The organism is Rhodopirellula sp. UBA1907, from assembly GCF_002337565.1.
GTDB lineage: Bacteria > Planctomycetota > Planctomycetia > Pirellulales > Pirellulaceae > Rhodopirellula > Rhodopirellula europaea.
In genome coordinates, this window is sequence record NZ_DDGH01000002.1 from 81389 (window position 1) to 139059 (window position 57671).

Below are 57671 nucleotides of genomic sequence, written 5' to 3' on the forward strand. Positions count from 1 at the left end.
CAAAAACGAAGTCACCGCATCAAACCAACTGGTTCGCATCGAAGACGATCCGTCTCTGGATGACAACTCCGATTTCCGGCCGGTGAACTTCCAAGCATTTCGATTCATCGGATCACTAGCTGAACGAAGGACTGACGACTACCCAAGAGACGTTCAGCGAGTCTAACCGTTCATCGCAACCGACACCAATTTTTTGAAGAAGTCGGTCACACGACATCGGCCTCGCCAAACGTCATGGCGAGGTACGAACAATCATTTGCTCGGACGCTGCTTGTCGAGAAAGGCTTGGATTTTTTCATGCATTTTCTCGGGTGCCGAAATAACCAACGCACCTTCCTGAGGATAAGGAGCCATCGTCGCGGTTCCACCGCGACTTTCCCATTGCTTTGGCAGGATCTGATCTTGCACCGTTTGCATGATCAACACGGGTCGAAAGGTTCCGTCTTTGGACCACGCCGGCAAATCATGGAGCCGATAGACCTTCACGAAGGTCTTTCCTGGATCGACGAGCACCTCTCCATCAGCCGCTTCCGCAGAAACTTGCGTGTTGGTTGTCACAGCCATTCCCATCAACATCATCCCCAGCAACAGGGCACCGCATTGAAGACGCATTGTTCAATCCTTTCAAGTTGCGTTGTGACTCTTGCTAAATGCAAAAGCGTGATACGAGGCACCAGTCTACCGCAATCCGGGGGATCTCCAAACACCAATCCGTATCCATCCGATTTCAACCAGCAAACCGACAGCCCTTCCGCTGACGCATTCCTTCAACCAAGTCCCGCGTGCAACAAGCCGCGTCTTGATCGACTCCAACTTTCGTTCGCACTACGATGAGTGCATTGCAAGTTCGTTTCCGGTGTCGCGTTTGATTGACGTTGATTCCATTCTTCGCATTCGATGGGCCCCGCTCGCTGGATGTGTTCCACGAACCAACCCAAATGGCTCTTTGTTTTTGTTGCTGGTGCCGCCACAGCAATGCCAATCATTCCCACACCATGAACATCCGTCGAGGGCATCAACCGAGTGGCCAAAGTAACGCAGATTTTGAATCAGATCCAATCTGGTGATGTCGCCGCCGCATCCGATCTGTTGCCGCTCGTGTATGAAGAGATGCGACGTTTGGCGCGTCACAAAATGAAGAGCGAGGCCGCCGGGCAGACACTTCAACCCACCGCGCTCGTTCACGAAGCCTACATGCGCCTCGTTGGCACCGAGGACATTCCGCAATGGGACAACCGCGGCCACTTCTTCACCGCTGCTGCCGAGGCGATGCGGCGAATACTCATCGAGAACGCCCGGCGGCGTCATAGTCTCAAGCGTGGTGGAGATCGCGAAAGGTATGAAATCGCTGAACACGACGCGATCATCGATTTCAATAACGCGGAAGAACTACTCGACTTGAACGACGCCCTCACCAAATTCGCCGACATCGAGCCAGAAATGGCCAAGCTCGTCGAACTGCGGTACTTCGCCGGTTTGTCAGTGGACGAGTCTGCCAAGGCTCTTGGCATCTCACCTCGAACGGTCAAACGCAACTGGGCGTTTGCTCGAGCATGGCTCGGTCGCGAACTGAACGTGGACGAAGATCTGTGAATCGAGTGGCCCCGGAATGCCTTTGATTTCGCATTGCATTCTGTGGGATCAAACGCATGCTCCCATCGGTTGAACTGACCGGCCGAACCAGCGACGCCCCCTTTGCCACTGGAAAGATCTGCTGCGATGACTGTTGCATCTGAAAAGACGATCTTTTTCCAAGCACTTGAGATTACGTCCCTCGAGGAACGAACCAAATTCGTCCAGCAAGCATGCAAGGACGACGCTCAACTGCATGCGGCGGTCTCTGCGTTGCTTCGCGAAAACGATCGGGAAGAGAATCCGATCGACCGGCCCGTCGCTGCGGCGATTCTTCCGACGATGCTGTCAACCGAATCAGGCGAACTCACCGACCCACGGTTTTCCCCCGGTGCGATGGTCGGCCCCTACCAATTGATGGAACGAATTGGCGAAGGAGGATTCGGATGGGTGTTCGTGGCCCAACAGCAGTCGCCAGTCCAGCGCCGCGCCGCTCTCAAAATCATCAAACCGGGAATGGAATCTCGCGAAGTCATCGCCCGATTTGAAGCGGAACGACAAGCCATCGCACTGATGGACCACCCCAACATCGCGCGAGTCTTCGATGCCGGCGTGACCGAATCCGCCCAACCCTACTTTGTGATGGAATTGGTTCGCGGTGTTCCCCTGACTGATTTTTGCAACAGCAATCGACTGAGCATTCCAGATCGACTGCAACTTTTTGTGACCATCTGCCATGCCGTTCAGCATGCTCACCAGAAAGGAATCATTCATCGAGACCTCAAGCCATCCAACATTCTTGTGACACTTCAGGATGGGCATCCACTCGCAAAAGTCATCGATTTCGGTGTCGCCAAAGCAATTGGTCAAAGCCTGACCGTCAAAACGATCTACACCCGATTCACATCGATGGTCGGGACTCCGGCGTACATGAGTCCCGAGCAGGCGGCAATGAGCACCGATGATGTGGACACTCGGAGTGACATCTATTCGCTGGGGGTTTTGCTGTACGAATTGCTGACCGGATCCACACCATTCGCACCGGACCGCTTGCAAACGGCCGGCTTTGACGAATTGCGCCGCATCATACGTGAAGAGGAACCGCCTCGTCCGAGCACGCGGTTGAGCACTCTGAATGACGACGAAACAAGAACCAGCAACGTCAACCGTTTGGGACCACCAACCACACCATCCACCGCGATGAAACGCGATCTCGACTGGATCGTGATGAAGGCCCTGCACAAAGATCGCAACCGACGATATTCCACGGCGGGTGCACTCGCGGAAGACATCTTGCGTTTCTTGCAGGACCAACCGGTTGAGGCTCGCCCGCCATCGAGTTGGTACCGGTTCACGACTTTTGCACGACGAAACAAAGTCGCCATCTCGACATTCTCTCTCGTTGCAATCGCGTTGATTCTCGGAACCGCAACCAGTCTTTGGCAGGCTCGCGAAGCCATCCGGGAACGAGACGAAAAAGAGGTGGCACTGGCGGAAGCACGTGAAGCTGAAGTTGCCGCAAACGCAGCCAGGTCAGAACTAGAAAACTTCAATGACCGACTCAATTCAACCACCGTCTTGCTGGCCGCCGGACGCGCCAATGCGGATGCTCAAAGGTGGCCCGATGCCTACGAAGCCTACTCAGAAGCCACTCAGGTCCTGCCGCGATTTTTCCTGGTCTGGCTGGAACGAGGTGGACTCAACGCAAAATTAGGCCGCTGGGAAGCCTCCGCAGACGACTTTGCCAAAGCGGTCGAAACCGGCTTCCCAATCGAACAAGCCGAGCTGAACGGTGTTCCTCAGATATTGCTCTATGCCGGACGGTCCAACGCTTACGAAACACTTCAGCAGAAACTCCGGCAGTCGGACGCCGAGGTTCCATTCGCGGTCGCAGCTCGAGCGCAACTGGTCGGTTCCGTCTCGTCAGACCGTGCAACTGAACTGGCCGAGCAAATGGAACAAGTGCTGGCGAAGACGGTTGATTCGGACGCAAATTCGGAATCGCTCACTAAGCGTCAACGATACGCCAAAATCTACTACGGAGTGAACCTGTACATTGCTGGCTGGGCTCACCTGAAAGCGGGCAACCACGAACAGGCACTTCAACGATTGGAAGCATCCAATGATGCGAATTGGTTTGGGCGTGGGATCGCAAAACCACTGATTGCGATCACTCACCATCGAATGGGCAATGCCGAAGATGCCGTTCATTCCTTCGAAGAGTCACAAGCCTTCCTGGATCGGCTGCTGGATGAAAGCATCGAGCGATCCAAGGGCTCGCCCTTCATGCCCTGGATCGACTGGATCGAATTTTTGATCCATCACCGCGAAGCCAGCATCGTTGTCAAAGGGCACACCCCGGCCGCAGACCCTCGGTTTCAGAAGCTCCAAGGCTTCGCGGATGCAGCGATCGACGGGTAAATCATTTTCCTCGCCAATCATTGTTTCTCGGCCTTCCCCTCGTTTTCTGGCCTTCCCATCCACCGAATGAATTTCTCTGGCCCCGGTTCCAAACCGTTTTCGCATTGCCCAATGGAGCATTTCTCGAAACAAGACGGTCGCGTACCAACCGCCGAACGAGCGTCCGTCAGCGGCCGCTAGAATTCGGACAGACTCATTGGAGTTGAAAATGAAACCATTCAGTTTGTGCCTTTGCATCGTGCTGATCGCCACGACCACCATCCGTGGACAGGACCTTCAATCACCAGACGCAGAACAGGCGGATACGCAAGTCGATTCAAAAACCGCTGTTTCGGTCGTCGACAATGAATTGGACTCAACAGCAAAACTGGATGACTTTCTCATCAACAGCGAACACTGGGGGATGCGATCGTTCGCACAGGACGTTGCCGACGGGAACTACTTAGTGAATCTGTACTTCGCCGAGACGTTTCCTCGAATATCAGGCCCTGGCCAGCGAGTTTTCTCATTTCGAGTGAATGGAATTGAATTCAATGATTTTGACATCTGGCAAGAAGCCGGTGGGAGCAATCGCGTTCACATCGAATCGGTTCCGGTAGAAATCAATTCCGGCATCCTCTGGGTAACCTTTTCGACAGTAGTCGATTTCCCAACAATCAAGGCGATAGAAATCATTCCGCAAAAGGAAGCGACGTCGCCGGAAGAGATCATCCGAATCAATGCCGGTGGGGATGCAACCGAAATTGACTCGACCGGCCGGAGCTGGCTGGCTGATCAAGGTTTCATGGGTGGCCTAGCCATTTCAGGGAACCGATTCTTTGGCAACGGCGGTGGCCGTTGGGGGCCAACGAAATCGAATATGATATTCATGAATCACGACGAGGACGTGAACCTCCGCTTGGACGAAGCAGAGTTGCCAGCCTCGCTTCGTTTCGTTCATCCGAGGCTTGATGAAGATCAAAATGGTGTCGCTACGGTCGTTGAGGTCGCTCGATTTGACGCGTTCATTCTTGGCCAACCGCAAGGCAGTGAACTGAAGGAGGAACTCATGGAAGACACAGCCCCCTCCGAACCAACCATCGCTCGTCTTCGAAAGACTCTCGACGCCTACGAAGCGGAAGCAGACAGACTCGATGCAGAAGTTGTCGTGCAACTTTCGACTGCCAAACAGGCCGAGTGGAGTTCGTATCTGTTCACGGTGATTGCCATGATGCTTGCGGCTCTCAGCTTTGGCCATCTGTTGACGGCAAACCCACCACGCCGCCAACGTTGGACACAAATCGATGCATCGCCGATCGCAACGCGGACGGTCATCGAATCGCTCGTGCTGATAGGCTTGCTTTCCTGCGTCGATCTGCTTTGGACGACCACGATGTCAACGGAAGTTCATTTTCAAGAAATGAATCCGGTGGGAAACCATTTCTTGCTTGAAGGCGCATCGCTGACGGCGTTTAAAGTGGTCAGCTTGGCATCTGCCCTTGCGTTGCTGTTCTTCCTTCGAAAGTTCAAAGGAGCCCAACTGGCATCTTGGTGGACTTGCATGGTCTGCACGCTGGTCACGTTCCGTTGGATCGTCTTGGATTCGGCGATGCTCAGTTGAGTCTGTTTTCGACACCATTTACTAACACAAATCCTTCCGCTCACTCCGCCGAAGTTCGCCTTCCGGCCGTCACGATTCTCACCCCTCCCCGAAATGGAAACAACCAAATGAAATGGTCCCTATTAGGTTTGTTGATCTTTGCGTCCGCTGAAATGGCGTGCGCCGCGGATTGGCCCCAGTGGCAAGGCCCGGAACGAAACGCCAAATCCGGCGAAACGGGACTGCTGCAACAATGGCCTGAAGCCGGACCTCCTTTGGCTTGGCGAGTCGATGGTCTCGGGGGCGGCGACAGTGCCCCCGCTGTTGCGGCCGGCAAGCTCTTTGGGATGAGCAATCGCGACGGTCAAGAAATTGTTTGGGCGCGATCGGAAAAGAACGGCGACGAGATATGGGCCACGTCGCTGGGCGATGCAGCGGACCAACGGGTACCACAATCCAAGGAAGGCCCCGGTTGCACCCCGTCCTTTGATGACAATCAGCTCTACGTGATTGGAATGAGTGGACGCATCGCTTGCGTGGACGCCAGCGACGGCCGAATCATTTGGCAGCGAAGTTTGATCGACGATTTTGGCGGTGTCGCTCCGATGTGGAGTTTTCGAGAATCGCCGCTCGTCGATGGTGACCAAGTCATCTGCACTCCCGGTGCGGCAGATGCATTGATGGTCGCACTGGACAAACGCACGGGCGAAACCATTTGGAAAACAAATCAACCAGCAGCGGCTTCCGCCCCCGAAGGCACTCCACCTGGTCGTTCTGACGACGAACCACGCCGTGGACCGCCACCGCGAGAGTCGGACGAGGGGTCGACACCGACAATCACCGGCTCGAAGAATCCTGAATTGTTTGTCAGTGAGCATTGGGGCATGACAGCATTCTCACACGCGGTTCCCAATGGGAAATACCTGGTCAATCTGTACTTCGCCGAAACCTACAACGGCATCACCGATGAGGGACAACGCGTTTTCACCTTTGATGTGGAAGGTCACGAAACAACCGATTTCGACATTTGGAAGAAGGCGGGCGGTCCACGCAAAGCAATCGTCGAATCGGTTCCCGCCGTGGTCGATGACGGCGAGCTGAATATCACCTTTCAACAACAAGTGCAAAGCCCCGCCATCAAGGCCATCGAGATCATTCCACAGGGCGATGATGCGGACCAATCCAACACCATCCGAGTCAAAGCGGGAGAGTCGAATCCCTTCAAAGACTCCGATGGAAACACCTGGTTGGCAGACCAAGGATTCACCGGCGGAGGAACCAGCCCTGGATTCATCAACCGTTCCGGCGGACGTCCCGGCAGATCGGGCGGACGCGGGCGATTCGGTGGCTTCGGCGGTCCACGCCCAGGCGCCGCTTACTCTTCCGCGATTGCCATCGAATGGGAAGGCGTTCGCCAATACGTGCAATTCACCGCCAACGCCTTGGTCGGTGTCTCAACCACCGATGGCGAAGTCCTTTGGCAATACTCCGCCCCTGCCAACGCGATGGGAATCAACTGCTCCACACCCATTTTCCAAGACGGTTTGCTGTTCGCTGCTTCGGCGTATGGGACCGGAGGTGGCGCAGTGAAACTGACCAAGGATCCCAGCGGTCAAATCAATGCCGAGGAAGCTTATTTCACACCTCGCATGCAGAATCACCACGGCGGCATGATCGTGGTCGATGGCTGCCTCTACGGAGCCAATGGCGGAAACGGCGGCGGGATCATGACGTGCATGGATTTCCAAACGGGCGAGACCCTGTGGCGAGATCGCGAGGGGCCCAAGGGATCCTTGTTGCTTGCCGATGGTCGGCTGTACCTCCGCGGCGAAGAGGGTGAGATTCTACTCCTGGAACCATCCTCGGATCAGTTCATCGAACGAGGCCGCTTCGATCAACCCGATCGCACCGATGTTCCCGCATGGGCTCACCCGATTGTCGCGAACGGAAAACTCTACATTCGCGACCAAGACTTGCTGCTCTGCTATGACGTGAGCGCGGAATAGACCGACTGAAGCCTGCGGCGGGCTGTCTGCCGCCGCAGGCGACGATCCGTCATTAATGCGATGCAAACGAGTTGAACTGGGGAAGACTTGACAAAGCAGACTCCGAATCAGCGAGGCTTGCTGGTTCGGTTTTGCACGCGGGTGTAGGCGTCGAGAGCGGCCGGACGAGCATCTTCCCAAGTCATGTGCTCGCCACCGCCCGCATCTTCCCATTGTTTTCGGGCAATGGCTTCTCGCGTGTTCCAGTCGTCATTGGCGTCGGCATCGAAGGCTTCCCAACCCGATTGATACGCCGGCCGGTACTGATCGAATCCGCATGATTCGTTGTAGTACGGACGGCTGGCATGCTCTTCTTCCCAGTAGGCCGATTCGACCGTCGGATCGATCTTCTCGGCAACGGCATTTCCCGCATACCCACCGGCGACACCGCCTGCAATCGCTCCGGCGACGGTTCCAAGGGGACCTGCAACCGTTCCCGCGGCAGCACCTGCCGCGGCGCCTCCTAATGCAGCACCAACGCCGGTCCCAACCGGGTGAGATCCGGGCTCGCCAGTGATGGCGTCTTCGTTTCGCAGTTCTTCACGCGTTTCTTCTTCGTTTGGTTTCTTGGCTGACATGGTGATTTCCTTCGTGAGAAGTGAGTGGTAGCGATCGCCCGAAAGCGTCGCTGGCGACCTCAAATTGCAAACCACATCACTGGCATTTCCCGTGCCGACGCTGGACCGTCAACGAGAAATCAGCGGCGCGAGAATTGCGGTTTCATCAGCGGTCCAATTCAAAGAGGAAATCAATCATGTCAACGCTTCGTAAATTCGCGACGGCAGCCGCTGCTGGGTACGCAGGAATCGTCGTCACACGTGCAATCGCTCGCCGTTGTCGCACATTTGACTGGCGAAACAAACGTGTGGTCATCACGGGTGGATCGCGTGGTCTGGGATTGGTGATCGCCCGGCAGTTGGCCGACCAAGGTGCTCGGATCGCAATCACCGCACGCACGGAAGAAGACCTGTGTGCGGCTGCCGCGGAACTGCGTCGACGTGGAGCGGAAGTCATCGCACATCCCTGCGATGTCCGCGATCGCGAGCAAGTTGCTTCTTTCATCGATCGAGTGACCAACCAATTCGATGGCATTGACGTGCTGTTCAATGTTGCGGGAATCATTACCGTCGGACCGCTCGAATCCATGACGATGGACGACTTCGAATCGGCAATGCAAACGAACTGTTGGGGAGCATTGCATGTTGCGACGGAGGTTCTACCTCACATGCGAGCCGCGGGTTGGGGACGCATCGTCAACGTCGCTTCGCTTGGAGGAAAACGAGCGGTTCCACACATGCTGCCATACGCCGCCAGCAAATTCGCATTGGTCGGTTTGTCCAATGGAATGCGTGCTGAACTGAAAGGCGACAACATCTTTGTTACCACCGCTTGTCCAAGCCTGATGCGAACCGGCAGCCCTCGCAATGCAATCTTCAAAGGACAACACCGCGACGAGTATGTTTGGTTCAGCATTGGCGACTCATTGCCAGGATTGTCCATGAACGCCGAAGCCGCAGCCAAGCAAATCCTGGTGGCGTGCCAGCACGGACGTGGTGAAGTCTTCATCCGCAGTCCTCTCAACGTAACGATCGCGTTGCAGAACCTTTTCCCCGAATTGACTCAAGAGATCCTGGCGTTGGTATCAAGCGTGTTGCCTAAGATGGGCGGCATTGGTCGAACGGCCGCAATGGGTCATCAAAGCCAATCGGAATGGTCCCCATCAGTCTTAACGACGCTCACCGAGCAAGCCGCGATCAAGAACAATCAACTCTGACTTCCCTGCAGAGCAAGGTTCACTCATGTGGATGGCAACCGATTTGGTCAAGCTAACTCGGCAAAGCAGGTGACTCCTCGGCCATCGCGAACGATGACTTGGTTCAGACACAAGTCATCGTTCGTGGATCGGCACACTCTTAAACTTCGCCGTTCCATCGTCGTTTCGGTTGGGACGGCACGCACGAGCGTGCGCCAGATGGTTACGATAGGACGAGAACGCTGTGCCAGCATGATGATCCTACGACTCAAACCGCTGGCTGATTCAACACACCAGGAGCGAAGTGATGCAGATTGGCGTCCCACGCGAACGTTGGCCAGGCGAGGCGAGAGTGGCTCTCGTCCCGGCAAGCGTTAAGAAGTTGATTTCGGTTGGCTTTTCGGTTGGGATCGAATCCGGTGCGGGCTTGGCATCAGGATTTTCCGATGAGGCGTACAGCGAAGTCGGTGCCACCGTTCCAACCGACAGGACCGCCATTCTTTCAGGCTCCGACATCGTGCTGCGAGTCCGACGTCCGGAAATCGACGAAGTGTCGACGCTTCGCACCGAAGCCATTCACATCAGTTTCCTCGATCCGTTCAACGAAAAAGAACTGGTCAGTGAAATGGCAAAGTCGGGTGTGACATCTGTTTCAATGGAAATGATTCCGCGATCCACGCGCGCACAAAAGATGGACGCTTTGTCCTCGCAAGCCAACCTGGCTGGCTACGTCACGGTGATCCAAGCCGCTTATCACAGCAAGAAAATCTTCCCGATGATGATGACTCCATCGGGAACGATTCGGCCTGCTCGAGTGTTTGTGATCGGTGCCGGCGTTGCGGGACTGCAAGCGATCGCAACCGCGAAACGTTTGGGCGCTCGCGTCGATGCTTTTGACACTCGGCCCGTTGTCGCTGAACAAGTGCGATCGCTCGGCGCCAAGTTCGTCGAAATCGATTTGGGCGAAGTCGGACAAACAGAGCAAGGTTACGCAAAGGCTCTGACACCGGAACAAATTGAACTTCAAAAGGAAGGCCAGAAGAAGGTCATCGCGGCGTCCGACGTCGTTATCACCACCGCACAACTGTTCGGCCGACCGGCACCTCGCATTGTGACCCGTGACATGGTGTTGGGCATGCAACCTGGTAGCGTCGTGATTGACATGGCGGTGGAAACGGGCGGAAACGTCGAAGGGTCCGTGCTGAACGAGATCGTCGATGTGGAAGGCGTCAAAATCATCGGCCAAGGCAATTTGCCTTCGGAAGTCAGCCGCAATGCCAGCGAGATGTATTCCAACAACTTGACCGCCTTGATCGGCGAATTTTGGGACGCCGAATCCAAACGTCTCGAGCTCAATCCCGAAGACGAAATTGTTCAAGCCGCCGTCATCACTCGCGGTGGGACCATCGTCAACGACACCATCGCCCAGCTTCATTCATAGACCGCACTTCATCTTTTCAATCGAGGGTTCCCGTGGAAGCCGTCCTGCTCGCCTTCATTTTGACGCTGTCTGTCTTTTTGGGGTTCGAATTGATCGCCAAAGTTCCGGCGACTCTTCACACGCCCCTGATGTCCGGTGCCAACGCCATTTCCGGCATCACCGTCGTCGGCGCGATCATCGCCGCGGGAGCTGACCTGGGTCCTTGGTCGACTTGGCTGGGAGCGTTGGCGGTGTTCTTCGCGACCGTCAACGTGGTCGGCGGCTACATGGTGACGGATCGCATGTTGAGCATGTTTAAAAAGAAAGACAGCCCATCGGGAGGTGACTCATGAGCATTGAAGTCCTGGGCTCGGTCTACATCATCTCGGCCATCTTGTTTGTCTTTGGGCTCAAACTCATGAGCTCTCCGGCGACCGCCGTGCGAGGCAATATGCTTTCGTCGGTCGGAATGCTGATGGCCGTCTTGATCACCCTCACATCAAAGGAAATTCTCGACTATCGCTATCTGGCTGGTGCCGCCGTTCTTGGAGCGGTCGTCGGTGTGATCGCGGCGCAACGTGTGGCCATGACGGGAATGCCTGAAATGGTCGCATTGTTCAATGGTTCGGGCGGCATCGCGAGTCTGCTGGTTGGTTGGGCCGCCCTGTATGGTCAGGAGTCCTCGTCCTTCACGCTCGTCACCATTCTGCTCTCCATCTTGATCGGCGGCGTGACCTTTTCTGGGTCACTGGTCGCTTGGGCAAAGCTCTCCGAAACGATCGGCAGCGGAGCGATGACGTTTTCCGGCCAACGAGTCGTCAACATATTGTTGTTGCTGGCGTTGTTGGCTTGCTCAATTGCGATGATTGTCGATCCCGGCCTAACGTTTCCACTCGTCTTTGTTGTGATCGGGCTTTCGATCTTGCTCGGCGTGATGGCTGTCATCCCGATCGGTGGCGCCGACATGCCGGTTGTGATCTCGCTGCTTAACAGCTATTCGGGATTGGCCGCGTGTGCCGCCGGATTTGCGATCAACAACACGATTCTGATCGTCGCCGGGTCGCTGGTCGGTGCGGCGGGTTTGATCCTGACCAACATCATGTGCAAAGCGATGAATCGATCGCTCAGCAACGTGCTGTTCTCCGGTTTCGCTGCGACAACGAAGGCAACCAAAGTCGAAGGCGAAGTCAAACCGATCACCGCCGACGACGCCTACCTAATTCTCGAGGCCGCTTCATCGGTCGTCATGGTGCCGGGTTATGGCATGGCGGTCGCCCAAGCTCAACACGTGGTTCGCGAATTGGGCGAACTGCTCGAAGCCAACGGAGCCGATGTCAGCTACGCGATTCACCCCGTTGCTGGACGGATGCCAGGGCACATGAATGTCCTGCTTGCCGAAGCAAACGTGCCCTACGATCAACTGATTGAAATGGACGAAATCAATCCGCGGATGGAAAGCGTCGACGTTGCGATCGTGATCGGAGCCAACGACGTGGTGAACCCAGCGGCACGAGAAGACGAGAACAGCCCGATCTATGGAATGCCGATTATCAATGTCGACTATGCGAGAACCGTGTTCGTCCTGAAACGATCGATGGCGTCGGGTTTCTCAGGCGTCGATAACCCATTGTTCTTCGGTGAGAACACCAGAATGCTATTTGGCGACGCCAAGCAATCCCTCAGCAGCGTGATCGCCGAATTCAAATCTTGAGCAGTTGAAAGCTCGAAGCTTCCTGAAGGTCGGGCAAAGGCATCGAGGGTCGCTCAACCAATCGAAACCCGCCGCGTTAGCAAGGCTATCCATCGCTGAATGCACCCGAACGCGAATCGCTTCAGTTGCTTTCAATCAGCTCAGGAAAATCAAACTGAAAAACTTGCTTGGAGACATCGTGAACGCGATGCTCCAGGCCTTCGACGAACGACAAACGGTCATCACCGTAGGCTCGTTCAGCGTACTGGTAGCAAACCATGTTTTCATCGTCAGTCGAACAGTGATAGAGAAAGACGTTCAACTCCGCCACTTCGCCGTCCACTACGGCGAAGTCAACTCCGCAACTCTCACCGTCGTCACTGGGCCAAATCGTGAACGGTGTGTCAGCGTCTTGTTCTTGCAAATACTCCACAACACCACGCGCCGCTTCGATGGGCTTGATCGCGATGGGTTGTCGGCGAACGGCAATCATCTTGGTCCAGTTCTCCAGCGTCTCACCAACGGGGATGTATTCGTTGAACTCACCTGATTCATCGCTGCTTCCGACATGCTTCAGCACAAAAGGCTCACCTTGGTAAGTGACCGTGGGACCTTCCGCTGACGCTTGCACTAGAGGTTGATAGGAAACGGTGCTCACGTCGGCAGAATGCTCGATGCTATTGCTGGCTTGGCGATCGTCTTGAGCCGCGGAACCAATTGCGGCGATACACGCGAGCAAAACAACGATGCCAACCATTGTCACAATGGGACCAAGCACCACCACCGCCAGAACGATCGATAGCCAACTGCGTTTCGCTTTGGCCGGTGCAGGAGCAACCACTGTCGCGTAGGGAATGGAATCGACGTCGGCGTTCGGCTGATTGCTCATAGCGAAAACGTTGTGGACACGTGAGATGTGGCTGGTAACGAGGCGTGCATTTCAAGCCAGAAAGCCACACCATGAGGAACCCTAGGTCACAACGAAGACCAGTCAAACTGGATCGCGATTATCGAGAAAGTTCGAACGTCCGGCCGTCGCCTCCTACCACTTGATCGAACCGTATCCAGCCGCGTTACAGCTGGCTCGGCTCTTTCAGCCACGCGGTTTGTTCCGCCTCACGCACATTGGTCGCGAACGACTGCTTTGGCCTCATGACGATCGGTAGTGTCGTTTTGACCAACACACACTTTGGTCCATGTGTACAACGTCAGCGGCGGAAAATTCATCGGAATGGCTTCCGTCTTCGCGGGACCAAACAACGGCCGTGCAAATTCATTGACGTGGTCGCGAATTTGATAGGCCACAAACACTCCGCCGGGTCGCAAGACTTGATGGATCGACTGAGCAATGGTTTTCGCGACAGACGGCGGCATGCTGCTGAACGGAATGCCCGAGATGACAGCGTCGACCAATCCGAACTCGTGCTTCGTTGCAAGCTCCGCGAATGCACAAGCATCGTCCATCGCCACCTCCAGACGCGGGTCGTGGATGGCATGAAGCGGCTCGGAAAACACCGTCGACTTCTCAACCGCCAGAAGCTTTGCGTCAGGCCGCATGTATTCGAGTAAAGCCTGAGTCGTGCCGCCGGCTCCCGGTCCCAATTCGATCACGCAGCGTGCGTTTTTGACGCAATCACGATTCGCGAGCTTTCGTGTCAGATAGGGCGAACTTGGGCAGAGGGTGGCGACATCCATGGGAGACTGCATCCACGCCTTCAACACATAAAACGCTCGCTTGGCAAACGTTGGCCGGGCACCCGCTTCACTAGGCCCCGCAGTGATCGCATGCATTTTGCTTCTACCTCAATGGAAATCGACTGGTTTGAAATCTGAGAAACGCAAACGCTGCCGCTGGTTCTTCAGAGTGATATGCAGCCGACTCTCGACCGCGTTTGCAACTCAAAGCAATCCACATGCCATGTCGGTACGAAGATTGCATGATCTGTGGTGATCTCCGAATATTGAACCGCAATCGCAGGGACCACGGACGATGAAGAACGCTCACGATGATCAAGAACCTTCCACCACGAGCGTCCTCGCGATCAACCGCAGAATCGACCCTGGCTCCGATCCCGACGCGACTGCCCCGCGACCGAAGGGCAATCGCTCAACTCAAACGACCACGCCCCAGCCACCTCGCGATGGCTCTTCACCGCCTCAAGTGCTATCTGGTCGCCTATCACTTTCCGGCGGCAACGATCGTTGGATGCGAGGCATGGTCACGGCCATTGCCGCCATCTTGACGTTGGGCATGCTTTACATAGCCAGCGATCTGTTGGTCCCGATTGCGATCGCGGCACTCGCCTACCTGTCACTGCGACCGATTGAAGCCAAAATTTGTCGGTGGGGAGTTCCGCAGGCGGGCGCAAGTGCGTTGCTGATCGTCGGACTGTTCTCTTCGCTCGCCTTGATCATCGCATTGCTTTATTCCCCGGCTCAGCAATGGATGAGCTCGGCACCCGAGAGCCTTGCCGCGATCCGAAGCAAATTTCAATCGGTTGCGGAACCACTGACCGCGGTCGATCGAGCAGGAACCGCTGTGGACGACGCAACCGTTCCCTTGAAAGAGGACCAGCCACAAATCGAGGTTGCTTACGAGAAACCATCCATCGTCGACGAGACCGTTCTGATCAATCAAACTGGTCAAATGCTCGCCTTCGTTGCCGCAATCGCGGTGCTGACATTTTTCATGTTGTCGACGGGCGACGATCTGTTGAACCGAACGCTCGGAGTCCTTCCCAATGCAGACTCGCGGGGCGAGGTGTTGAAAAAGATCGGTGACATTCAGCAAAGCGTCGGGCGATACCTCGCACAAATCACCTGCATCAACATCGGACTTGGCGTGGCGGTCACGATCGTGATGTGGTTGGTTGGTATGCCAACGCCGGTCCTTTGGGGCGTGATGGCTGCTTTGTTCAATTTCATTCCGTACGTCGGCCCGCTGGCTGCCACATCCATCGTCTTCTTAGCTGCCGCCAGTTCATTCGACACGATGACCCGAGCTTGCTTAACAGCATTCGCATTTTGGCTGACCACCGCAGTCGAAGGCCAATTCATCACCCCGACCATTCTTGGCAAGACGTTGAAAGTCGGACCAGTCGTGGTGCTTGTCGCCGTAGCATTCTGGGGCTTCCTTTGGGGACTGTCCGGAGTCTTTCTCGCGGTGCCACTTCTGATCGTTCAGAGAAAAATATTCGCGAGCTTTGAAGCCACCTATCCGCTCGCCGTGGTGCTTGGCGAAGACGCTTGCGAGCCCGGTGAAGAGTGCGATCCAATCAAAGATCACAAACCAATCGCCGAAGCATCACCGGTCTAACTGGCTATTGATTTAGTCGCATACCGAATGACAATAATTTGCCGTTGGGCGTTAGCCCCGTTGGCGTCGAATCAACCGCCACTAACGTGGTACGGCTCATTAAATCATCAGCCCGCTAAGCCATCTCTGGCAAACGAACGTTGAACTTCCAATCGTTCGCCATCGTTGAACAAGCGAGCAGCGACCGTTCAAAGTAAGCAAACAACCTCTCGCGGATCTTGATTGTCCGGGAACTATACTGGCATCGATTCCGTCACCAACCTCACACCCGAGTGAAATATGAACCGATCACCCGAGGTGTTGAAGTTTCAACCGCTCGGAGAGTTCACGCTTCCACCGACACCCGCGGATGAGACGATCCGGCGGTTTGCAGAGAACATTTGGAGAACTCTTCGGCGTGAAAAGGAGGATCCGTTCATCTCCGATGACTCGCTCCGAATTGCGACGACGCGAAAACTCAACAAAATCGCACCGCCGCCCGCCTGCGGTCCACTTCTCGCCGAGATGAAAGAGACGTTCTCGGATTGGACGCAAGACGCAGAGCCCGCACATTGGATGCAACTTGTTGTGTTGCCGCCGTGCGATCACAGCAACGTCGTGCGATCGTGGGCAACCCAAGGTGGTCACGTCATCATCGAACCGCCGGATCGCGAATCCATTCTCAACGGCACAGCCGATGTCGACTTACCGGAAGCAACTGGCGACGGCGTGATCGTCATTCCGCGATTGGAAGAGTGGTTCATCAGACATCGCAATGGGTTGAAACTCTTGCGTCGCCTGCTGGACCATTTGGCCATGATGCAGCGTCATTGCGTGATCGGTTGTAACAGTTGGGCGTGGGGTTTCTTCGAAAAAACCGTCGGGGCGGATTTGGTGCTGCCGATCGGAGTGACCCTGCATGCTTTTGACGCAGACCGTCTTCACGCTTGGTTCAGCCACTTGGTCGAATCTGGTGAAGCCGAAGGAAAAGTCTTTCGTCTCAACAAGAATGGCGAAGACATCTTCCGACTCAGCGGCGATGAAGGTTCAGCGAAATCAGACTACCTGATGACTTTGGCCGCACGAAGCTTGGGCATCCCGTGGGTCGCATGGCATCTGTGGCGGAGCAGCTTGCGACTTGCCCCGAAAGACAACAATCGGATTGCGGATCAGTTCCCTGGCGAGCAAGCACTGTGGGTGGCGGAACTGGACGATTTCCATCTGCCGAAGAACCACGTCTCAACCGCACTGCTCGCGCTGCATGCCTTGCTGCTTCATCACTCCTTGACCGCAGAGGAATTGAGCATCGTACTACCCAGCGTGGATGAATCTAATTTGCTGGTCGCATTGCTAGAAGCTGAGTTCGTCGAACGTGATGGTGACAACTACTACTGCTGTCCCACGGCATACCCCACGATTCGTCAGTGTCTCAACGACGCTGGCTTTCCTCTTGACCGTCTGTAAGACCGATGCAAAACGACGCTCCCGAATCGGCCATCGAACAAGACGCCGCCGACACCGCAACGGACCTGGCTGCGGAAACTGCGAAGCAAGCATCCGGTGCTGGTGAGGAGGTAGCCGACAAAATTGACAAACCGGCACAAGAGGCTTCTGACCAGGCCGTTCAGCTGATCAACGATTGGCAAGACATCAGCCTGCTACAGATCGCCGGCATCGCATTCACCGTCTGGCTCGCGATTGCAATCGTACGGAGACTGCTACCGTTTTTGGCCGAGCGAGGCCCCAGCCAATTGCGGTTGTACCTGCTGGCCGCGGTGCCGATCATTCGATTGCTATTGATGACGCTGGCGGTGCTGTGGATCATCCCCATCATCTTCAACGTCACCTTCGAGAATTTCCTTGTGATTGCTGGTGGTGCCAGCGTCGCCATCGGCTTCGCATTCAAAGACTACGTCAGCAGTCTGATCGCGGGTGTCGTCGCGGTGTTCGAGCGACCTTATCGCCCGGGTGACTGGGTGGAAATCAATGACGACTATGGAGAAGTGCAATCGGTCGGGTTGCGTGCGATCCGTCTGAAGACCGCTGCGGACGACATCATCACGGTTCCGCATCTGGTCAGCTGGCAAGGCAACATCAGCAACAGCAACGACGGTGCACACACGTTGATGTGCATCGCCGATTTCTACTTGGTCCCCGACCATGATGCGTCGGAAGTAAGAGGTGCATTGCGAGACGTTGCCATGACGAGTGCCTACCTCGAGTACGACAAACCGGTGTTGGTGGTGATGAGCGAGAAACCATGGGGGACTCACTACCAAGTGAAGGCCTACCCGTTCGATCTGCGTGACCAATTCGTCTTCATCACCGATCTGTCCGTCCGCGGCAAAGAGGCGATCGCGGAATTGGGAGCCACCCAGGTGACATCGCCGTACATCTCATCCGAAAAGAAAAGCTCGCAACCTGTGGTGACGTTCTAGCCACCACTGGCGTGACCACAATTGGCGGCAGCACGGTAATTGACCACCCATAAAATGCGAACGCCGGGATACAGTGATCCCGGCGTCGATGTGCTTTCATTTGACAACTTGACCGTTAAGCGGCCATCGATGAACAACTTTGTTCACACGTGCGACAGCACTCAACGCACTTTTCCATTCCGCCGACCTTTTCACAGCTCTCCGCACACGCCTTGCAGATTTCGGCACACGCGCGGCAGTAGAGCGAATGGTTGTCGCTGTTGCGGCTCATGAAATCAACGCAAGCACTGCATGCAGCGATGCAATCAAGCATCAGTTTGACGTGTGTTTGCTCGACATGATCGCCACCTTCGACCAGGCAATGGCTGGTCAAAGTATTTGCGCAAATGGTTTGGCATTCTTGACAGTTTTGGATGCATTCCTGCATCGATGCGGTTGCGGTACTCATTCAAATTTCTCCGTCGGATTGTTAGTTGCGGCCCCGTTGCCGTGAGGAGGCAGGGCTGCAACCGGCATACCACGAAGCGGTTGCGAGTGAATGATTGAGTGAAACCCGCAATTTGCTGGCGCTATCCAAGTTTGATCTTTGGCCCTGGGTTTCTTACGCGATAGAGACCGCAAGCGTCGCGGCTGCTTTATCGGACGCAGAAAGTCGTCCGTCGCTACAAACCAGCATCGGGATCGTATTTCGCGACTCTTCGACTCACCCGGCTCTTCATCTTTGCGATCGCGGGTTCTTTCCAACTCGAGGGGTGAGGAAGCTTCTCGATCGGCAGTCCCATCCGAGCCATCGCGATCCGCCACGCAAGAGCGTCGTTCGCACTGTTGGTGATCGGGCAACGCTTCTGCTCAAAGTACGATTGAACCAACGGCAGGGCTTCGCTGGCGTCCGGCCCTAATCTCGCCAGACCGCGGCAAACAGCCAGGACCACCTGCCTTCGTTTGTGCCATTCAGGAATCGTTTGCACCGAATGCCGGAGGATCTCCAGGATGGGCTGAACTCCCGGTTTCCCTAGATCAGCCAACCGTTCGATGAAGGCAGCGGAATCGCCGCGCAGCATCGGGTCGTTGATAATCTGCCACTCTTCCGCAGTCATTTCAGCAAACGTGCCCGCCGGCATTTTGCTCAACAGCGAGGCGAAGTACGTCCTATCTTCCGCATCGGTCTGCTGAGCGATGATCCGCGTCACCAGACTGGTTCGGTAACGCGGCGGGATTGTCTTTGGATAGATACGACGCAGGGCTTTCCCCACGTTGGAAACACGAAGGTCAGCTACGATGCGGTGAACGATCTCGGCGTCTTCATCGGAGGGCGTTTGAAATCCCAACCCGACGATCCACGGGACAGCTAGTTCAAGTTCATCCGCATTGCTCGCGTGATTGTCCAGTGCATCAACAAGAAGTTGCATTACCAAACGAGGTGCATCATCGGACGGTGTCTGGCAGAGACCTTCGACGCTCTTCATTAGTTCCGCAATCGGGTCGAATCTTTCGCGTTGATTACCAGTTGAATACTTGGTCCGACCAATCGCGAATCGAGAGTTGCTCATGCTTGGATGAAACGCAATGTACGGCGGCGTGTTGACGACCTCATGCTCAACCAACGACCGGCGAAAGAGAGCGTGACCTGTTTGCCCCAACACTTCAACACGCTCAACCACAGGCTTCGATTTCTGCTTCGAGCCAGTGATGACGATGGTCATGTCTGGAGTCATGGCCGCTTTGCTGGCCACCAAAGTTTGCCGTGTCGCGAGTCGAAGATTCCACTCGGCCGCGAGCCGCTCCCGTCTCGCCTGATGAAACTTGTGGACCTGCATTCCACTGGGCCGATGAGCATTCTCTTCGTCAGGATAGTGCTTGAAGATCCGCTCCGGATCGGTCGGTGCAAGCCCCATGTTGGGAACACTGCCTCGCGGCACCAGTTTCCATGTTGTTTCGTGTTGACAATCCGGCCCACTGGCCAGCGTGACACTTTCGACGCCCGGTGTGAGCAACAATGCCGCACACAGTTCATCGCATTGTTCGGCTTGCCCTCGTTTCCATTGCAAAATGTCGCGACGTTCCAGACGAATGTTCCCGACCAATTTCAATGGTTCCACACAATCCACGTCCTCTTGGATCGAAGCTCGATACTCCCGCTCACCCATCCAGTGAAATGGACTGGCGACTAAAAATGCGAGTAGTCCAGTGGCGCAGAACGCAAACACGGTCGCCTTGATTCCGGTGTGTCCTGGCAGAAGCGAGCGAATCGCTGTCGCAGAAGCCATGTACACAAAAGCGGTCGGAGCAACCATGAGAATGATGCCCGGCACGATCAGGAACAGACCGAGCAACACCAGATCCGGCATGGCCAGGGCGATCAGGGCAACGAAGCCCAAAACGAGAGTCAGAATGAACATGCAGGTTTCCCACGGATGAATGCGACGGACCGGACGGCAGCGTGAGGCACGTTCCTTGAAAGCCACGCAGCGAGCCGTTCTGTAAGCACACTCTCGACACTGACTTCCCAACCAATCCCCGAGAAAACCTAGATCTCATTTTCTGGAGAGCAGGTCGAAATGAGTTGATAGACCGTCAAAGACGACGCTCACGCCTGGCTCCACTGCGGAACCGTTTCGGTTCTGTGGGTTGTAGGCATTGCGACAGCGATCAAGATTCGAAGAGCCAGCTCATGATCCACGTCGTTCCCGACCAGCCTGACCAAGATCTAGAACCATTTCATTCACCGTTCCCGGGAACAAACGGCCGATCGTCCGCAGCGGCTCCCTCAGTGCATTTCTTGCATCCGAGGTGAAAGCCGAGCATTGATTCGCGACCGGCGGATGTTGTCACCCATTCACGCCGAACCAGCGGCGGGTCATGGCGGACATGCTGGTTGTGTCCACAAGCCAACTGCGCAACCCAATGCCCCTCTTCATCGCGGTGATAACCGATGATCGGTTGCTGGATGACACTGCTTGGTTCCGTCATCAAGGGACACTCTCAATCGCGAGAAAAATGGATCGAACTGATTCGACCAAAACGTCGATCCCCAAAAGCCACGTCCCCAGCATCTTAGCCGTTTGTGGGCTAGCACCGGATTTTACGAAACGAACCAGACCAAACCTCCAAACAACCAACCCAACGCCGTCCAGTCAGCCATTCGCCTTCGCTCCCTTGAGAAGCAGCAACAACATTCTGGTGGGCTCGTTCGCCGAGATGCTATGCGGCAGTTTCGCTGCCATATGAACGAACGTGTTTGCCGCAGCATCAATCGTTTTGTCACCCAGCGTCACGGTTGCATCCCCGTCCAAAAATTGCAGCATCGCCGGAACAGCCGCGGTGTGTTCGGACAGCTCTTGCCCGGCATCGAACCCGAACAAGACGATCTTCAGCGAGTCATCTTGGTAAAGAGTCTTGCTGATCGTTCCGTCCTTCTGAATATCGATCTCAGCGGCCAGATCGGCATAGGTTGTAAACAAGTCGCTCATGAAATCACCTACAAAATGGAGAGGAACAATTGGTTGCCATGGCAGCAAACGATTTGCGTGAACGAGTCCACGACGCGGGTGCTGAAATCGAAAGCTCGCGATAGCATCACACCGCGACCAACTCCTCTTTTGGCCCAAAGAACTCGTACCGAACGCGGTGTTCGTCGACACCAAGCTCTCTCAAACAAGCATGGACGTTTTTCATGAACGGCTTGGGACCGCAAAAGTAAAAATCCGCCTCGGCAAATGGCGTCCACTCTCGCATCAACTCGGTCGTGACGAATCCGGTTTCGTCGCACTTGCCATTTTCCATGTCGCCGGGAAGTGGCGAGTCGTAGATGACCTTGGTGTGGACGTTGGGTCCGGCTTGTGCCAGACCGCGAAGCTCGTCTGCGAATGCGTGCACCTTGCTGTTCCGAGCCGCTTGAATGAAGTGAACCTCCGCGTTGGGATTGGCGTGAATGATTGACTTGGCCATCGACAACAGTGGCGTCACGCCGATGCCACCCGCGATCAGCGCGACTGGTTTTGCGACTGCGGCTGGATCGACCGTGAACTCGCCACACGGCGGGCCGAGTTCGATGTGGTGGCCTTCTTCGATATCGTCATGCAAATGATTGGATATCAAACCATCGGGTGCATCCGCGACAAGTCGTTCTTCACGTTTGACACTGATTCGGTAGTGCGGTTGGCTGGCACAATCCGACAGGCTGTAGTTGCGTGGGGAAGTGGGCGTGCGCGGGTGATCAATGTGGACGGTGATGTATTGACCGGGCTTGAACGGTGGCAGCGGGCCTTCGTCTTCGGGTTTGAGATAGAACGATGTCACGATGTCGCTCTCGGGAACCTTCTTCGCCACAACAAACGTTCGCGTTCCATTCCAACCGCCCGGAACGGAAGCTTGCTCTTCGTAGATCGCACCTTCACGACCGATGAAGATGTCCGCCAAGAACCCGTACGCTTCCGAAACGGCCTCAACAATTTCCGGTGTCGCCGCATCCCCCATCACATCGCCAATCGCTGCCAGCAAGTTGCTGCCAACGATCGGGTAGTGCTCGGGTTTGATGCCCAATGAGACATGCTTTTGCGCGATCAATTCAACGGCCGGCATCAATACGGCGGGATTGTCGATGTGGCTGAAGTAGGCACAGATCGCACCGGCGAGTGCCTTTTGTTGTCCGCCGGAATGCTGGTGAGCTTGATTGAAAAATGCCTTCACCTCCGGATTGGCTTCGAACATCCGTTCGTAAAACCTGCGCGTGATCGTTTCCGCATTCGCAGCGACCACGGGTGTAATTTCCTTGACAATTCGGATCGTTTTCTCGCTCAGCATGGGCGGGGCCTTCATAGAGGAACGCTAGCGGTGGGGAATTTTCGGACGACAGAGAAAACGTCGTCGCGATACATTTACCCAAAGGTACACAATTGATTGTTCACGTCAAGGTGCATGTTTCATCACCGGCGGATTGATTCAGCCTGGCCTGCGAGTTGCGTTCGCGATTGTCACTCGGGAAAGATCAACTCAGTCCCCGATAACTCACGGACATCTTTCAACGCCGGGACTTGGTCATGGAGACAATCTGCTGCAAAGTATGAGTCTCGCCGCAAGCGATCCGTCCTTCTTTGCCGACGCGACACACATCCCACCTGCAATAGATTCGTCATGAAGACAATTGGCACGAAAGCCTACACGACGTTGTCGCAGTCACTTCGTTGGCTACGCGGACGTGAGCCGATCCTGTTGGTCGTCGTGTTGCTGGTCGTGGGCGGCATTTGGATGTTCACCCAAATCGCGGGCGAGGTGATCGAAGGCGAAACAAAAGCGTTCGACGAATGGGCAGTGCGAGCGATGCGACAACCGGACAACCCGGCCCAGCCAATCGGGCCTCCGTTCTTGCAAGAGATGGGGCGTGACGCGACCGCGTTGGGTGGCATCGGCGCCTTGTCGCTCTTCACCATCGTGATTGCCGGTTACCTTTGGCTTGATCGCAAGCGACACATGACGGTCTTTCTGATCGCCTCCACCCTTGGCGGTCTGATCATCAGCCTCTCACTGAAGCATCTGTTTGATCGTCCGCGTCCGGACATGGTTCCTCATCTGTCGATTGTCCACACGAGCAGTTTTCCTAGTGGCCACTCCATGCTATCGGCGGTCGTTTATCTCACGCTCGGCTCTCTGCTCGCGAGCGTTCTGCCTCGTCAAACTTTGCGAATCTACACTCTCGCGGTTGCGTGCATGCTGACGTTGATCGTCGGAGTCAGCCGCGTCTACCTGGGTGTCCACTATCCGACCGACGTTCTGGCTGGCTGGATCGCTGGTTTGACGTGGGCGCTTTCGTGTTGGTTGCTCGCGAGGCGATTCCAGCGAAGCGGACAGATTGAAACGGAACGAGACGAGCTCGACCGATGAGCAATTGAACCGCCTTAACCCTCGGTTACGAGGCGGCGTTCGAGCTGCCTTCTTGACTGCGCCGTCGTCTGGTTCAGGCCAAGCCAGACGCAGCGTCACCGCCACCAAACCGGTGTGAAGCCGAAATTGCGGCGTCGATGTTCTAAGTGCCCACCTACAAACACTGAAATACTTCAACAGGGCGTGAAAAGGTTTTCACTGAAGTCAAACTTGGCTGGACGCTTGGGTAGTCAGTTCGGCTTCGTTTCATGTCAAGAATCAGTTCGTGACCGCGACCGTCAAAATGGTTGACGCTCCCATTTGGTTGGCTTGCTTTGAGCGGCGACCAAGCACATGGACAAATTGCCGGACACCAGAGCAGAATGGTCGGCAGTCTGGCATTCGAATCAAACCGATCGATATCGCTTGCGGGCTCGAGCGATGACTAACCTCCGATGACTAACCTCGCTGCGACTTGGCGCGAAAGCGGCGACAGCGATTCTCGTCTTGTTGACTTGAAAACGCCGCCTCGTGTTTCGTTAACCGCCCTGCAGTCCGCCTTCTCCACATACGAAATGAGCTGGGCTTCATCTCTTTACGCATCAGCTCAATGACGTCGCCATGCGAAAGAGAAAACTGTGTTCGGATGGCATCAAAGCTCGTTCGATCTTCCCAAGCCATCATGATGACCCGATCGATTTCGGCTCGTGACAATTTTTGCGGCTCATGTTTCACTTTTGATCCCTTATTCAACAGTTTGCTAAGGACCTTTTGGGTCGGGTCACCAATGCGGCCACATGAAAAGACCAAGGAGGATACAAGCACGGCAAGTCCGTCTGTCACCGCTAATAGCGTGACCCTGTGTGAAGGTCGTTCAACGTTTGCAACAACTTCTAACGATCAGCTTGCCGCTGTTCTAAAGTTCGTCGGATTAGAAATCACCACACTCAAAAGACGACGAGGAATGCGATGACTGACAAACAAGGAACACACACTTGGCCAGAGCTGGCTGCCGGACTCTATGATGCGTTGACCGGCCGGAATGCAGAGATCTCCTACGACTTTGAAAACATGGAAGTCTTTGTGCCTGCCAAGACGGGTGATGCAGGCGTGGAACATGCACACTGGAAGCTCAACGGCCTCCTGAAGGTTCGCACTCGCGACCTATCAGGTAGCAAATGACTCACCATTCCATGCAAACCGTCTCGATCGAAGCCAACTTGAAGATGGAACGCTTCGATCATTCACGCGTCATTCAAGTCGTGGAGATGTCCACGACTGACAACGACACAATTTTGATCGAATCCAGTGGGTCTCTCCCTCGCTTCTCGCTGAAGCACGCCCGAGCATCCAGATCCAGACTCGTAGCAATCGCGCAAGCGACTCAGCAAAACCTTGTGGTCAAACACAACGGCGACGTCATCACACAAGTTTCGACAACCAGCAATGTATCGGGCAAACTCTCGATCCATTGGTGGAACTTGTTGAAGCAATACGTTCTAAAACGATCCTAGCTTGTTCGCCAGACGCGCGTCGTTTCGCTCCGGACCGGTCGGAGCGCCCCTCAATCGGATATAGTATTGAGCAACCTTCCACGCCAAATCACGGCGTTCGGCGAAGCCAATGCGTCCGGTTGCTACATCGAACTTCGCTTGCGACCTAAGCTGGACAGCAAAGGACTGAAGGATTGCTCGACGTTCTCAGGAGCTGGAACTGCATGCGAAGTCTGACAATGACAATAGGCAAGAAAGTGTTTTCGGTGCTGGCCGTGTTGCTGCTGGCGAGCTGGACGTTGACGCCGGTCTCCGCCGAACAATTCCGCATCGGCCCTGAACAGAATTGGTTTGAATTTCTGAGCGGTGATTCTTTGCGTCCCGCCGACGTTGTGATCTTGAGCGATGGCATCTACACCGATCCAAGACGCTTGGTGATGTCTCACCGGGGAACCGCAGAGCAACCCATTGTGATCCGAGCGGATGACGGAGCCAAAGTGATCTTTCGCAGGCCCGATGCGAAGCAGAACACTTTTAACCTGGAAGGAACCCAGCACCTGACGCTGGAAGGTTTCGAAATCACGGGCGGTGCGGCGGCAATCCGGATCCAAAGTTCGGACTCGCACCGTGCAGAATCGATCACGCTCGAAGGACTTCATATTCACCATATCGGCGGCGTCGCCGTCACCTGCAACCATCCCGGTGACGACTACCGCGGGATGACTTTTCGCCGCAACCATGTCCATCACACCAGCGGACATGGCGAAGCGTTCTATCTGGGAGCCAACAACGGCGAGGCTGTCTTTCATGATTCAGAAGTCACGGACAACTACATCCATCATCTAAACGGCCCAAACATCAGTCAGGGCGATGGCATCGAAGTCAAACAAGGCAGCTATGCCAACTTGGTCGCACGGAACGTCATCCACAACACAAACTATCCAGCGATCACTATCTACGGCACCGCAGGACAACCGGTCAATCGCGTCGATTCGAATGTCATCTGGGAGTCCAACGACAGCGCAATGCAAGTCGCGGCTGATTGCATCGTGCGAAACAACTGGGTCGCGTGCAGAGGACATTGCCTGTACAGCCGCAACCACCAGGAAGCCGTCGTCGGCAACCTGGAAATCAACGGCAACGTTCTCCTAGCCCTCGGAAAGGCGGCACCGATACGGATCATTCATCCGCGCGACAGTTCCGGTGCAAATCAACTCAGCGGTCTGATTCAAATCCAACACAACGTGATGGTTTCCGACGATGGTGCCTTGGCAGCCCGCATCCAAAACGACGCACTCGTGCGGTTCAATGCCAACCGGGGCAATGGAAAGGTAGACGGATCCCAGCAAACGCTAAAAGACACCATCAACCTTTCTGAACTGCGCAAACGTTTCCCAAACCTCGACCAACAACACCCGGCTTGGAAACACCTGAACCGCGATCAATTGCTCGCCCGATTCAACGGCATTGCCGATTAGCGACACGATGCCAACCAACCGGAACCAGCCGCACGCATTGACGAAGTCCGCTGGCCAGCTGGCCTGATCCCTCACGGCTGATGGAACGACGCCATTGCAAACAAGATTCACCGCGTTCGCGACGATCAATCAGACGTCAACCGGGACTGACGCCCATCGGCAAATTGTTGTCATTCGGTATACGACTGAATCAGCAGCCCGTTAGCCACGGTTCCCTCCGAAGAAAAACGAAGCTCACTGAGGGATGAAATACTGTTCGCCGAAATGGGGCGGGTGATAGCGGACTTTGATCATGTTGTGCGGATGATGAGCTCCGGCCTCGACGGCCAAGTTCATCGCGGTCTGCCACTGCAACCACGTGTCGACATGGCCTCGCAGGATAGCCACGCCGTCTTCCACGACCACATCGATTTGGTTGCTGCGATTCAACAAAGCGTACTTGAGTTTGCGATTGAGATCTTTCTCGATCTGCTCATCGCTTTTACCCGATGGCTCGGCTTCGACCGCGAGTGAGTTATTGACGTGGACGACTCCCGCCACCCCGTCAGCAATCGCGTGAGCCACACGCTTCTCCAACTCTGAATCCACCAAGCCATACAGACTGACATGTGCTCGGTCACAATGAACGCGAATTTCGCGGCGGTCGAGATACCCGCTGCGGGCGAGAGCTTGTTGAGTTTCTTCGATGATTGTTGCGTCAGACGGTTTCTCGTCTGGGTATTCAACGTCCAACTGGTTGGCAATGCGACGGACGCCAACAACGTTGCGCACCAATTGACCAGCTCGCGTTCGGATGAAGCTACGATCAACCACGCCGTTCAGTTGAACTTTCGCTTGGTTGACAACAACGTCAATCTCCTCGGCACGCGAAAAGACATACGGGTCGGCTTCAAATGAACGGCGTATCGCATTGTTGATGCTTTCGTCATTGACGTCAGCGTAGCGTTGCTTGCGAAGTAAATCGTCGAGTTTGTCAGGATTGACCTCGACGCCAGTGACATCGACGGTCGCAACGCCCCAGATCTCAGCGATTTGTTCCAATCGCTCCTTGGCCGCAACCGATCCCACCGCACCGCTCAGCTTTGCAGCATGTTCTTCGACCTGAACGTCAATGTCGGCATTGTCAAAGTAGACCGACTGAACGATCAACGCACTGATCTCCGCTCGCAACTCTTCATCGGTGCGATCGCTGGACATTCGGACGGTGATTTGGTTGTCGACTTCGGAAACACCTCGGACACCAGCGGCGGCGAACTCAGCAATTCGCTTCTGAGCCAATGAGTCAACTTTGCCAAGAAGCGATACCGTTCCGCCAGATACTTCCGTCGTGATCGGAGGATGCTCGACACTTTGATTGATCTGCAACACCTTTTCCACATCGGATTGAATCTCAGAATCAGAACGTGACGACCGCTCAACGAGAATGCGGTTTTGGACTGCGACCACGCCGCGAGTACGCTTCGCGATCGAAGCAGCAATCTGGCGGTCTTGAAGACTGAGGACGGTGCCGGTCAGAGTGACGATGCCGGAATCAATGGCCACGTCGATTTCATTTTGGCTGAGACGTTCAGCGTCTTCGAGATCAGCCTCGATGGCAGACCGGACGTCATCGGCACTTGGTGAGGATGAACCAGCAAACGATGGGGAGCAAATCAGAAACGTGGCGATGAGAGACACCACGAGACTTTGTTTGGGAAAGATCATGACGGGCCTATGTTCGGGGATTCGGAGGTTCGACACGTCCTGGGCCGCAAACGGTGCGCCGGTGTTTCTGACGGCGTGTGCCACAAACCCACCGATATTCCGAAGCGACAAACTTCACCACGAAAACTCAATCTTGATTTTCGCGAATGAGGTCAATGATTCGCTTCGGATGAGGCAGACCTTTGGCGACGACTTCCAAGTCATCTTGGCCGGAACTGGAAATGCCGATGCCACCCACGTTGAGCAACCGCTGAACGAACGATTGATCGAGCTGAATGTTACGGACGTCGTCGTGCTGCACTTCCGAAGTGTCCCGCGAGACGATGCCTTCGCGATAGATCGTGCGGTCGTCGGTGACGGTCAACGTGGTGAAGCGACTCAACAACGTCCAATAGCCAATCATGCCCGCAATCACCAGCAAGGCGACCGTCCCCAACCAAACCACGATTGAGGCCGGACCGAGCACCATCGTTTCGCCGAGCGAATAACCGGCCAATGATATGCCGGTGATCGACATGATGATCAGTGCGGCCGCGGCAATGCCAACGACAGCAAGGCCGATGCTTGTGATGGGGCGGGCCCGAAAGACGACCGGATGAACTTCGACCAGCGTGCGTTCTGCCGGTTCAGATGCCATCTTGCTTTGGTGAGCCGTTTTTTCGTCGACCTCGTGAACCGAGGTGACCACAGCAGTCGGCATCTCCATCTCGAACGGCTTTTCGCAACTGGGACAAACAACCGGTCCATCAAGATGCTCGATCGTGCTATCGACTTCGTGCTGGCAATAAGGGCACTGGGTGGTCAGGACTTGCATGGATCAAATTTCCGGTACGGGTTGGCTGAGCGACAGCAACCACCCATGCACATCACATACCGAAACGCGATTTACCGACGCCACAGGGGCCTGTAACGTCTACAGTCAACGCACCCCACTCACTTCAGCCGCAACGCGTTAGCGTCCGGTTCCCAATGGACGAGAACTTCTCGAGCAACGCCGCCAGACAACCGACGTCACAGGTCCTGAAACGTTTATGAGCATCACAACCGCCGCGTTAGCAAGACCGACCAACACCTGACTCGACATCTCGCGTCGCGAAACTACTTCCGCTCAGCAAACGATTTCAAACGCACCAACGCATCCTCCCATTGTTGAGCAATCACATTCAACACATCGTGCGCTTCGCTGATCGCTTCTGAACAAGCCACAAACCGACGTTCTCGACCGTGGATTTCTTGAGCGACAAAGTTGGCTTCTTCAAGCACACGCAGATGCCTCGTCACCGCTTGCCGGGTCACAGGCAAGTCCGCTGACAATTGCTTGATCGACTGTGGCGTTCCCGAACGCAACTTCACCAAGATCTTCAATCTTGTGTCGTCTCCCAGCGCAGCGAACATCATCGCATGACGTCGCGTGTCGATCTTCTTCGATGAATCAGAGGTTGTCTTGGACATAGTTCTGAAGGTTCACAACCTGCGCTGCCCAACCACCATCGTTCATACGAAATGCTTCGTCACGACGATGGTCGGGGATTCCATCAAAACCGGACTCCGTGACGCGAACCAGTGTCCCTGGCTCGACCGCCTCCAAGATGAACTCCACCAATGTGCGAGGCTCGGTGGAGTAATCAACCTTCGGATCGATTGCATAGGGACGCCACCAAAACGCGAAGCGTCGCTCCGGTTCGATCGCCTCCACAATCACTTCCATGGTCACGTGCTCATAGCCGGGATAGGTGATCGCACCACAAGTCGTCTTGCCCACCCCAAACGGCCCATCCAAATTCACTCGAAACCACTCACCAAACTCTCGGTGGTCAGTGATGGCTCTCCAAACCCGCGAAACGGGTGCGTTGATTTCAATTTGTTTTTCAATCCGGTCGGTCGTTTCCGTCATCTCGTTCCCCCTTGCTCATCCAGACCTCAACATGCAACAATTTGATTGCATAACAGGGTGATCATTCGCGATGCCCAAGTCAATCTGGAAAATCTTCTGGCGTTTTGTCGATCCCGCACCTTCGCTTTCGACCAGAATAAAACGCAGCTACCAAACCCCTTCACGGACCAGGAATCGAAACATGCAAAATCTTCTTCCGCTGTTGTCGCTGACATTCGCATTGCTGTTCGTTGGCGACGCGGTCGCACAAGAGCAACCGGCGATGCCCGAACCAACTCAGGAACATAAATGGCTGCAACAATTCTCGGGCGATTGGACGACCCAATCAGAATCCAGCATGGGGCCGGACCAACCGCCAGTTCAATGCGAAGGCACCATAACATCCCGCATGCTCGGCGGGTTTTGGTTGGTCAACAACATGAAAGGCGACTACGCGGGAATGCCAATGAATGGCATTCAAACGATTGGTTTCGATGAGACCAAGAAGAAGTACGTGGGTACCTGGATCGACTCGATGACCTCCATGATGTGGCACTATGAAGGCCAGGTCGATTCCACCGGTAAAGTCCTCACATTGGAGGCTGAGGGTCCCAATTTCATGTCGGATGGAACAACGACAAAATTCGAAGACATCTACGAGTTCAAATCCGAAAATGAACTTTCCATCCAGTCTCGAATACTCGCCGAAGACGGCAAGTGGATCACGTTTGTGAGTGGCACGGCGACCCGAAGCAAACCCGAGTGAGCTGACAATCAACCGTCGCCGACATCTAAAACACATCGATTGGTGCACGCGATTCAACTGATGGTTGCCAGCCACTGGTTACCAACCAGCAAGGCTCAAACGCAATCCTTCCTCCAAAACCGAACGACACGAAGATGAACACAAACAAGAAGTTGACCATTGCCGGCTGGATCTTGAGCGGCCTCTTGGCCCTGATGCTGATCGGAGCAAGTGCGTCGGCGAAGCTCACCACTTGGGAAGGCAAATCCGAAATGTTTGCGAAGATGGGATGGAGCGAGGATGTGATGTTCTGGATTGGCATCGTGGAAGTGACCGTCACGGTCCTGTTCTTGATTCCGCGAACATCGTTCATCGGAGCCATCTTGCTGGCGGCCTACTTGGGCGGTGCAACGGCAACACATGTTCGAATGGAGGAACCATTCTTCATCCCGATCATCGTTGGAATCGTCGCTTGGATTGCCCTCGGACTTCGCAACCCCGCCGTGTTCCGTCTCGCCTTCGCACCGCAATCAATTTTGAATTCGGCGGCCCCTGTCGAGCGTACCGAAGCGTAACCAAAGAGCATCCCGCCCCATCAGCCGCCACGCGTTAGCATCGGTTCCCAACGACCGAAAAGCCCAAGCGGGACGTCACAGGGCCTGTGACGTCTACACCCATCACGCCACGCCACGTCAACAGTGCCGCACGGTTAGTCGGCCTCATCCCAATCCGACTGCGCGTTCGCAACCAGCGATCGAGACGCAATCGATGCCCAACGATTCTGCGGTTGCACCGAATTCAGGCAGAGACCGCATTTCGACCCTCCGATATCGTTTTCCGACCCAACCGACGACGACGCTGAAAACGATGCGGACACGAAAAAACCCCGCAAAACACTAGGCATTGCGGGGTTTTTGGGAGTGGGCGATACAGAACTCGAATCTGTGACCTCCACGATGTCAAAGCTTGTCAGACGACCCAGAAACGTCATTTTCACGGGGTTCTACGCAGATTCTAGTTCCAGGAAATGCACGGAATGGCACCGTTTTACACCCTTTCCGTGCACATTTCCGTGCAACACGCCATCGAGAAACCACGTGTTTTCCGCAGTGGACACTTAGCGTTTTTTGACGAAATCTGTCACCACACGAAGAATTCTTGCACCCCCACGGTGCTTTCGTGGATAGCTCCACGCGTGGATGAAGGCGTTGGTCACGAAGTCCCTGCACCCCCAGTCGAGCCGCTCGACCCGATAACCCTCATATTCACTGGGTTTCAGGCGAATTCGGATTCCAGGAATCCCGTCCGGTTGCCAGGAATCCACCGGAAAACGTGCACGTTCCGTGCATCAAATTTTGCTCGTCCTCAACGCGACACTCTGGCTGGCTACTTTCTATTCAGTCCGCTCTGTTTGAGACGCCTGCCAAAATGCTGGTTAGTTGGATCGCAACTGGCACATCGGATTCGCCTACATCCGAAGCATCACCTCACGGCCGTGGACGCGGTGGAAGAAGGTGTTCTCGCTCGATGGAAACACTGGCGTGTGGTTGGTCATCAGTTCGACCATATTGAAAACAGTCGTGCGTACCACACGGTTTGCCTGGGATCGCCCCGTGAGCCCGTTCCGGCAGTGGAGAGCGAGTAGTTCAAGACGTGAGGTGAGTAGGCGATCGCCAAGCAAGACTGAATCGACGCGGAATGCCGAGCGTGTCAGCAAACGCTTCAAAACCTCTAGAGGCTCGAACGCGATTCGATCAAAGACCCGGGGGCAACCGACCAAACATTGGAAAGAACGAAGACCTTTGCCCTTTTCGAGTAAATCAACATAGACCGTTAACCGACTGCGACCTAGACAGAAGGACGACGTAACCAGGTCAAACAAAACGCACCAATTGACCTGTGTCTGTTACACACGAACACAGAGCTCACTCGCTGGCCCGTTGGAATGATGCCGGCATGGTTCGATGCGATAATTTCAAACTGGCACTTCCATTCGGCACCCGGCGTACCGGGAATTATTGTTGGCGATCAGGATCGCTCCAGCCTTCTCGGTGATCGACATCGCCCATTTCCCGCCGCCCTCAAAACAAAGTCGCCCCACCGCTACAACCCTTCTGTTCAGGGTATTGCACCTCACCACATGGGCCACTAAAAGAGTGGAAGTCCGGCAACGGAAAACACAGCCTTTTTCGAAGAGGTACAAAAATGTCGTGGAAAATTCGGTTCGGCCTAGCGTTGGTGGTGACATTGCTCATCGCGACTCAAGGGCAATGTCAAAACGATCCCAAGTCGATCGTCAAAATGGCCCAGGCAGCGGCGCCAGGCCTCAAAGACTACATCGTAGCGAAGCAAGGCAATGCGAAATTTGACGTAGCCGTTTTCGCGTTCGGAAATGAGGAAGGAGCAGCGCCGCCTTCCTTCGGCTCCATGGGAAAGATCATTCAAGGTGAATTGATCTATGCGCTGAACAGACAAGCCTCGGCAACATCCGGAGACCTATTCAATGTGCTTTCAATGGCGCAGCTGAAGGCGCGTTTCGCAAACCTCGAATCCTCAGTCGTCGATGAAATGTCTGCTGGTTCTCCGACCCGAATCGCGGAAATCATGTCGATGGCAACGCCACCGGTAGACATGATCATCCTCGGTTCGATTGATGCAAGAAACTACACTAGCTTTGTCTCCACGGGCCGAGAGAGCGTCCCATTGACTATCCGGGCGTACAGCTCAGACGGAACCGCAAAAACTCTCAATGATCGAGTTGATCCGGGGGAACTCGGGCAATTGGGTGGGCTTGGGTCTGAACAAGACCAAAGCAATTTCAAAGTCAGTGTCATCGTGAATGGACAACCACGAGAGCTTGTGCGTGGTGAAGAAAATACCACTTGGCAGAGAGTGTATTTCCTTGAGCTGAAAGCGGAAGATAGACACAAAAAATACTCTGTCAGAATTGAGAACAAGCCCCCCACTTCATCATCGCCCGCGACGGAGTGGGCGGTTGCACTTCTGGTCGATGGAGTCAACTCGATTTATCAAAAGACGGGCCGTCTTGTGAACAACAAAGAGGAATTTGGACCAGTAATTCGTCACCCGGATCAATGCTACAAATGGGCAATAAGTCCTCCCGGAAAATACTTCCAAGGCAATCAACTGAAGGACAGCGGTCCAGGCGATCCTGATCACTCCGTTCGCGAAGTGACCGGATTTCAGGTCAGCACCGGCAGTCAAGGGGCGGGCAAGTTCTTTCAACTAGCTGACAAGGGCGGATCCATCGCGACATCCCTCGGGATAAGAAATGATGTGGGGATCATAGAAATACATGCATACCCAAAGCAAAACTCGCATATTGTGAGCGCCGAGTTCATGGGCGGCCTAAACAGAGGGACGCGGGTCTCGTTGCCCTCTGCTGAGTCTTACGCTGCCGATGAGCCAGGTGAAACAACAACGGGTGATGACTTTTCCCAAGCAACTCAAGATGTCCACATACCTTTGACTGGCATCGGTGAAGTCTGGCGAATCCACTACTACTACAAAGGACAGCCTCCAACTGAAGACGGCGTACCGATAGTACCAACCAACTAGTCTCTGTACATCTTTCAATCAGTTCTCCTGCTCGTAGGTTTTTACAATGCTGCATTCCACCAAAATCCTCCTCGCCGCTATTTCCATAGTTCTGGTGAGCGGCGAAGCCTCGCAAGCCAAGTGCTTTGGTTTTCTTATTGGTCATGGGCGCGGCGGTTGCTGCGATGTCCCTCAACGCCAGTGTCCACCGCCATCCTACTGTCCACCGCCGATTTACATACCGATACCCGAATACTGTCCACCCTCACCGATCGTGCCCCCTCCGATCGTGCCTCCTCCGATCGTGCCTCCTCCGATCGTGCCTCCTCCGATCGTCCCTCCTCCGATCGTCCCTCCTCCTGAAGACAGCGCACCAGTTGTGCCACCACCGGCTGATCCACCAACGGGCGAAACGGATGCCCCATAGTCCCCAACGTTGATTGGCAAAAGATTGCAGAGGGTCACAAACCAACGAAGAACAATGCTTCTCGTTGGTTTGCCTCGCTCCTTGCGACCAATTTGAAACTCCTGGGGCACAAGAATCCTAGGCCCAAATCGGAACGCCGAGACTCAAAGGAATCGTAATTCAAACTACCGATCCAACGGTAAGACCTCCGTTGATTATAAACTTCGCTTGCGGTCACGCGTTAGCGAATTTAAGGACCGAGTTATTGCGGGCACACTTCAATAAACGGGCACACTTTAATAAACACGTGACTGCCAATAGAAAACGCCGCTTCATCGAAAGAAACGGCGTCTTCTCAAGGCGTCACTGTCGAATAAAGTGCACGCGCAGGCGAGTTCCCTGGCGTTTGTCGAATCGTAATATCGCAATGACAGACACTCTATCGAGCCCCAGGGCTTACCATCATCCCGTCATTTAGCCAAATTGAAGAACCACTTGTAGTTGGAGGCAACGGTTTAAGGGGCACGAGCTTTCGACCCTGTAGCTGCTCACAGCTTCAAAACTGATGCTCGTGGATTTTTTGTGGTCGGTTAGAATCGTCCGTCACGAGCAATGGGAACAGATGTCCGAATTGCGAGCGTCTGGAGAAGGCCATCGCTGATCTTCAAGCACACTTCGAGGGGTTGGAGCGGAATTTTGCTGCTGCAACCAAGAATTCGACCAATAGCTCCAAGCCACCATCCTCGGACATCGTCAAACCTATCCGGCCTCGAAAGCCGTCCGGCAAACGCAAAATGGGCGGCCAGCAAGGCCATCATTGGATGATCCGACCCGTGGTGACCGAAGAAAAACTGGATTGGCTCACGCAGAATTCCTTCGAACAACACTTGTTGCGGCGGCCTGCTGACAATCGACACCGAACACCCCGTCTCGGCTGTGCAACAGATCGAAATCGTTAGCTGAACCGAAACGACCGAACATCGATCGCTCCCCAGTCACTGTGCCGCTTGCCACAAGACTCACGTCTGCACGATCACGCCGGAGATTCGCAGGGCCGGACTGTGTGGCGTCGAACTGTCCAGCATCATCGGCTTCCTTAAGGGAGCCTACCATGCTTCGCTGGCGACCATCCGTACATACCTTCAGGACGTCTACGACTCGAAACTTTCTCGCGGTTTGCTCGCGAAGGTCATCGCCGAAGTGAGCCAGGCAATCACACCGCTGTATGAAGACCTCTTGGACCAGTTGAACGCTTAGCGAATACTCAACATCAACGAGACCGGGCCCTGAGACTTCGCTGCATCCGCTCCGTCGACCATCACCGATGATACAAAAGGGCAAAGCCTCAATCGAATGCACAACACATCACCTTTGATCGCAGCGTCGACAATGACTACTTAGCACGAGCCCTTTTCCAAATACGGAGCGTGCCATCTCGAATCGGGACAATCCGACAATTGCTATGCGTACTTGATTGGCCGGGCGGTTAGAGCGATCGTAAGCGCGACCACTTCCGGCCCATTGCCCTCCACCCCTTACAATGCAGCGTGTTGCCTCGCGCACATCGCAATCAGTTTTACCGCCGGCCTCCGTAACCAACGCATCTAGCCTTGCCGATCCACGCAAGCGGAATGAACAAATACCGACATGCACTATTCAATTGAGCACTCAAGACGACTAGCAGATGAACTTCTAGGCAAGAAAGAATTTTCAGATGCAAAGTTGTCTTATTCTCAGATCCTGAAGGTCGCGCCCAGCCAGATAGACTGCAGAGCAAGAGCACGAAGATGCGTCCAACAAGTGCCGCTATCGGACAAGCACAGCTTCATCAATGCCTGCCTTTCCGCAATCAGGAACGAGCGGCCGACTGCAGGCGACGCTATTCCCGGATGGCTATACTCCAGCCTTTTCGAGGCGAAATTCTCAACGCCGAGCCACCTTAGGCCACCACCTAAAAGTGCCAGCAAGGCCGGCAACACGCGTCCCCAGGGCGCAATATCCAAACAGCGCAATCCATACAACCTTCTGTCTGAGCTAATTGGGATAACAGACCCCACGAACCTCTTCAGATCAATGCAGTTCGTTGCCAGAGGAAGCGAGGCAGCTGTCCTGTTTGATTCAACGCGTGCGCGGACGCCCCAGGATCTCGAACCAACCGACGAGTTAGAGCCTGAACTAAACGTCTGCATCATAGGAGGTGGCTGCGTTGGACTAACGCTCGCGAACAGCCTGAAGATCAGCTTCGGAAGCCGTGCTCGCATACTGGTCATAGAAAACCGAACGTCGTCGCCGCACATAAAAGAACCTTACGGAAGAAAATGGCTAACCTACATCCCGATGGAGACGCTCAATGGCTTAATCGACCCAACCGTTTCGACACTAATTTCGCGAGTTGGTACAAATGGAATGATCGGCGTGCCACTGAACATTTATGAAACTCTAATGCTGCTTTCGTCAAAGTGTCTTGGAGTCGAATTCTTCTTCGGTGAATGCGACGAAATACTGCGAGAAAGCCAAGCTAGCTGGGACATCACGTTCGATGCGACCGGTGGCCGGCTAATACAACAGAGCATCAGCCACTCATCTGCAAACGAACTTGGACCAACATTCATTGCTGAAAACACTCTCAACTACGACCAAGGCTTTAGGAAGTTCGGCCTTCCGTCACACAACTTACCTAGCAAGCTTGAGATAGCAACAATATGGCATGGCCGGTATCTGCGACCATTAGTCCAAGGGCAACCAATTGCTGTCCCGAATCTCAAAATAACCGGAATCCCATTTACTATTTTCGAAGAATTAGCTAGTTGGTGCCATCACCACAACGACGATGCAAAATTCTACATTTGGCCCGGCAATCTCCAGGCTCCCTTTAACGAGGCCCTCGTTTTCATTTGCTTGACACCCCCTGAACACATATTTTTCAAAAAGAACGTAACGTCACCAACAACGCTCTCCGAAGTGCGCAGGCTCTTGCACCCTGAACGATCAACGGACGAAAGAACCGTCGAATTACTAGAGCTCCTCAACAACCGAGACTCGCTTGGCAACAGCAGAGTAGAGCCCCCCTTTGTATACTCGCCGTATTTCCTACCAGAAGGTGATTACATCGAGCAACAGTTCTCATCGCCGCTAGTACCGGTCGGCGACACTGTCTACAACGGCAACCCGAAAGTCGGCAACGGGCTTGCTCGCCACCTCAAAAACGCATGCCGCATCCACGATATACTTCTAGAGAATTGGAAATGAATCGAAAAAGCGAACTGAACTAGTTTGCACTCGCCGACAAGCGAGCCCTGATGTTTCCTGGTATCCCATCCTGGCCCTTTATCCCCAAGCCAAGCAACCACACAATGCAACCTCTCGAACAAACCGACGCCCCAGCACCAGAAACAGCAACCCCCTACGACCGAGTTCCATACAAAAGCTTTCCTTTCCGCCAGAGCCACCCCGAACGCCTGGCTACAATCGCGAAGCTATACGGCATTGAATCCCCTTCCATTGCAAGCTGTAGAGTCCTCGAAATCGGGTGTGCATCAGGTGGAAACCTCTTGCCAATGGCCGACCGCTTCAGAAACAGCGAGTTCGTTGGAATTGATCTATCGAACGCTCAAATTAGTGCAGGTCAAAAAATTGCCAAAGAAGCAAATCTATCAAATGCAAGACTCGTTCATTGCGACGTAAGATCGATCCCTGCAGACCTGAAAGATTTCGACTACATCATCGCTCACGGTGTATTTTCGTGGATTCCAAACGACGCCCAGACCGCACTTTTAGAGGCCTGCGGAAAGCTGCTGACTCCGCAAGGCATCGGCTATATCAGCTACAACACTTTTCCTGGCTGGCGAATGCGGGGGATGATCCGCGACATCATGAGCTATCACACTCGAAAGCCGGGCAAACCGGAGGATCAAGTCAGAAAAGCCAGAGCACTTCTCAATTTTTTGGCGGAATCAGTACCGGTCGATGGAAACCCATATGGCATGCTCCTAAACACAGAACTTGAGCAACTGCAAGACAAGGAGGACTACTACCTGATCCACGAGCATCTTGAGGAGGTGAATGAGCCAATCTACTTCTCAGAATTTGCCGAACGAATAGAGAAGGCCGGGCTGCAGTACTTAGGCGAAGCGGACTTCTCGGTTATGGCAATCGAAAATTTTTCACCGAGCGTCGCATCCATGCTGAACAATTTGTCTGAAAACATTGTTGAAAAAGAACAATACATGGACTTTGTCCGCAACCGCATGTTTCGCCAAACCCTTGTCTGCAGAGATAGCGTGTCCATCGACAGAGGTCTTTCTCCAGCTCGTCTTCGCGAGCTCCACATTTGCTCGAACACAAAGCCCGCCGAGCCTATTCGCAGCCTGAGCGACAACAGCCCGGCAACGTTCGAGTCGGGCGCATCAGTCACAAAAACCACCGACCCTATCGTCAAGGCGGCACTGGCGCACCTGGGAACAATCTGGCCCAACTACATTTCGTTTGGACGACTGGTAGCGATTGCGAGATCACTGATCGCCGAGCAGGCTTCCATTGTCGATACGACTGGCTCCAGCTCAGAAGCCGACCGGCTTGGCAAATCACTATTACGCTGCTATGCCACAGGCCACGTAGAACTATCAATCGAGCCTGCACAGTATTCGCCAACCCCTCCTGAGCAGCCGCGAGCAACAGACTTAGCACGGACGATGGCTGGGCAAATAGGATTTGTAACAAACTTGCGACACGAGACTGTCAATCTGTCGGACATCGAAAAGCGATTGCTTCTAAAGCTTGATGGCACAATCACCGTCGAGCACCTCGTCACCGAGGTCTGTGAACTCATGGACCAGGGACTGCTGATCGCTCACCAGAACGGAGAGCCTGTGACCGACGCAGATATCTGCCGCGCCATCGCAGACGAGGTCGTAAAAGACTCACTGAGCAAATTTTCAAAAATGGCACTGCTGATCGAAAGCTAGAGACAGACGATCTTCGTTTCGACGTGACCCAGAAGAGCGAGACGCATTGCCGCCAAACCGCCGCCTCGCCTGCACGCCTGCACAGGAACCCTGGAAAACTAGGCAAGGCTGGGCAAATAGAAAGCGACAGCGCGAAAAAGACTTTGGATTTTGCCGCAAAATACATTTGCCGCTCAAATCTAAGGGTGGTACGCTCCCCGTCCAGCTAGTTACGGGGCTTTGCACCGGCTTTCCTGTCCAATCTTCGAAATGGTCAATAATGAAATCAACTCCATCGTCGTGGCGTTTGGTTCTGGCAAAACTCGGTTTCCGCTTGACCTATCGCGAAGTCAAGCAAAAGCGACCAGCCGCTCGAGTCGTCGGTGAACGGCTTGAAGAGCGGAAGGTGATGGATGCGGAAGGTATCCCGATGGGGATAGTCGGAAGTTTGAGACCAACAATCGAAACGACGGACCAAGCGCAAGAGTCCACTTTCGAAGGTGGATACGAACCAATCGCAGCATTGGATGGCTTTGCGAGAGAGTCATTCAGTGCGAACCGTCGTTTCCAGCCGCACCTCAACGCTACGGACCAGAGCTTAGCGGACCCAGACAACTCAGTTGTAACCATTTCCGCCAGCGGCCAATCCTATCAAATCGACGACCACTGGACCTGGGTCATAGATGTTGACTACCCGACGGTAGACACTTGGACCTACAGCGAGCTGTTCATATATAGCTATGATGGATCGGCAGCATGGACGGACGCGGATGGCACCACAAACCAGTCTGATATCTCTGGCGAATATCGATACCAGTTTACAGCAAGCGGCGATGTCTCACTCGATAACGCCACTTACCATTTGCTGGAAACCCGAGAAGCATTTTCTGAGCTGGACTGGGCGTTCAGCGACACCTTCACCAACGGCTTTGGAAGCGGCACAGAATACCGCAACGGCGACGAAGAACAGGAAGACAACTTCCGACTTTCCGTCAATGGCACTCGCACAGTTGACGCTTTCAATTCCATCACAAAGGACGAAGATTACGACTATGACCTAGACGGCTATGTTGACTCACTAATCTGGACAACGACGACCACGCCGATCTGGGGCGGTACGGAGACATTCCAGACGACGGACGACAGTTACCTCAACTGGGAATACGATTCGGATATTGACCGCATCGATGTAGATGGAACCACGACATTCGACGAGGACTTCTACTACGACCTCGACATCGACCTCTACGACACAGACGTCGACTCCGAAATCTACACACGCTCAACGGCAACTGGTGGAGTTACCGAGAATAAATTCCTGGACAACAGCATCACAGACGCCGCGTTTGTTCAGACAGATTTCTCCTTGGATGGCGAACGGCATATTGACGAATACTCTGCAGTCGATGGCGAAAGCTTGGCCGACTACCGTTTCGAACGCACCGACGACATCACTGTGGCTCGCACTGAATGGGTGCAGACAATCGACAAGGCAATCGTCGGGCTTGATGCTGTATCAAAGACAACGGGAAGCTCTCCTTCGCTCACCACCACCACATTGGTTCGAACATCGGTTGGCGACCGTCGCTTTGGTGACAAGCATGACGACTTCAAGGCGACCTTCGGCACAACCCTTGAATCGGACTCAACATGGACCACTAGCTCCATCAGCAACACCAAAATTGACGACAAGAGCGAGGCAGGTAGTGTCTCCTCGATGACAAGCAGCTACACGAGCAGTTCATCCGGCGTCAGCAATCAAGATCAGCTGACCAGCGGAACTCACTCGCGCGTCGCGCAAACATTCACCACGACCGGCGCAAGCTCCATGAGCTTCAGCTCCATCGGCGGCGGCATGCATACTGGCTACTCAAAATCCCAAGCAACGCACTCATCATCGACCCCAACTGAAACGTCGTACGCAACTGTAAGCGAAAACCAGTACGACAACGGCACCACTTCCTGGAACACGAAAGGCTGGAGCACCGGCACACTACAGACCGACGGCTCATGGGATGTCGACAAAGGCGAGAGCTATATCAACACGAGCTCCGGAAACACAAAGTACGACACGAAATCCCACGGAAAGAGCACGAGCGTCTCAACTCCTGCGTCTGGCGTGACCGAAACGATTGAGAAGGACGGCAATGACACGTCGAACGGCCAAACCTTCTACATTGGATCAGCCAACGGCAGCCAATCCACCATCGGCGGAGTCTTCACATCGAACGATTACAGCAAACTCGATCGTTTTGGCAAGGACAAAAGCACAAGCACGTCCACCTCCGATTTTACGCGTGTTGACACTCGCACTTCCGGCACCGTCACAAACTCGACGAGCCACTCAACCTTCAACTCAGTCACAAATTCGAAGTCAAAAGCCACGACAGTTGAAACAAAGTCGAATTCAGACGGGCACACCAAAGCTTGGGACGTTTTCGATGAGACAACCGATGGCACAACTGTTAGCCACACGACCACCGACGGAAAATCAAACACCCAAGATATCCAAACAAACTTCTACTCGACTACGGACGTTGAAAACGAGTCGAAAAGAGACGAGACGAACGTTTGGAAGAACGTCGCTAAACACGATTGGAAAGACGATTCGCAAATTGGGAAAAGCGGTTTCGAGTCGGTCGTGCTTGACACAGCTGGGACGTATACCCTTAGCGGCTCACTTGATAAGTCCTCTCATACCCAGGACACACGAACCGCCGGCCTCGTTCGAATATCTGACTCCAAATCGTTAACCAGTTGGAAAGGCAACGGAACGTCTACGGGACTTGATCAAGAAAAAACAACTGTCTCGATCGGCTCCGCAACCGTCATAGAAAAGTCAAGTGACTCAACATCCAAAGACTCTGGCACGAATCTATCGCAGTCAGAAACGGTCAGCACGATTGACGGGACCGAAGTCCTAAGCCCTGGAGTCACTCGCGAAACGCATTCAAAGTCAAACTTTGTCGATGATCGCGATGGGAAATTCATCACCAATGCATCCGATTCTCAAACCAGCAAGACAGTAGGAGCAACGACAACCAAGACCGCCCACTCCTATTTCGATAACTCGGAAAAGGGAGACCGTAAATGGTCCAGGGACGATGAAGGCACAGTCACCGACATCAATCGCGGTACAACGAATTTGAAAACGCGGCAAAAAACGGAGTCGAAAGGACACAGCGATTTCGACGGCACCTATGAGCTCTTCTCGATTGCCGAGACTAATCTTTACGCTAACAAGACGACCGACTCATTTTCCAAGTCTGAGTCGACCGACGACGGCCTGACCAAATCTAACTCTGATATCACTGTCACCAGCAAGTCGACCGACGCTCGCCAAGCTCCCGGATATGACATCGACGCGACAAAGGGAACTCCGCAAACGTTCTCGGGAACGGTTGTGACGCAGTCAGGCAAAAACCATACCCTTACTGCCTCGACTGGTTCTCTTTGGACATACAGCCTCGAACAGGAACAAACTAACGTTTCTGGAGCAACAAGTTCAATGAGGCAATCAGATTCGAAGTCAAAGGACAAGAACGACTCGACTTATGTCTACGACAACACAATGAAGTCGAAGACGGTAACCCCCTCCAGTCACGGGCTCACATGGTCCACTGCGTCGGAAGTGAAGCACCTCGAAGGCAAAGACTCTTCGAAATCCAAAGCAACGACCCATGACTTAGTCTTGAACGGAGTTCATACCGCGTACGAGACATCAGAGAGTGATGGAGAAGGCACATCGAAAGAAACCGTCACAACAAAACGTCATCAGGAAGTTAGCGAAGCATCGACGACCGGCGGTTGGACTCGGACGAACAATTCCAAAGCGGATTCGAAGAGCGTCCGTAGCAGTGACGGAAAGTACGATTTCCACACCGAAAGCACTTACGAGTTGTTCGCTGACAGCACGACTGAAACATACGCCAAGTCAAAACGCAACGAATCAGGCAAATACAGCGACAAGACAAAGGACTCGGGGAACGGAACCAAGATCCGATACACCGTCGCAACAAAAGACGGGTCTAGCACGCCACAATTCAAAGAAACGGTCACATACAAATCGAAGTCCAACCGCGACCTGACCGACGTCAAATACAAACAGTGGTCGACGAGTCACGTCGAAGGCTATCGCGACAACACTTCGTACTCGAAGGAGGTTGAAAGCTACAACGAAGGCGGAAAGGTCGTTGACAACTCAAAACGCAATACGACCATGGATGTTGCAGACTATGGGCACACCAAAAGCCATATCGATCAAACGCAGGATGGCAAATCCGAGGCAATTCTCAACCAGTCGGGCACTTTTACCGCGTCAACATTTACCTCATCTGTCCTGGTGTCAGGTATCACGCCGAACACGGTGTCAACCAATAAGTACAACGAAACATCCACGGTAACGCTTGCAGAGAATTCGTCTGAATACAATGGCGAAAGCTTCGACTACAAGTACAGCGACACCAAAGGAATGCTCACTTACACCAAGACCGATGGAAACGAGAAGTCTACCGGGACCGGAACTGCGTCATCCAACTATTTTGTGTCGACAATCAATGGCACAACCACGGAAGACCGAACGGACAAACTGAAAGTAAGCGGCAATTTCACTTGGGGCGATCACTCGAAGTCAACGCTGACACGAGATGACTCCACCACTGGTGGATACGGAGGTGGCTATGGTGGCGGCTCATCGGGCTATGGAGGCTACGGTGGTTACGGAGGCTACGGCGGATCACCAGCGGGACCAACCGGTCAAAACGTCCAATACGACTGGAAAGTCGTCACAATCAACAACGATGACGGCGGTGGAAAATTCGAGACGATAAGCAACTCACAATTCAATCGTTACGCGGATGGCTCGACGCTGACTGACAAACTTGACAGCCGATCAGAAAGCAAAGGCTCTTCTCTGGGTCACACAAAGGTTGACGGAAAATACACGCAGACGACCACCGACAACGCCACCAGCCACACAATCAAGTCAGTCACGGATGTCGACGACACATCCGATGTAACCACAACCTGGTCCGGCTTCAACTCGACTCATTCGATCGTGGGAAGTGATGGATATAGCAAAGTGGTCGTCCGCGACAAACGCAATGAAACCTCAGTCGTCACTTGGGACGATTCAACCATATCAACCACCAACGGCGATGCCAAAACTCAAGGCCATGCCATCATCACCTCCGAGGGCCACAACAACACCACCTCTGATGGTTCGATCACGTCGACACTCGACCGCGACTGGACAACGACCTCGCTTGACGGATCGTCAGGTGGATACGGAGGCGGTTATGGAGGTGGATACGGAGGTGACAAATCGGGGCACCTTTACACCACCGCCAACGGTGGTGGCAAGGGAACCTGGGACAAGTACCAAGAGAGCAAAACCAATCGGACGATCAGCGGCTTCGCTTACGCGATCAGTGAGATCAAATCCGACAAAGGCAAATCCAACTTCAGTGTTGACCTGACACGCAAACACGACATCAAGGCCGGTGTCCACACGTACAATGCGAAGGTGGGGACACAGACTTACCACAGCGAAGGCAAGCAAACGGAAACCGAAAAACGCTCCACCACAGGTTATGAAACGACCTCGGGCAATGTCAGCGGCGGAACGTTCACGCAGACTGTAACCAAAAACGACTCGACAGACGTCGGTACGATTACGAAGTACGGCACAGATGTGGTTCTCGCTGTCACACACAAAGCCAACGGTGAGACCGACACCAAAGCCACTACCGACACTGAGTTCTCGGAAAAAGGGACGATCCGGACGGAAGATGACAAAACCACGACGCACCGTGTTACTACTTACACGGCAAACAACCGCGTCGTGGATTCGACCACCGTCGTAACGAACAATTCGGTGAAGGAACGGACGGATGGCTGGGTCACCGATGCCGGTAGTAAATCAACCACCACCAAGTTCGACGAAACAACCACTAAGCAGACCGTCTCGGACATCAACACCAGCGACAAATACGGCGCGGATAAGAACCACGATGACAACAAGGATGTCCGCACGGTCACGCACTTCCGTAGCGTCGACAACTCGGGCCCGACGCCCGTCACAAAATACAACTCGACTGTCGTTCATAAGGTGTATGTCGACAACAAGCACACCGGCGAATACGACCGCAAAGACGATATCCAGGAGTTCAGCAACTATTACTATGGATCCAGCAATGGAGACTACCATAAGTACTCTGAAACCGACGTATCGCACACATTCGATACCCGCATTGAAACCCAGACCGCCGGTTCGTCCAAGGTCGAAGTAACGATCGAAAGAGAAGTGTTCCGCGACTTCGATCGCGATGACAAGTACGCCGACAAAGGATCGACGGCTGGGAGCAGCGGCTATGGTGGCTACGGGGGTTATGGTGGCTATGGGGGTTATGGAGGCGGTGGTTCCGGCGGTTACGGAGGCGGCACATGGCACAATGAAGGTTCATACTCGCACAAAATCGACGTCCAACACAAAACCACGGGGGTCGGCGTCTATGACCCGAACTCCAGCGGTGGATATGGCGGCTACGGCGGAGGAGGATCCGGTAGTGGATGGAACTTTGATCAGGGGTATGGCGGTGGCGATCCGAACGGAGGTGCCTTTGACGGCTACACCAATCCACATGTGTCAATGAAGTCATTCACAGGAGACACCAAGCAGTCCTATTCGACCGATATCTCCTACGGCTGGAGCAACACCGGCATTTACGAATACTCCGAAGGCAAGGCCAGCGGAGGCAACTGGCAAAGCTCAGGTGGCAAACTTGACGGTTCATACTCACTCGATAACAAAACGGGCCAAGTGACCTTCAGCGGCACCAATGGCGATCGGTACGCAAGCAACACGTACTCTGGATACGACAACACCGGCACACCATTCAGTGTCACATTACAACTGTCTACCGAAGACTACGTGCCACAGCTTGCCACTTCATGGCAATTCTCCGTCGGTGCCCAGCTAGTAAATAGCGTCAATGACCTGACAACCTGGATCCAGGACACTGGGACTGCGTTTATCAATGAGCTGTACTTGGCAACAGGCGATCCCGGAGGGGCCTGGGACTACTACGAACCCGTCATCATTGATGCGATCGAATCGTACCAAAGCTACGTGAACGGCCAGATTGATGGCTTCCTTGACGTTGTAAATCCATTTGAAGGCCTGGTCGTGTATGGATACGACCTTTCCATCCCGAATCTCGGCGCGATCGAAGGCCACGAATTTTCTTACACGGTGGGCTATGTGCAGGGTGCAGTCGCGGGCGTCGTCGTCCAAATTGGTGTTGGCGTTTTGTCTGGAGGCGCCTCGGCACCGGCTTGTGCCAGTGCAATTGCAAAAGTTGGCCTCGCGGCAGCCCGCGTCTACTCGTTTGTGGACACGGTGGCGGCAGTGGGCCAAGGCATCCAGCAGGCCAACAACCTAGCGACCAACGGTGGCAACATGACCGGCTGGCAGATCGCTGGCAACGTTGCCATGATCGGTCTCAACTTCGCACCCGCCCTGGGAGCCGCCGGAGGTGCGGCCTTGAAGAAACTCAACGGCCCGGACTTCCTGAAGCTCGGCGGCTGCTTTGTCGCCGGCACGAAGGTCCATCTGTCTGCGTTGCCCGTTGCAAAATCAAATCTCGAAATGGCCTATGCCTCCAACGCAAGTGAGCAGTTCAGTTACGACCTTGGAATTGCATGGGAGGCCCCTCAGGCTGAGTCTGCGATCGCTCTCCCGATTGAAGAAGTTCCACTCGGCTCCCGAATCGACACGAAGAACCCAGAAGCCTTCGGCGCCGAGAATCCGATTCCCGACGCACACGAATCAACGTGGCGGCTGCTTTCTGCCGAGATCGAGCGTGAAGATGGAGCAAGGATCGAGGTCGAGCTTCTTCGCCCACTAACGTGGATTGAGGAGCAGGGCTTCCAGGCGGGTGCACACCTTTACCTGCAGCTTGAAGAATTGAATGTTGCCGGCTGGGCAACCATCCGTTCCATTGAATCTTGCCCGCCCCTCTCTGACGGGCACGGCAACCTCGTCACTGGACGCTTCGTCACACGCGGGGCAACCAACCTCGTCGAAGCACTTTTCAGCGACGGAACAGTTGTCAATGGCACAAGCATCCACCCAGTCTGGTCGCTGGACCGGCTCGAATGGGTGCCGCTCGGTGAACTCGAAATCGACGAACGAGTCCATAGCAACGAAGGCCCCTTGAAACTTGTTTCTCGCGTCTTCCATCACCAGCCTACCGATGTTTACAATATCGAAGTTGATTGCGAGCACGTCTACCAGGTCGGTAACTCTGGTATCCTGGTGCACAACAATTGCTATCGAGCACTAGACGCAGACGACCTTGCGAGGTACGCAGCTGGCCAGCGGATCCTACCGAAAGGAGTTGGCGGAACGATCACTGATCACATACAAGGCTATCCGACAAAGTATATTTCAGCGTCACTTGAAGAAAGCGGTGCTGCTTTTTACAAAAGTGGCGCAGGCCTGGTAAAAATTGACATCAAAAAACTGCTTGAGACGGGATCGGGAGTCGTCTCTCACTCAAACGTGCTCCAGCACGTTAAGAGACACGGCCGCGGAATTGACGTTAAGAATGTCCTTCGAGCAAAGGAAATACTTATCACCGGCGGAATCGACCCTCGGGCAATCATAGAATACCTGAATTGAGGGAAGTTAATTCAAATGAGTTCAAATCTTGCAGTCCTGCAGCATCATAGCGGGATCACTCTATTGGAGAATGGAGTACAACCGAGTCTCGCAGAAACGCTCAGACCGTTCAAAGGCTGCAATGAAGAATCGTTTGCAGAATTCATGCAGGCGGCAATCTCCGAATACCGAAACCTGTCCCAACCGTCAGCCATTGACCGCGATCTGATTAGCTCCATGATAGTAATGTGCCAAACACTGAGACTTCTTGGCATCGCGGAACTGAGTCCGATACGAAGAAACGGCCTCGCGACACCAGAGATGCTAAAGCGACTAGAGTTTTGGCTTGAATCAATCGAGTCGTTTCTCTCACACTCATTGAGTAAGAACTCAAAATCAGCTTGCTTGTCACGACTGATCAGCTATTTGTGCCATGGTAGCGTTGAGCGTCCAGAGCTGTACGCGTTTTTGACCGAAGATCTGAAAGAAATTGCGAGAGATAAACATTCGGAATTAGTCGATGAAGCTAATGAAATACTCAGCAAATTCACGAAGGCTACATAATCTCCAGTGACTTCATTACATTGTCAGGGCGATTGCACGGCGAATCACGTGCTGAGAACGACTCTTTCCATGTAGCCGTCGCCCGAACCCGCAGTGAGGCGTTTGTTCTTTGCTCCACACTTGGCTGTTTTCTCTTGTTTCAATAGACCCAATGCGGTTCGCCGCATCGTGTAGAAGTTCTCATCGCCATGCCCCTTGCGGATTCGATATTGGCCTTCGCCGAAGATCACATAAGTTGCCAGTGGCAACTGTTTTCAGTTCCCCAATGCCCACGAACCGCGCTGGCGAAGTCTTCACTAGGCAGCATCTTACTAACGATGTAGTATCGAACCGAGATCTCATCGCCCTTGCGGCGCTCAGTGTTGCTGATTGACATTCCAACGGCTTGGAGTCCCTTCCACCTTGAAACGTCTGGCAGGTCCGCTGAGAGCTCGTAGAAGTAGTAGCTTCGCTCGTCGATTCGACCATGAGTGCGTTCTTCCGTGGTTCTCCGGGGAATTTAGTGGCGAGAAATGAAGAAATTGAGCGAGGAGATTTTTTGACATAAACATTTACAAACTTCGCACAATTGCAAGAGACCCGCGTTTCGAAGGTTTCGGATGGGATCTTCCAGGATTAACCAATCCAAACGACCGAACCTGCGACTTTACAAATTTCTATCCAGAAACCCCTGACTTTAATGTCCCGCGACTGGGAGCTGTCTGGGATCATCCTGAATTCACGTACCAGGAAAACGTAAACCCTTTCAACGACTTCCCTTGTTGCGATTTTCATGTACCAGTTTTCAGCAAACGGGCAACAGCAGCACTCTTTCGCGCCCTTGATCCCAATGGGGAGCTACTTCCGGTAAGATCGAAGTTCGGTGACTATATGGCATACCAAACCCTCACTGTGGTATCTGGTGCTGTCAACCAAGATCGAACGAAAGGTCTGCGACTAAAGAAGAACCCTCACTTTTTTCTCGATATTGAAGAATATCATCTCAAAGAGTCGAAACTGAAAAACCTCTCAACTTTCCGCCTAGCTGAGGACCTATCGACAGTTCTAGTGACTCAAAATTTTGTGGACACTGCAGAGGCAGCCAAGCTTCTTGGTTTCTTCTTCGATCCGATATGGCCACTGGGGGCAAAAGCCCCTGACCCCACGGAACTAAAGGCAAAGTCCCTCGAACGCTCACAGGCAAAGACGCTATTAGTTTGCGTCCCTTCTCAACACCTGGACGAGACTCGCAATGCAATTGCCGAAGCATTGATATTAACCGAACCAAACACCCCCTATCTCGGAGGCTTGGCTGGGGAATTGGCAGACACGGAAGGAACGAAGATTCTCTTGCCTTGCCCAAATCCAAAGAAGCTGCTGACGCACATCACACCCCTGTTGCGTTCCTTACCATGGGGGGAAGAGCTAAGTGCATCAACATATGACAGCCCGTATTGGGATGAAGATGCAATGGAAAAGCCAATTAAGCTTCCTTAGACCAAATCGCTAAACTGATGCAACACTCTCGCTCCCGAATCGACACGAAGACCCCAGAAGCCTTCGGTACCGAGAATCCAATACCCGACGCATACGAATAAACGTGGCGACTGCTTTCTGCCGAGATCGAGCGTGAAGATGGAGCGAGGGTCGAGGTCGAGCTTCTTCGCCCGCTAACGTGGATCGAGGAGCAAGGCTTCCAGACGGGTGCACGCCTTTACCTGCAGCTTGAAGAACTGAATGTTGCCGGCTGGGCAACCATCCGTTCCGTTGAACCTTGCCCGCCACTCTCTGATGGTCACGGCAACCTCGTCACTGGACGCTTCGTCACACGCGGGGCAACCAACCTCGTCGAAGCCACTTTCAGCGACGGAACCATTCTCAATGGCACAAGCATCCACCCTGTCTGGTCCCTGGACCGGTTGGAATGGGTGCCGCTTGGTGAGCTAGAAATCGACGAACAAGTCCATAGCAACGATGGCCCCTTGCAACTTGTTTCTAGCGTTTTCCATCACCAGCCTACCGATGTTTACAATATCGAAGTCGATTGCGAGCACGTCTACCAGGTCGGTAACGCTGGAATTCTGGTGCACAACCAGTATCATCATTTGGTATCGCACTACTCGAATGCGAAGCGAGGCTGGACTAGAAACTGGAGTGAAGAAGGGCGACAAATCCTCGCAAATGCGGACGTAAAACTTCATGGAAAATACAACTTAAGGTACGTCCCCAACCATACTGGACCTCACCCTGAACTTTATCACCAAAGAGTTTTTGAGCGATTGCAAAGCGCGGTGCGAGGACTAACTTCACACACTCCTGCTTACAACAAAGCAGTCCTCGATGAACTCGATAATATATTTGCTAAGCTTAGCGCTGATCCGATTAATGCGTTGAAAGGAATTGGACTATAATGGAACATTCGTTTGCACAGTGGATCCCCGCTTTCCCTGATCACTACAATGATTCTCCCTGGGTTGTCCATTTTAACCGCGACAATCTTTGCGGCCATTGGATGGATGAAGGTAAACGGATCACTAATTGGGATCCAACCTTGACTGCGGTGGCCTCGGACGGCCCAGATGCTTCGCTGGACTTCATGTTCGCAGATCATGCGTGGCCACTATTCTCAAGTCGACTTCAACGACATTTCAACAAGCACTACCCAGAGACTTTTCAATTCCTGCCGTTCGAATTTTCCCCGAAGGACAAGTCCTACATCAACAGAGACTTTGCGGTTGGTCAATGCTTACATCTAGTGGACGGCTTGGACCGAGAACGGACCAGTGTCGACAACGATGACTGGACGCCGCGAGCGAACGGAACGCTAAGAGTAAACTACCCATTCCATGTAATTTATGACCATGTCAAAGACCTACCAGCATTTCGTCTAGTCGGTAGTCCAGTGCAACTATTTGTCCGTGATGATGTTCAAAGATCCATCCTGGATTTCGGTTTCTCTGGTTGCCGATTCGACCCAAACAACCCCATCTGCACCGTCCGGAACGAATGACCAACCCCAACGACGCCGACTCAAACTTCAACATCCAAGAATGGCACGACTACAAAGCTAGACAAATCGAACAATGGATTGGTAAGCAGCATGAACACGTACTGCATTCAATAATCCCATTTCCAGCAGGCGGTGCACTCGACCTGTATCATTTCGACCTCCCCCAGCAGCAGGGAACAGCTGTAGTCACCATGGAGCTGTGTGACGCTCCAGGCAGAGGTCCCTGCAATTCATCATTCGCTGGCTATGAGCTGGCCATGTTCACTCGGGTCCCTTTCGAACCAAATGCAGCCCAAGATAAAACTGCATCAGCTGGGAGTGACTACATCAGATTCACAACAATCCTGAACACACTGGCTCTTCATTGCCTCCAAGTCCCAGTCGAGCGATTCGACACATGCGAATTTTCAGCTGAGACAAACGAGCTCAGAGGCAGCTATTTCGTATTCGACGCTATTAGCCCCGAGTCTACGCCCAATCAATTTGGAATAATGGTCCCATTGGAGATTCTTGCGACCGAATTTGAATTTGCACAACAAGAAGGTGGAAAAGAACTAGTGCGGCTACTTAGACAAAACGGCTACCATCCATTTTCGACAACCAACCGACTCCCAGTCGCCTAACAGCGCGTTGAATGTTGATGTTTCAATGGGCTTCTGACATAGGTCAACAAAAAGAATGAGAACACTCGATATTCTCCGAGTGACGATCGGCAGAAGTTCTTAGGAATGTGATGAAAGCGGAATCAGCCGCTATCCACTTGATGTAGTCTCTGCACCGGCTTGCCTACGATTCATCGACCCACTCAGCGATGCGCTGCCATGAACCCTGCTTGGCTTCGTCAAAGTATGCTTCGGACATCCGCCCTGCGTTTTGATAGTATTTTTCATTCGCGAGAATGTGATTGATTGCTTCACCAAGCTGCGAAACATCCTTGATTGCGAGCTGAATTCCGGCCCCGCTTTCAGCGAGCCGCTGACTTAGTAGCGTCTGCTCTAGCTGCAGCGGGATTGCAACCACCGGAACTCCCGCAATGAGCATCCTGGCGACCATCCCATGGCCTCCATGACAGACCGCCACGTCACAATGAACTGCAACATGATTCATGCAAAGTAGCTCCGTCGAAAATAGCATTGAAGGATACGCCGTCTCGAGATTGACTACATCTTCCTTCCGCAATCCAGGACAAAATACAATGGTGGGAAGCTTAAGGCGGTGGATTTTCAAAATTGCATCCTGGAACCCTTGAAACGGCTTCAGGTAAGCAAAAATCTTTGGCCCGTCGCCGTAGGGCCATTGCGGTTTCTTGCCGTTGTCGTCGACGTCAATCCCGACGTAGCAGGCCGCCTGACGTCGACCAAAGTGGTCGAGTTCGGGATAGGTCCGCAGAAAAACGTCGGCATCACCGTATACCTCTGAAAGATCTCCCAACGGTGGATTCCCAAACCGACCCGCAACAGCGTTCACCATACTAAGAGTTCTTCGCCGTCCTGCCTGCAAGCCTGACTCGTCTGATCGCATCCAAGGACGTATCAGCGGCAAAGGCGTTGGCGGAACCGTAAACCCGGTCCCTGTGACTGCTTTTCGAAAGCCGTATGCGCGTGCAGCAAACATCGCGACGGGACTGTGCTCAAATAAAACCGCATCCGGCTTACAGTGCTCAAAAATTTGAACCCACGCCGAACTCAATGCGTTCAATCCAGGTTCTGTACCGAAACCTATGTTATGTAGCATATGTTCGTAGGTCACCGGAGGATCAATTTCTGGCCTGAACGGCTCAATTCGATGCGGCGATTGGTAATACGAGACAGGAAGCCCTTCAAAGAGGCTTCCTGCCGATACCAGATCACGAACTGCCAAGCAAACTTCATGGCCGCGATCCAGCAGTTTCCCGGCCAGCGTACGAATCGGCGTGAGGTGCCCGAGCCCTCCTCCAAGCTCCCACGTAATCAACACCTTCGTCAAACCTCTACCCTCCACATTGATTAGCCCGCTAATTCGTACTGCAAAAACCCTTACCCGTTCGCCTCTGACCTACGCCCGACCTTCCCATCGAACCGATGTCATCAAACCTGAGTCAATGAGCGAACGGGATGACTCGTATTCAACGCTCATTCCGCACCAAAGCGAAGCTTCCCCCGTTTGGGACAGGTATGCATGGTACTGTCGATACTTCAGCGCCTCGTACGCATGTTCATTTCGCTTGACTTCACGATCAACCAAGCCAGAAAAATCAGCGAGATACTTAAAGTGCAGTAGGGCACCTGTCGGAAGCGATGTGTTTAAAAAGAAGGGGTAGGCAACATGCGGGTTCCAATACCACGTCTCAGCATTCCAAAAAATCAAAGGAACCTTTGCCTGCCATCCTTTATTCACCCCGAAGACCCTCTCTCCTGGGCCGCCAGACCATTTCACGCCTGTTTCTTCTCCGCTGATGTGCACCTGGGATCGCTGATACCCGATCCCATCAAACCAATTGCAACAATCCAGCAACCGTTGCTCGTCTGCTAATTCCGTTTCATGAACCGGATCCTTCGAGTACATCTCCACCATCAGGGCAGGAACGCACTGTCTATTTCGACTTACCAAAAGCTGGCACAGCTCAGGTAGGGACCTGGACTCAAAGCCATCGAAAACAAAATGCTCGTCCGCATCAGACCACAACACCCAACGATTGACACCATAGTGGCGATGGATCAGAGCAGAAATCCATCCAGACCCGCCAACAGATTGCCGGTAACGATTGTCTGTCGAATAGATATCGACATCGGGCTGGTGTTTCAAGTAGTCCAACGTCCCATCTGTCGAGGAGTTGTCGATAATAGCGAATCGCTCGACGCCCAGGCTGCGGTAATGCCGAAGGGTATCCGGGAGTCGCAACATTTCATTGAATACAACCATTGCTACGAGTGGAGTTGCGGGGTCCGGTGGAACGACTTTTTTGCGCACAATACGGAATGAATCTACGTCACGTTTCAGACGAGATCGTTCGGCTTGCAACACCCCCGTGACGTCCTTCTTTTCTTCTTGAACCGCTTGAGACAGCCCGCATTGGAACATCAGATCTGTAGAGCATTTTTCCGGCTGCGATCGCAACTCGTCGAACTCAACGTCAACGGAGAAGTAGCTCTTCAATGCTTGGTCGCGGGTGGCGATAACATTCCGAACGACCTGATCCCGATCGTTCCTCGGCCACCAACGCGTCCCATCGCCTGCCAAAGCATTTTCCCAGGATCGAATCACGTCCTTTTCGCGACGAATGACACGGACAAAGAGAAGTGGTTTCAGCATGGGCAAGTTCCAGGCGGCAGAAATCTCATGAACGAGCATGCACATGCTGGGATGCTTCGCAACGATTGCCGAGTACCCGCCTGCTCTCGCACGACGCGCAGCCCAAATGATCCACCGTCGCAAAACCTGTACTCTCTGTTCAAATGTGCCTAGGTACTGCCATTTGCCTTCGTTTTCATCAAAACACTGAAGACAACAGCGTCGGAGATACTCGCTCTCATGCGTGGTGTAGCCTGTGCGTGCCTCGAAAAAGCTTTCCCCGGCATAGCATCCCAACTTTCGGAATGCACCGGTAACGGCCGAGGTGCCCCCACGGTAGGGCCCAAGAACAGCAATCGGTGTCAATTTCATTAAGCTAATGATCAAGCAGACAACTGGATGTGAATTCGCTAACGATAGCAGAACCCTATCCCTTCCGAGCGGTCAAGCTCTTTCCCTCGAACCTACCGACAAACGATTTACGCTGATCCCCTACCAACTGCAATTCGCACTCAAACCGTTCATCTGACGAAAAGGGCTTGCGGAGTTCGATTGCTCCAAAATTGCCGCAGATGAACGAAGCATTCTCTTCACCCTTCCAATCATGCCTATGGCCCGCTCAACAGCGCGGCGATCAAACAGACCGGACTTTCGTACTTGGCCCTATCATCGCAACCGTAATCAGAAGAGTGGATCTGGAATTGATTTCCTGGACTTCTCCGCCGTTGCCTTAATGGATCGCCAATGCCGCACACTGCGAAGTCTATCTCGGCTCGGACGCGTGGCAATTTAGCCGCTCCGCGAGGGCTAACCGAGTCTCTATTTGGCCGTGAAGCTCGGCTACCCGCAGAACACGTCTGGCAAGTTCGGCGGATTCATGCTTTGGTTTGATTGCCTGCTCGTGATCGAGTAGCAATGTTGCTGCTTCTGTATTGCCGGCCGCTGCGGCCTTGTGGATCGGTGTGTAAAGCTGATTGTTGGTGATCGATGCATCAGCGTTGTGCTTCAGCAACAGCCTGATCATGGTGAGCCGGTTCGCTGCTGATGCCAAGTGCAGCGGGGCGTTGCCGCGGGCATCGGTCACATCGGGATTGGCAGCATTCTCCAGCAGCATGCTTGCCATGAACTCGAGCCCGCCCTTGGTGACGTAGTGAAGGGCCGTGCGTCGAAGGTTACCTCGAGCATCAGGGTTTACCTCCGCTTCGAGCAAGACAGCTAGGAAACCAATGTCACCGGTGCGGGCGGCAAGATGGATCAGATGATCTCCCTTCTTTCCGATTGCCTCGTTCGGATCGGCTCCCAAGGCAAAAAGTCGCCGAGCAAGATCGGGACGCCCCTGTCGCAGAGCAACTTCCAACAAGCACCGACCATTGAGGTCGCGGGCACGCATGGTCGCGCCTCTTCGCATGGCTTCGTTGAAATCTGCAGTGCATCCGCTTTGGATCGCATGGACAAGTTGAAAATCTGGCAACATCGCGTGGCAGACTGCCACGCCGAGCACGCGAGCGCAAGAAATTAATCACGTCGAGATGGTGATACAAAAAGTCGTTGCGCAACGAGAAAAACTCCTGTAACGTGAAGTCGTAACAACGTGCAGCCTCATGCACAGAAATACGACGAACATGATCTACGCATTCCTGAACCAAAAAGGTGGTGTCGGAAAGACGACCCTTTCCATTCACACCGCCGCCGAGCTTTCCAGCCGAGGACGGCGAGTGCTGTTGATCGACGCGGATCCGCAGGGCAGCTCGCTGGGATGGTCGAACCACCGCGAAACGTCCGACTTCACGGTCGTCGGAATGGCCAAAGCAACCATCCACAAAGAGATCGAGAGCTTGGCCCAAGACTACGACGACGTTGTCATCGACGGTCCGCCACGCGTGACTGAACTAGCGAGATCGATCATTCTCGCCG

Annotated in this window: 48 protein-coding genes (1 of these 48 cut by a window edge); 30 read left to right on the plus strand and 18 right to left on the minus strand. The window is 53.9% G+C overall.

What is annotated here, in order from left to right:
- Positions 1-252: 252 nt before the first annotated feature.
- The gene (locus tag B2R17_RS00560; RefSeq protein WP_286762412.1) at positions 253-612 is read right to left on the minus strand and encodes a hypothetical protein; all 360 of its coding nucleotides are present in this window, start codon (positions 610-612) and stop codon (positions 253-255) included.
- Between the two features lie 411 nt (positions 613-1023).
- On the opposite strand from B2R17_RS00560, the gene B2R17_RS00565 reads away from it, so the two are divergent.
- The 4 genes from B2R17_RS00565 (at position 1024) to B2R17_RS00580 (ending at position 7578) form a co-directional block, all read left to right on the plus strand.
- On the plus strand, positions 1024-1593 hold the full coding sequence (locus B2R17_RS00565) for an ECF-type sigma factor (RefSeq protein ID WP_008666255.1): 570 nt from the start codon (positions 1024-1026) through the stop codon (positions 1591-1593).
- A 126-nt stretch (positions 1594-1719) separates the two neighbouring features.
- Positions 1720-3993, plus strand: a complete 2274-nt coding sequence (locus B2R17_RS00570) for a serine/threonine protein kinase (RefSeq protein WP_286762413.1) — start codon at positions 1720-1722, stop codon at positions 3991-3993.
- A gap of 208 nt (positions 3994-4201) precedes the next feature.
- Entirely contained in the window at positions 4202-5593 is a 1392-nt protein-coding gene (locus tag B2R17_RS00575; protein ID WP_008666252.1) for a malectin, read from the plus strand.
- Between the two features lie 107 nt (positions 5594-5700).
- Positions 5701-7578 (plus strand): PQQ-binding-like beta-propeller repeat protein, encoded by a 1878-nt coding sequence (locus B2R17_RS00580; protein WP_286762414.1) that lies wholly within the window; start codon positions 5701-5703, stop codon positions 7576-7578.
- Positions 7579-7685: 107 nt separating this feature from the next.
- Here the strand turns inward: B2R17_RS00580 and B2R17_RS00585 are convergent, their stop codons facing one another.
- Positions 7686-8195 carry a hypothetical protein gene (locus tag B2R17_RS00585; RefSeq protein WP_286762415.1) on the minus strand — a complete coding sequence of 170 codons (510 nt, stop codon included), beginning with the start codon at positions 8193-8195 and terminating at the stop codon, positions 7686-7688.
- 176 nt (positions 8196-8371) lie between these two features.
- Between B2R17_RS00585 and B2R17_RS00590 the strand changes: the two genes are divergently transcribed.
- The 4 genes from B2R17_RS00590 (at position 8372) to B2R17_RS00605 (ending at position 12501) form a co-directional block, all read left to right on the plus strand.
- Complete coding sequence (locus B2R17_RS00590; RefSeq protein WP_286762416.1) at positions 8372-9391, plus strand: SDR family NAD(P)-dependent oxidoreductase; 1020 nt, start codon at positions 8372-8374, stop codon at positions 9389-9391.
- Positions 9392-9677: 286 nt separating this feature from the next.
- The gene (locus B2R17_RS00595) at positions 9678-10811 is read left to right on the plus strand and encodes a Re/Si-specific NAD(P)(+) transhydrogenase subunit alpha (RefSeq protein WP_286762417.1); all 1134 of its coding nucleotides are present in this window, start codon (positions 9678-9680) and stop codon (positions 10809-10811) included.
- A 32-nt stretch (positions 10812-10843) separates the two neighbouring features.
- Complete coding sequence (locus B2R17_RS00600; protein WP_007325302.1) at positions 10844-11143, plus strand: NAD(P) transhydrogenase subunit alpha; 300 nt, start codon at positions 10844-10846, stop codon at positions 11141-11143.
- Entirely contained in the window at positions 11140-12501 is a 1362-nt protein-coding gene (locus tag B2R17_RS00605; protein WP_286762418.1) for an NAD(P)(+) transhydrogenase (Re/Si-specific) subunit beta, read from the plus strand. The genes B2R17_RS00600 and B2R17_RS00605 overlap by 4 nt, the downstream gene beginning before the upstream one ends.
- Positions 12502-12622: 121 nt before the next feature.
- On the opposite strand, the gene B2R17_RS00610 is transcribed toward B2R17_RS00605, so the two are convergent.
- Entirely contained in the window at positions 12623-13369 is a 747-nt protein-coding gene (locus B2R17_RS00610) for a hypothetical protein (protein WP_286762419.1), read from the minus strand.
- A 227-nt stretch (positions 13370-13596) separates the two neighbouring features.
- Complete coding sequence (locus tag B2R17_RS00615; RefSeq protein ID WP_286762420.1) at positions 13597-14271, minus strand: class I SAM-dependent methyltransferase; 675 nt, start codon at positions 14269-14271, stop codon at positions 13597-13599.
- A 199-nt stretch (positions 14272-14470) separates the two neighbouring features.
- On the opposite strand from B2R17_RS00615, the gene B2R17_RS00620 reads away from it, so the two are divergent.
- From B2R17_RS00620 to B2R17_RS00635, 4 genes are all read left to right on the plus strand, one after another.
- Positions 14471-15796 carry an AI-2E family transporter gene (locus tag B2R17_RS00620; RefSeq protein ID WP_286762421.1) on the plus strand — a complete coding sequence of 442 codons (1326 nt, stop codon included), beginning with the start codon at positions 14471-14473 and terminating at the stop codon, positions 15794-15796.
- A gap of 279 nt (positions 15797-16075) precedes the next feature.
- The gene (locus B2R17_RS00625; protein ID WP_286762422.1) at positions 16076-17239 is read left to right on the plus strand and encodes a hypothetical protein; all 1164 of its coding nucleotides are present in this window, start codon (positions 16076-16078) and stop codon (positions 17237-17239) included.
- A gap of 5 nt (positions 17240-17244) precedes the next feature.
- Positions 17245-18213: a mechanosensitive ion channel family protein gene (locus B2R17_RS00630; RefSeq protein ID WP_286762423.1), complete on the plus strand. Its 969-nt coding sequence runs from the start codon at positions 17245-17247 to the stop codon at positions 18211-18213.
- Positions 18214-18352: 139 nt separating this feature from the next.
- Complete coding sequence (locus B2R17_RS00635) at positions 18353-18706, plus strand: hypothetical protein (protein WP_286762424.1); 354 nt, start codon at positions 18353-18355, stop codon at positions 18704-18706.
- Between the two features lie 169 nt (positions 18707-18875).
- On the opposite strand, the gene B2R17_RS00640 is transcribed toward B2R17_RS00635, so the two are convergent.
- The 4 genes from B2R17_RS00640 to hmpA all read right to left on the minus strand — a co-directional run bounded on the left by B2R17_RS00640 (position 18876) and on the right by hmpA (position 23016).
- A complete protein-coding gene (locus B2R17_RS00640) occupies positions 18876-20612 on the minus strand; it encodes a hypothetical protein (RefSeq protein ID WP_286762425.1) in 1737 nt (578 codons plus the stop codon).
- A 319-nt stretch (positions 20613-20931) separates the two neighbouring features.
- Positions 20932-21183, minus strand: a complete 252-nt coding sequence (locus B2R17_RS00645; protein WP_286762489.1) for a DUF3565 domain-containing protein — start codon at positions 21181-21183, stop codon at positions 20932-20934.
- A 164-nt stretch (positions 21184-21347) separates the two neighbouring features.
- Entirely contained in the window at positions 21348-21683 is a 336-nt protein-coding gene (locus B2R17_RS00650; RefSeq protein ID WP_286762426.1) for a cupin domain-containing protein, read from the minus strand.
- 106 nt (positions 21684-21789) lie between these two features.
- A complete protein-coding gene (gene hmpA, locus B2R17_RS00655) occupies positions 21790-23016 on the minus strand; it encodes an NO-inducible flavohemoprotein (protein WP_286762427.1) in 1227 nt (408 codons plus the stop codon).
- A gap of 330 nt (positions 23017-23346) precedes the next feature.
- On the opposite strand from hmpA, the gene B2R17_RS00660 reads away from it, so the two are divergent.
- The gene (locus B2R17_RS00660; RefSeq protein WP_286762428.1) at positions 23347-24093 is read left to right on the plus strand and encodes a phosphatase PAP2 family protein; all 747 of its coding nucleotides are present in this window, start codon (positions 23347-23349) and stop codon (positions 24091-24093) included.
- A 438-nt stretch (positions 24094-24531) separates the two neighbouring features.
- On the opposite strand, the gene B2R17_RS00665 is transcribed toward B2R17_RS00660, so the two are convergent.
- Complete coding sequence (locus tag B2R17_RS00665; protein ID WP_349676974.1) at positions 24532-24915, minus strand: TIGR03643 family protein; 384 nt, start codon at positions 24913-24915, stop codon at positions 24532-24534.
- Between the two features lie 126 nt (positions 24916-25041).
- Here B2R17_RS00665 and B2R17_RS00670 point away from each other — a divergent pair, with 126 nt between their 5' ends.
- The 4 genes from B2R17_RS00670 (at position 25042) to B2R17_RS00685 (ending at position 27043) form a co-directional block, all read left to right on the plus strand.
- On the plus strand, positions 25042-25254 hold the full coding sequence (locus B2R17_RS00670; protein WP_286762429.1) for a hypothetical protein: 213 nt from the start codon (positions 25042-25044) through the stop codon (positions 25252-25254).
- The gene (locus B2R17_RS00675; protein ID WP_286762430.1) at positions 25251-25586 is read left to right on the plus strand and encodes a hypothetical protein; all 336 of its coding nucleotides are present in this window, start codon (positions 25251-25253) and stop codon (positions 25584-25586) included. Before B2R17_RS00670 ends, B2R17_RS00675 begins: the two co-directional genes overlap by 4 nt.
- 66 nt (positions 25587-25652) lie before the next feature.
- Positions 25653-25802, plus strand: coding sequence for a hypothetical protein (locus B2R17_RS00680; RefSeq protein ID WP_286762431.1), 150 nt, complete (start codon positions 25653-25655; stop codon positions 25800-25802).
- On the plus strand, positions 25790-27043 hold the full coding sequence (locus B2R17_RS00685; RefSeq protein ID WP_286762432.1) for a right-handed parallel beta-helix repeat-containing protein: 1254 nt from the start codon (positions 25790-25792) through the stop codon (positions 27041-27043). Before B2R17_RS00680 ends, B2R17_RS00685 begins: the two co-directional genes overlap by 13 nt.
- A gap of 234 nt (positions 27044-27277) precedes the next feature.
- Here B2R17_RS00685 and B2R17_RS00690 read toward each other — a convergent pair whose 3' ends face one another.
- From B2R17_RS00690 to B2R17_RS00705, 4 genes are all read right to left on the minus strand, one after another.
- Positions 27278-28747 (minus strand): BON domain-containing protein, encoded by a 1470-nt coding sequence (locus B2R17_RS00690; RefSeq protein ID WP_286762433.1) that lies wholly within the window; start codon positions 28745-28747, stop codon positions 27278-27280.
- A gap of 127 nt (positions 28748-28874) precedes the next feature.
- The gene (locus tag B2R17_RS00695; RefSeq protein WP_286762434.1) at positions 28875-29561 is read right to left on the minus strand and encodes a PH domain-containing protein; all 687 of its coding nucleotides are present in this window, start codon (positions 29559-29561) and stop codon (positions 28875-28877) included.
- Positions 29562-29845: 284 nt separating this feature from the next.
- Positions 29846-30199, minus strand: a complete 354-nt coding sequence (locus tag B2R17_RS00700; RefSeq protein WP_008666368.1) for an ArsR/SmtB family transcription factor — start codon at positions 30197-30199, stop codon at positions 29846-29848.
- Positions 30180-30641, minus strand: coding sequence for an SRPBCC family protein (locus B2R17_RS00705; protein WP_286762435.1), 462 nt, complete (start codon positions 30639-30641; stop codon positions 30180-30182). The genes B2R17_RS00700 and B2R17_RS00705 overlap by 20 nt, the downstream gene beginning before the upstream one ends.
- 181 nt (positions 30642-30822) lie before the next feature.
- Between B2R17_RS00705 and B2R17_RS00710 the strand changes: the two genes are divergently transcribed.
- The 8 genes from B2R17_RS00710 to B2R17_RS00745 all read left to right on the plus strand — a co-directional run bounded on the left by B2R17_RS00710 (position 30823) and on the right by B2R17_RS00745 (position 49498).
- A complete protein-coding gene (locus B2R17_RS00710) occupies positions 30823-31386 on the plus strand; it encodes a DUF1579 domain-containing protein (RefSeq protein WP_286762436.1) in 564 nt (187 codons plus the stop codon).
- Positions 31387-31520: 134 nt separating this feature from the next.
- Complete coding sequence (locus B2R17_RS00715) at positions 31521-31940, plus strand: DoxX family protein (protein ID WP_286762437.1); 420 nt, start codon at positions 31521-31523, stop codon at positions 31938-31940.
- A 1630-nt stretch (positions 31941-33570) separates the two neighbouring features.
- The gene (locus B2R17_RS00720; protein ID WP_286762438.1) at positions 33571-34944 is read left to right on the plus strand and encodes a hypothetical protein; all 1374 of its coding nucleotides are present in this window, start codon (positions 33571-33573) and stop codon (positions 34942-34944) included.
- 1038 nt (positions 34945-35982) lie between these two features.
- On the plus strand, positions 35983-36288 hold the full coding sequence (locus tag B2R17_RS28240; RefSeq protein WP_414707196.1) for a DUF6444 domain-containing protein: 306 nt from the start codon (positions 35983-35985) through the stop codon (positions 36286-36288).
- Positions 36289-36976: 688 nt separating this feature from the next.
- Positions 36977-38578 carry a hypothetical protein gene (locus tag B2R17_RS00730; RefSeq protein ID WP_286762439.1) on the plus strand — a complete coding sequence of 534 codons (1602 nt, stop codon included), beginning with the start codon at positions 36977-36979 and terminating at the stop codon, positions 38576-38578.
- A 104-nt stretch (positions 38579-38682) separates the two neighbouring features.
- Positions 38683-40293, plus strand: coding sequence for a methyltransferase regulatory domain-containing protein (locus B2R17_RS00735; RefSeq protein WP_286762440.1), 1611 nt, complete (start codon positions 38683-38685; stop codon positions 40291-40293).
- 259 nt (positions 40294-40552) lie between these two features.
- Positions 40553-48955, plus strand: coding sequence for a hypothetical protein (locus tag B2R17_RS00740; protein ID WP_286762441.1), 8403 nt, complete (start codon positions 40553-40555; stop codon positions 48953-48955).
- A 15-nt stretch (positions 48956-48970) separates the two neighbouring features.
- Positions 48971-49498, plus strand: a complete 528-nt coding sequence (locus tag B2R17_RS00745) for a hypothetical protein (RefSeq protein WP_099262836.1) — start codon at positions 48971-48973, stop codon at positions 49496-49498.
- A 44-nt stretch (positions 49499-49542) separates the two neighbouring features.
- Here the strand turns inward: B2R17_RS00745 and B2R17_RS00750 are convergent, their stop codons facing one another.
- Together B2R17_RS00750 and B2R17_RS00755 are read right to left on the minus strand one after the other, a co-directional pair.
- On the minus strand, positions 49543-49746 hold the full coding sequence (locus B2R17_RS00750) for a hypothetical protein (protein ID WP_233215519.1): 204 nt from the start codon (positions 49744-49746) through the stop codon (positions 49543-49545).
- Entirely contained in the window at positions 49725-49997 is a 273-nt protein-coding gene (locus tag B2R17_RS00755; protein ID WP_349676976.1) for an ISAs1 family transposase, read from the minus strand. The genes B2R17_RS00750 and B2R17_RS00755 overlap by 22 nt, the downstream gene beginning before the upstream one ends.
- A 371-nt stretch (positions 49998-50368) precedes the next feature.
- Between B2R17_RS00755 and B2R17_RS00760 the strand changes: the two genes are divergently transcribed.
- From B2R17_RS00760 to B2R17_RS00765, 4 genes are all read left to right on the plus strand, one after another.
- Positions 50369-50974 (plus strand): hypothetical protein, encoded by a 606-nt coding sequence (locus B2R17_RS00760; RefSeq protein ID WP_286762442.1) that lies wholly within the window; start codon positions 50369-50371, stop codon positions 50972-50974.
- Positions 50975-51234: 260 nt separating this feature from the next.
- Complete coding sequence (locus B2R17_RS28245; protein ID WP_414707197.1) at positions 51235-51888, plus strand: AHH domain-containing protein; 654 nt, start codon at positions 51235-51237, stop codon at positions 51886-51888.
- 185 nt (positions 51889-52073) lie between these two features.
- Positions 52074-52487: an imm11 family protein gene (locus B2R17_RS28250; RefSeq protein ID WP_390175942.1), complete on the plus strand. Its 414-nt coding sequence runs from the start codon at positions 52074-52076 to the stop codon at positions 52485-52487.
- Complete coding sequence (locus B2R17_RS00765; protein WP_286762443.1) at positions 52484-53110, plus strand: hypothetical protein; 627 nt, start codon at positions 52484-52486, stop codon at positions 53108-53110. The genes B2R17_RS28250 and B2R17_RS00765 overlap by 4 nt, the downstream gene beginning before the upstream one ends.
- Before the next feature lie 163 nt (positions 53111-53273).
- On the opposite strand, the gene B2R17_RS00770 is transcribed toward B2R17_RS00765, so the two are convergent.
- From B2R17_RS00770 to B2R17_RS00780, 3 genes are all read right to left on the minus strand, one after another.
- The gene (locus B2R17_RS00770) at positions 53274-54443 is read right to left on the minus strand and encodes a glycosyltransferase (protein ID WP_286762492.1); all 1170 of its coding nucleotides are present in this window, start codon (positions 54441-54443) and stop codon (positions 53274-53276) included.
- Between the two features lie 78 nt (positions 54444-54521).
- Positions 54522-55583, minus strand: a complete 1062-nt coding sequence (locus tag B2R17_RS00775; protein WP_286762444.1) for a glycosyltransferase family 2 protein — start codon at positions 55581-55583, stop codon at positions 54522-54524.
- 937 nt (positions 55584-56520) lie between these two features.
- Positions 56521-57231 (minus strand): ankyrin repeat domain-containing protein, encoded by a 711-nt coding sequence (locus B2R17_RS00780; protein WP_349676975.1) that lies wholly within the window; start codon positions 57229-57231, stop codon positions 56521-56523.
- Positions 57232-57379: 148 nt separating this feature from the next.
- Between B2R17_RS00780 and parA the strand changes: the two genes are divergently transcribed.
- A protein-coding gene (gene parA / locus B2R17_RS00785) for a ParA family partition ATPase (RefSeq protein WP_339886989.1) crosses the window boundary here: on the plus strand, positions 57380-57671 show its 5' portion. Its footprint extends 329 nt past the window's final position; 292 of the gene's 621 nt are visible here — the first part of the coding sequence; it begins with the start codon at positions 57380-57382; its stop codon lies beyond the right edge, outside the window.

Excerpts from the sequence above, each read along its gene's own strand:
- B2R17_RS00660 (WP_286762428.1), top strand. The coding sequence starts at position 23,347 with ATGAAGACAATTGGCACGAAAGCCTACACGACGTTGTCGCAGTCACTT.
- B2R17_RS00640 (WP_286762425.1), bottom strand. The coding sequence starts at position 20,612 with ATGTTCATTCTGACTCTCGTTTTGGGCTTCGTTGCCCTGATCGCCCTG.
- B2R17_RS00765 (WP_286762443.1), top strand. The coding sequence starts at position 52,484 with ATGACCAACCCCAACGACGCCGACTCAAACTTCAACATCCAAGAATGG.
- B2R17_RS00730 (WP_286762439.1), top strand. The coding sequence starts at position 36,977 with ATGCACTATTCAATTGAGCACTCAAGACGACTAGCAGATGAACTTCTA.
- B2R17_RS00715 (WP_286762437.1), top strand. The coding sequence starts at position 31,521 with ATGAACACAAACAAGAAGTTGACCATTGCCGGCTGGATCTTGAGCGGC.
- B2R17_RS00720 (WP_286762438.1), top strand. The coding sequence starts at position 33,571 with ATGTCGTGGAAAATTCGGTTCGGCCTAGCGTTGGTGGTGACATTGCTC.
- B2R17_RS00590 (WP_286762416.1), top strand. The coding sequence starts at position 8,372 with ATGTCAACGCTTCGTAAATTCGCGACGGCAGCCGCTGCTGGGTACGCA.
- B2R17_RS00780 (WP_349676975.1), bottom strand. The coding sequence starts at position 57,231 with ATGTTGCCAGATTTTCAACTTGTCCATGCGATCCAAAGCGGATGCACT.
- B2R17_RS00710 (WP_286762436.1), top strand. The coding sequence starts at position 30,823 with ATGCAAAATCTTCTTCCGCTGTTGTCGCTGACATTCGCATTGCTGTTC.
- hmpA (WP_286762427.1), bottom strand. The coding sequence starts at position 23,016 with ATGCTGAGCGAGAAAACGATCCGAATTGTCAAGGAAATTACACCCGTG.
- B2R17_RS00700 (WP_008666368.1), bottom strand. The coding sequence starts at position 30,199 with ATGTCCAAGACAACCTCTGATTCATCGAAGAAGATCGACACGCGACGT.
- B2R17_RS00560 (WP_286762412.1), bottom strand. The coding sequence starts at position 612 with ATGCGTCTTCAATGCGGTGCCCTGTTGCTGGGGATGATGTTGATGGGA.
- B2R17_RS00735 (WP_286762440.1), top strand. The coding sequence starts at position 38,683 with ATGCAACCTCTCGAACAAACCGACGCCCCAGCACCAGAAACAGCAACC.
- B2R17_RS00705 (WP_286762435.1), bottom strand. The coding sequence starts at position 30,641 with ATGACGGAAACGACCGACCGGATTGAAAAACAAATTGAAATCAACGCA.
- B2R17_RS00630 (WP_286762423.1), top strand. The coding sequence starts at position 17,245 with ATGCAAAACGACGCTCCCGAATCGGCCATCGAACAAGACGCCGCCGAC.
- B2R17_RS00695 (WP_286762434.1), bottom strand. The coding sequence starts at position 29,561 with ATGCAAGTCCTGACCACCCAGTGCCCTTATTGCCAGCACGAAGTCGAT.
- B2R17_RS00575 (WP_008666252.1), top strand. The coding sequence starts at position 4,202 with ATGAAACCATTCAGTTTGTGCCTTTGCATCGTGCTGATCGCCACGACC.
- B2R17_RS00585 (WP_286762415.1), bottom strand. The coding sequence starts at position 8,195 with ATGTCAGCCAAGAAACCAAACGAAGAAGAAACGCGTGAAGAACTGCGA.
- B2R17_RS00690 (WP_286762433.1), bottom strand. The coding sequence starts at position 28,747 with ATGATCTTTCCCAAACAAAGTCTCGTGGTGTCTCTCATCGCCACGTTT.
- B2R17_RS00610 (WP_286762419.1), bottom strand. The coding sequence starts at position 13,369 with ATGAGCAATCAGCCGAACGCCGACGTCGATTCCATTCCCTACGCGACA.
- B2R17_RS00760 (WP_286762442.1), top strand. The coding sequence starts at position 50,369 with ATGGCATACCAAACCCTCACTGTGGTATCTGGTGCTGTCAACCAAGAT.
- B2R17_RS00595 (WP_286762417.1), top strand. The coding sequence starts at position 9,678 with ATGCAGATTGGCGTCCCACGCGAACGTTGGCCAGGCGAGGCGAGAGTG.
- B2R17_RS00740 (WP_286762441.1), top strand. The coding sequence starts at position 40,553 with ATGAAATCAACTCCATCGTCGTGGCGTTTGGTTCTGGCAAAACTCGGT.
- B2R17_RS00580 (WP_286762414.1), top strand. The coding sequence starts at position 5,701 with ATGAAATGGTCCCTATTAGGTTTGTTGATCTTTGCGTCCGCTGAAATG.
- B2R17_RS00625 (WP_286762422.1), top strand. The coding sequence starts at position 16,076 with ATGAACCGATCACCCGAGGTGTTGAAGTTTCAACCGCTCGGAGAGTTC.
- B2R17_RS00670 (WP_286762429.1), top strand. The coding sequence starts at position 25,042 with ATGACTGACAAACAAGGAACACACACTTGGCCAGAGCTGGCTGCCGGA.
- B2R17_RS00675 (WP_286762430.1), top strand. The coding sequence starts at position 25,251 with ATGACTCACCATTCCATGCAAACCGTCTCGATCGAAGCCAACTTGAAG.
- B2R17_RS00650 (WP_286762426.1), bottom strand. The coding sequence starts at position 21,683 with ATGAGCGACTTGTTTACAACCTATGCCGATCTGGCCGCTGAGATCGAT.
- B2R17_RS00620 (WP_286762421.1), top strand. The coding sequence starts at position 14,471 with ATGAAGAACGCTCACGATGATCAAGAACCTTCCACCACGAGCGTCCTC.
- B2R17_RS00615 (WP_286762420.1), bottom strand. The coding sequence starts at position 14,271 with ATGCATGCGATCACTGCGGGGCCTAGTGAAGCGGGTGCCCGGCCAACG.
- B2R17_RS00605 (WP_286762418.1), top strand. The coding sequence starts at position 11,140 with ATGAGCATTGAAGTCCTGGGCTCGGTCTACATCATCTCGGCCATCTTG.
- B2R17_RS00570 (WP_286762413.1), top strand. The coding sequence starts at position 1,720 with ATGACTGTTGCATCTGAAAAGACGATCTTTTTCCAAGCACTTGAGATT.
- B2R17_RS00685 (WP_286762432.1), top strand. The coding sequence starts at position 25,790 with ATGCGAAGTCTGACAATGACAATAGGCAAGAAAGTGTTTTCGGTGCTG.
- B2R17_RS28250 (WP_390175942.1), top strand. The coding sequence starts at position 52,074 with ATGTTCGCAGATCATGCGTGGCCACTATTCTCAAGTCGACTTCAACGA.
- B2R17_RS00645 (WP_286762489.1), bottom strand. The coding sequence starts at position 21,183 with ATGACGGAACCAAGCAGTGTCATCCAGCAACCGATCATCGGTTATCAC.
- B2R17_RS00745 (WP_099262836.1), top strand. The coding sequence starts at position 48,971 with ATGAGTTCAAATCTTGCAGTCCTGCAGCATCATAGCGGGATCACTCTA.